This is a genomic window from Beijerinckiaceae bacterium (genome assembly GCA_004564215.1).
Lineage (GTDB): Bacteria > Pseudomonadota > Alphaproteobacteria > Rhizobiales > Beijerinckiaceae > Methylocapsa.
On the sequence record CP024846.1, the window covers coordinates 115,343 to 173,013 of the forward strand.

Genomic DNA, 57,671 nt, shown 5'->3' on the forward strand with positions numbered 1-57,671 from the left:
ACCAAAGACTATATGGAAGCCATGTCGGTCTTGCCGGCGTACCAAGATTGGCGCGCGCAGGCCCAAGCGGAGGCTTGGTCGATCGAAAAATACGAGGTCGCATAGAGCTTCCGAATCGTCCTGCAGTCGAAAATGCGTGGCATCGGCCGCGGACCGTTCGGCGCGGCCAGTTGATTTTTGCAAAGCTTTGCAGGCACATTATGTAGGGTCGGTGCCGGCACAAGAAGCGCTTGCCGTTGGGCCTTGTCGGCACGATCTATAAAAGACAAAACTATTACTCGCGAGGAGCCAAGTGGGCCGAACCGGGGACAAGGGTGCGGCGATCGTGCCAAAGTCCAGCACGAAATCCGATATCGACAGTTTTCTAGAAACGGCCGCGAAGCTGCCGTCCCCGGCTGACCCAGGGCGGGGCAGGCTGATTTTTGCCCTCGATGCCACGATGAGCCGGCAGGCCACCTGGGACATGGCGCAAAGCGTTCAGGGCAAGATGTTCGCCACCGCGGCGGCGCACGGCGGCCTCGATGTCCAACTCGTCTACTATCGGGGCTTCTCGGAATGCAAGGCGTCGCGCTTTGTTGCAGGCGGCCAAAGCCTGGGATCCCTGATGACCAAAATCGCGGTCGGCGCCGGCCAGACTCAGATCGAGAAAGTGTTGCGTCACGTTCTTGAAGAGACACGCAAAACTCCGGTGCGCGCCTTGGTCTTCGTCGGCGACGCGATGGAAGAACAGCTCGACGTTCTGTCTGGCCTTGCCGCGGAAATGGGGTTGCTGGGCGTGAAAGCGTTTCTGTTTCAGGAAGGACGCGACCGAGCGGCGGAGCAGGCGTTTCAAAAGATCGCAATGTTGACCGGCGGCGCCTATGCTACCTTCGATCTATCCGCCCCCGAGCGCTTGATCGCGCTGCTTTCGGCCGCGGCGGCTTATGCGGCGGGTGGCCGGCGGGCGCTCGAATTCGAGGCGCGGGCCCGTGGCGCGACCGCGGCAGACCATCTATTGTCGCAATTGCGCTGAGGCGGCGGCGGAGAATGATCTATCTTCTGAGTGGGATTGTACTTTTTTCTCTCGCGCTATACGCGTTGAGGGCTTTTGCTCAAGCTGATGCCGCCTCGCTCGCTCGGATGATCAGAAACGGCAGTGGGGGAGCGGCTCTTTTTGCGGCCGCGGTTTTGTTATTTCGGGGGCGCATTGACATGGCGATTGGGCTTGGCGGGCTCGGAGCCTGGTTGCTTGGATGGCGCGGCGGATCCTTGCAGCGCTTGTTTGGTTCTTCCCGAAAGCCAAATCCGCAAAAGACGTCATTTGTCAGATCGGCGATGATCGAAATGGAGCTTGATCATGAATCCGGCAAGATGCGCGGGACGATCCTGGCCGGCCCCGACGAAGGCAAGTCACTGGACAGTCTGACAAGACCGCATTGCGAAGCGGTCTATGACATGTGTTGCCGGGACGATCCCGAGGGCGCTCGGCTGATGGAAGCCTATCTCGACCGCCGGTTTTCCGGATGGCGTGCGGCAAGTCAAAATCAAGGCCACGCGGGGCGCCGACGCTCGGGCCGGCGCTCCAGTATAATGTCCGAAGATGAAGCGTATGAAGTTCTGGGACTTCAAAAAGGCGCTTCGGACGAGGAAGTCGTTCGGTCGCACCGCTCTCTGATGAAGAAATTGCATCCCGATCACGGGGGATCGACGGATCTGGCGGCTCGTGTCAACGAAGCCAAAGATGTCCTGATGCGGCGTCATCAATAAGTCCATAGGGGCATTTGGTGTTGAGGTTTCAGTTCTTCGTTGGGAAACAGGAAAATCCGGAACGTTTAAGGGTTTTGCAGGCGAGTTCCGCAGTGTCGGCTTCGAGCCCGGCGAAGCGAGCCCGATAAAATGTTTCCGATCCCTTTTGAATCTTTTCGGTAAAGCCTTGCGCGGAGGCGAGCGTCCGGTGCCCTTCGGCTTTGGCCCGGCTGAGAAGCTCGTTGGCCTTGGCCACATCGGTGGTCGCGCCGATTTGAATCATCCAGCCATTGCGCGCGGCGGCCGGGCGGTGGCTGTCGATCGTCTTCACTTCGTCGTCCTGAGGCACTTCCCTCTTGGCGACGACCAGTTTTTCGGAATTGCGAAGGCTTCCCGTGGCAAAGTCGGAACTTGCCCGCATCACGGAGGGAGTTGCCGTGGACCCTTCGGCGCCGTGGCCCGAGCGGCTTTGCAGGGTTGAACCATCAAGGCTTGCCTGTTTCAGATTGCCTTCGCCCTGGGCGGCACGTGGCTCGCCAGCTTTTGGCGCCCCGGAAACAAATGCCGGGCGTGGCCGCTGCATGGCCAGATCGCCGTTCAGCGACGCGACGCGAATGGCATCGACGGCGAGATCAGCTCTTGGGGGATTGGGCGCAAAGGCCAGTCCCGTGGGTGCCTTCGGCTCGGGCTGAACCGCGCGGGGAATGGCGCGCGGAATCTCGGTCGCCTCGGCAACCTGCGCGGGTGCGGCTGCTTCGGTGATCAACGCAGCGGTACGGACGGTCGCACCATTGTCGATCTGGTCCTCGATCAGATCGGCCATGATCTTGTCGCGTGTCCTCGCACTGCTGCCTCCAAGGACCACGGAGACGATGTAGCGTCCATTGCGCTTCACCGATGTGAGAAGATTGAAGCCGGAGGCGCGAATGTAGCCCGTCTTGATTCCGTCCATTCCCTCGACGCGGCCGAGGAGATGGTTGTGATTCTTGATCGCCGCGCCGGCATAGTAAAAGACATGCGTCGAAAAATACCGGTAGTAGCGCGGGAAGCGCTCCTGAATGGCGCGGCCGAGAATCGCCAGATCGCGGGCGGTGGTCAGCTGTTCGTCGTTGGGAAGGCCGGACGCATTGGCAAAATGCGTGCTGTTCATCCCCAGCGCATGCGCCTTGTTCGTCATGAGTTCGGCGAATCGCTCTTCACTGCCGCCAAGGGCTTCGGCGATGGTCACCGCAATATCATTGGCCGAGCGGGTCACGACCGCTTTGATGGCGTTGTCGACACTGATCGTTTCGCCCGGACGAAGGCCAAGCTTGGTGGGCTTTTGCGCGGCGGCGTGCGCGGAAACGCGAATCTCGCTGTCGAGTCGAAGGTGACCTTTTTCCAGCTGTTCGAACAAAAGATAAAGCGTCATCACCTTGGTGATGGAAGCGGGATATCGCCGGTCGTTTTCGTTACGGGCGTAAAGAACGCGCCCCGTATTGCCGTCGACGACGACCGCTGCAATTTTGGATGGGCTGGCTTCACGCGCGTGGGAGTAGCGAGAAAAATGACCGTGATGGGACCGGTGGGAATAGGCGGCATGGGCTGAATAATAGCGATGTCTGTGGCGTGCTTCCGCGGGAGTTGCGAGGATGCAGGTCGCTGCCAAGGCCAAACCAAGACAAAAACGAGCGGCCCCAATTTCTCTGCGACAAAGCGTCGCGTCAATCTCCAACATGTTGCTGGTCCCTAATTGGCCGCCGGAAAGCTTCAAGTCGCGGAAATTCGAAAGGTTTTCTCGCAGAACGCTATGCTGGCGCGGTTACCGGTTGGTTAAGGCTGCGCTGAGAAATGGCGTCATTTATGGCGGGGCAGTTATTGTGCGCCGCACCATCAACTTGACGTGATTTGTGCAACGCACTATTTTAAATGGCAGCGGCCGCTTGAGCTGCAGATTAGCCGTCTCGGTCTTAGGCGAGCCGGCACAGCATCGACTGAGGATGAAAACACATGGCTACTGACTTTGACGACGTCCAGAAATTCGGCAAGGAACAATTCGAGACAGCCGCAACGGCAGCGAATTCTTTTGTCAAGAGCTTCCAAGTACTTGCCACTGAAGCAGCGAATTTTTCCAAGACGTCGCTCGAAAATAACGCTGCCTATATTGAAAAGCTGCTAGGCGCCAAGTCTTTGGAAAGCGCTATTCAAATTCAAACCGATTTTGCCAAGAGCAGCTACTCGGGCTTCCTCGCGCAGGCGACCAAGTTTGGCGAGATCTATTCGAACTTGGCCAAGGAAGCTTTCAAGCCGATCGAAAGCGCAATTTCCAAAGCTCAAAGCAAGTATTGAGCTTCTGACGCAGACGTTTCCGGCAATTCTTACGACGACCCCTCTATCATCTGCCGGAAGCACCCGCTGGGGATGCGTTAAAACTTTGAAGGGCTCGACCTTTCGTCGGGCCTTTTCGTGCTAAAAATATGGTGAGTCTTTAACAATTCGGGGACGGCACATCCTTCGAATGCGGCGTCATTTTCAGCGATCCTCGCTGAGCCTTGGAGGGCGCAGTGTTGAAGTCGTGATCGGCCCGGCTTCGGGCGCAACGACAAGCGCCTTTTCATTTCTTGAAAGGAAACCGATATGGCGCAGACCGAAGACAAGCGCGAAGATGAGCTTGCTCAATCATCGGAGGCCGGGGCGACGGTAAAGGCCGTGACCGCGCCGGTTGAGACATCTGCGCCAAGGGGCGCTTCCAAAAAAACCTCCAGCGCCGCGCCGCAGGAGAAGACCCCGGCAGGGCGAAGCGAGCCCGCCATAGCCAAGCCGGTGGAAGTCAGCGAAGCCCATCTCATCGAAGAGGCTGTGGCCGAGGAAATCGACACGCTGCAGAAGTTGAGCGACAAACAGCTTGATGCCGCGGTATCGGTGGCGAATTCCTTCACCGAGAGCTTGCAGCAATTGACCGCTGAAGCGACCGACTATTCGAAAAAATATTTCGACAATGGCGCGGTTTTTATGAAAACGCTGCTCGGGGCCAGATCGCTGAGTACCATTGTTGAGGTCCAGACAAGCTATACTGAGACGGCCTATGCGAACTATCTGGCGCATCTTGTAAAAATGGGCGATCTTTATCGCTCTCTTCTCGAGGCCGCGGCGACGAAGACCGGCATCGCAAGGCCGAGGTAGATACGGTCAAGCCATAGTTAAAGGTTTGATGACAACTTCGTTGTGTCATTCTCCATTTCTGTTGCCGAATCGAAGACAGTTCCTGCGCATCCCAACGAGCCCGGCTTTCGCCGGGCTTTTTGTTGCAAAGAGGTGGCGACCGCCCCAAATTAGGGACTGCCTGTTTTTTCGGCGCGCGCGGCCAGTTCGCGGGCAGAGATGTTGGTGAAACGACGTGGTTTGCACAAAAACTCGTGTGGCTCCCCACGCGAACCGGCGCTAAGATTGGAAAGCTGATCGAACGCTGGGCCGTGTTGTCAATTCCTGCTTGCCGGCACAGCCCGGACGTCGTTCACTGGTGGTCCGCCGCGGAAGCGATTGCGCGGTGGGAGCCTTTGGAAGGTCGAGGTTTGGCGGTGGCGGACGAAGTCTTTCGGAATTTTACTCCCCAAATCGATAACGCAGCCCGCGTCGGTTCCGGTCGCGGTCCGTCGCGTGCCTCCGCTCGCCCGGTTTTCGCCGCCAAGGATCCGCAGCGGGGCGGAGAGGGGAACCCAGGCACGGCGGTCATTACAAGGCCCAAAATTCAGACCCGGCGTCCAAGCATGTACCGGGTCTTGCTCTTGAATGATGACTACACCCCCATGGAATTTGTGGTCTCCGTGCTAAAAAAATATTTCAACAAGGGACCAGAAGAGGCGGAGCGCATTATGCTTCATGTGCATCAGCATGGGGTCGGGGAGTGTGGGATCTTTACCTATGAAATAGCCGAGACAAAGGTGACACAGGTCATGGATCACGCCCGCAAACATCAGCATCCTTTGCAATGCATCATGGAAAAGAAATGAGAGGTTGGAGCCTATGCCGTCCTTCTCCCGTAACCTTGAACAATCGCTGCATCGGGCCCTGGCGATAGCCAATGAGCGGCATCACGAATACGCCACGCTCGAGCATTTGCTGCTGAGTTTGGCGGAAGACGGGGATGCGGCGGCAGTATTGCGCGCGTGTTCGGTCGATCTCGATCTTCTGAAAAAGAACCTTCGCGAATATATCGACCAGGAGCTTGACAATCTGGTCAGCGACGATCGCGAGGATGCCAAGCCAACCGCGGGATTCCAGCGTGTCATTCAACGGGCGGTGATCCACGTCCAGTCGTCCGGACGGGAAGAAGTCACCGGCGCCAATGTACTTGTCGCGATGTTTGCGGAGCGCGAGAGCCATGCCGCCTATTTCCTGCAGGAACAGGACATGACCCGCTACGATGCGGTGAATTACATCAGTCATGGAATCGCCAAGCGTCCAGGCCTTTCGGATTCCACGAAGACCCCGCGCGGGACCGAGGAAGAAACCGAGGCTCGGGAAGCGAAGGACGCAAAAGAGGGTGGCGAGTCGAAGAAAAAGGAAGGCGCGCTCGATGCCTATTGCGTCAATCTCAATAAGAAGGCGCGTGACGGGCGAATCGATCCGCTGATTGGCCGCGAGATGGAAGTTCAGCGTACCATTCAGGTCCTATGCCGCCGGCACAAGAACAACCCGCTGCTTGTGGGGGATCCGGGCGTTGGCAAGACCGCGATCGCCGAAGGCCTTGCGCGCAAGATCGTCAAGGGCGAGGTTCCAGAGGTGCTGGCCGAAGCGACGGTTTTCGCCCTCGACATGGGGACTTTGCTGGCGGGGACTCGCTACCGCGGCGATTTCGAAGAACGCCTGAAACAGGTGATGAAGGAAATCGAGAATCACAAAAAGGCGATTTTGTTCATCGACGAAATTCACACGGTCATTGGGGCCGGGGCCACCTCCGGCGGCGCGATGGATGCCTCGAACCTTCTGAAACCCGCTCTGGCGCAAGGGACGCTGCGCTGCATCGGCTCGACGACCTATAAGGAATATCGGCAATATTTCGAAAAGGACCGCGCGCTGGTGCGGCGGTTCCAGAAGATCGACATCAATGAGCCAACGATTCCCGATGCGATCGAAATCATGAAGGGGCTGAAACCCTATTTCGAGGAATTCCATAAGATCCGCTACACCAACGAGGCCGTGAAAGCCGCGGTGGAACTCTCGGCACGTTACATTAACGATCGTAAATTGCCGGACAAGGCGATCGACGTGATCGACGAGACCGGTGCCAGTCAGATGCTACTGCCGGAAGGCAAACGCAAAAAAACGATTGGCATCAAGGAAGTCGAGGCGACCATTGCAACCATGGCGCGGATTCCGCCCAAAACCGTCTCGAAGGATGATGCCGAAGTTCTCGAGCATCTCACCGAGACGCTTGAGCGCGTGGTCTATGGCCAGAACAACGCGATCCAGGCCTTGACGGCGGCGATCAAGCTGGCGCGCGCCGGCCTGCGCGATGGTGAAAAGCCGATTGGCAGCTACCTCTTCTCCGGCCCCACCGGTGTCGGCAAGACCGAGGTTGCGCGTCAACTCGCGGTGAGCCTCGGCGTCGAGCTCGTCCGGTTCGACATGTCGGAATATATGGAGCGCCACACGGTCTCGCGGCTGATCGGCGCGCCGCCCGGCTATGTCGGCTTCGATCAGGGCGGGCTTCTCACCGATGCGATCGATCAGCATCCCCATTGTGTCCTGCTGCTCGACGAAATCGAAAAGGCCCATCCCGATCTCTACAACATCCTGTTGCAGGTCATGGATCATGGCAGGCTGACCGATCATAGCGGCAAGGCCGTCGATTTCCGCAACGTCATCTTGATCATGACCACCAATGCGGGCGCCGCCGACATGCAGCGCGCGGCCTATGGCTTCACCCGCACTAAGCGGGAAGGCGAGGATGTCGAAGCGATCAACCGGATGTTTGCGCCGGAATTCCGGAACCGGCTCGATGCGGTTGTGACATTCAGGCATCTGCCGGCTGAGGTCATTATCAAGGTTGTCGACAAATTCATCATGCAGCTGGAAGCCCAGCTCGCCGATCGCAACGTCACGATCGAATTGACCGACGAAGCGCGCAACTGGCTGGTCGAACACGGCTATGATGAGCAGATGGGGGCGCGGCCGATGGCGCGCGTCATCCAGCAGACGATCAAAACACCGCTTGCCGATGAAGTCTTGTTCGGAAGGTTGAAAAATGGCGGAGCGGTGAAGGTTGTCGTCACGGCCGAGGAGGATGGCGTCAAGAAATTGAGCTTTGTGTTTCCTGAAGGCCCGATCCTTCCGCGTCCCGAGCGCGATATTGTCGAGGCCGGCAAGAAGCGTGTTCGTGCCGAACCGGAAGTGCGCCGGGCCAAATCGCGCCGTCTCAAGGGCGAAGATGGCGACGATGAGCTGGACGAGGATCTGCCGGAAGATGATGCGCCGGATGGTGATGAACCTGCCACCGTGCGCAGCGGCGAACCGGATCTGAAGCACTAAACATCGTCTGCGAGCCCAACTGAAATCATAAAAGCCGGCGCCCAAGCGTCGGCTTTTTCTTTGAGTTCAGACGGTCTCGACCGCCGTGGCGATTTTTTTGCGAAATGCCTCCAGCACTTCGGGCTTTTCCGGTGTGCCGGTGTGCGGCCGTAGCTCGACGTCCTTCCAGCGCGGCAGCACATGAAAGTGCAAATGAAACACGACTTGCCCACCTGCGGGTTCGTTATACTGGAGGATCGTAATGCCGTCGGCGGCGAGCGCCGCCTTCACGGCCAGCGCGATGCGCTTCACGCGGGCCATGAGCTTTCCTAAATCCTCGGGGTCGACATCGAGAATATTGCGTGCCGGAGATTTGGGAAGCACCAAAACATGGCCGTCGGCGCGCGGCATAATGTCCATGAAGGCAAGGGCGACGTCGTCTTCGAAGACTTTATGACACGGAAGCTCGCCCCGGAGGATTTTCGCGAAAATATTGGTGTCGTCATAGGCTGGCGTCGGCATTCTCAGCCTCCATCAATAGATGATTCGATGTGCCAAGGATCGCGGCTTTGGTCAATCTTCTCTTTTGAAAGGCGTGAGCTCACCATATTCCCGGAGCGCTTCGTCGACGTAAGCACGCTCCTTCTGAAGAAAAGAGGCAATCGCCCCGGCAAAGCGCTGGTCACCTATGTCATGCGCTGAATAGGTTTCGACGGGGCCGTAGCCGCGCGCGAGCTTATGTTCGCCTTGGGCGCCAGCCTCGACCCGGCCAATGCCGCGCGAAATCGCAAATTCGATCGCCTGATAATAGCAGACCTCGAAATGCAGAAAAGGTTGCTCCTCGATCGCACCCCAATTGCGCCCGTAGAGCGCATCCTTACCGATGAAGTTTAGGGCGCCGGCGATGTAGCGGCCATTGCGCTTCGCCATCACCAGAAGAATATGGTCGCTCATCGCCGCGTTCACGGTGGAGAAGAATTCGCGGGTAAGATAGGGCGTCCCCCATTTGCGAAAACCGGTGTCTGTATAGAATTGAAAAAACAGGTCCCAGTGGATTTCCTTGATGGCGGCGCCGGTCAAGAGCTCGATCTCGATTCCGCCGGTGAGCGCCTCCTTGCGTTCGCGGCGGATCATCTTGCGTTTCCGGGAAGCGAGCTCGGCCAAGAAGGCCTCGAAATCCGTGTAGCCCTTATTGATGAAGTGAAACTGTTGTCCAGTGCGCAGCAAGAATCCCGCCGCACCGAGCGCTTCCCATTCAGATCGAGTCGGAAACGTAATGTGGGTCGACGACGCGCCGATTTTTTCGCGCCATACGCGAAGGCCTGCAACCAATTGCTGGCGTGCAGCTTCACCATGTCCCGCCGCTGTCAAGAGGCGTCGGCCGGTTGCCGGGGTAAAAGGCACCGCGACCTGGAGCTTTGGATAATAATCCAGGCCGGCGCGGCGATAGGCGTCCGCCCAGCCATGATCGAACACATATTCACCCATGGAATGAGTTTTTAAATAGGCTGGTGCCGCCGCGGCCAACCGTCCCTGCGCGTCCTTCGCGAGGATATGGGTCGTCGTCCAGCCCGCCCGGGAAGAAACCGATTTGGAGGTTTCCAGCGCATTCAAAAAGGCGTGGGTTATAAAAGGGTTGAAGCGTTCCTCTTCGTACGTCGACTGACAATTTGAGAGCGCTGGAGTCGCGCCGCTTTCGCTTAAGACCTGCTCAGGCTGAAGAACAGCGCCCGAGGACGCCATCGGATTCGCGCAAGCGTCCCATTCAGCGGCGTCGATCTCGCTCATGGATTGGGCAATATGGACCTTGTAGGGCAAAGGCATTGCCGCAGCGTTCCGGACTTGACAGGGCGGATTGTAAAGGTAGCGCGGGGCTGAACTGCAATTCTAGCGCCAGGAGTTTGACCCCGCAGGGTTCTCCCGTCAAATTGCGCACCCGTTGGGCCGCTTCGTTGTCCTCCACCGCGAAAACATGCAACAAGGCTTCGGGCAGGCCTATTGGCGCATGCCAGACCCAGGAGAGCCAGGGGAATGACAAATATTTGGGCGCGTAAACCAATTGCCATGCTTCAAGCTGAGGCAAAAGATATCGAATTTGGAACCCTCCGCGGCAGCGTTCCGCTCCATAGGACTCTCTCCCTTGCGAGCCTTATCGGCCTTGGCATCGGCTGCATCATCGGCGCCGGCATCTTTGTTCTGACCGGTCATGCCGCGGCTGCGCATGCCGGACCCGCGGTCAGTCTCTCGTTTGTCCTTGCTGGCATCGTCTGCACCTTCGCCGGCCTTTGCTATGCGGAGATGGCTTCGACCGTTCCGGTGGCGGGCAGCGCCTATACCTACGCCTATGCGACGATGGGTGAGTTTATCGCCTGGATCATCGGATGGGACTTGATCCTCGAATATGCCTTTGGCGCGACGACTGTGGCCATCGGCTGGTCCGGCTATGTGACAAGCTTCCTGCGTGGCCTCGGCATCAATATTCCGACAGAGTTTTCCGTTGCACCCTTTGCCTATGATCCGGCCACGGCAGCCTGGTCGCTTACTGGGGCGGTCGTCAATATTCCGGCCATGTTCATCATTCTTCTGGCCACGATATTGCTCGTCATCGGAATTAAGGAATCGGCCAACGTCAACAATGTGATCGTGGCCATCAAGCTGGCGATCATCGTCGCCTTCATCCTGGCGGGCGTATGGTTCATCAACAAGGCGAATTGGGTGACGCCGTCCAATCCTTACGGGGCCTTCATTCCGCCCAATGCCGCGCCGGGCCAATATGGCTGGAGCGGAGTCCTCCGCGGCGCCGCGGTTGTCTTTTTCTCTTATATCGGTTTCGACGCTGTCTCGACGGCAGCCCAAGAGGCGCGCAATCCTCAACGCGATATGCCTATTGGCATCCTTGGCTCCTTGGCGATCTGTACGGTCCTTTACGTCCTCGTGAGCTTTGTCATCACCGGTATCGTTCCTTTCGACCAGTTGAACGTCCCCGATCCGATTGCGCTCGGCGCCGATGTGATCGGCCTTGGCTGGCTTGCCGGCGTCATCAAACTCGGTGCGATTCTCGGTTTGAGTTCGGTGATTCTGGTGCTGCTGCTCGGGCAGACGCGGATCTTCTATTCGATGGCGCGCGACGGCCTGTTTCCTCAGTTCGCGGCGATTGTTCATCCGACGTTTAGGACTCCCTATATCATCACCCTGATCACGGGAGTGATTGTCGCGATTTTGGCGGGTTTGCTGCCGATCGGTCTGGTGGGCGAATTGGTCAGCATTGGCACATTGTTCGCGTTTGCAATTGTTTGCGTGGGCGTGCTGGTTCTGCGCAAACGGAGTCCGGAAGTTCACCGGCCGTTCCAGACCCCGCTGGTATATGCCGTAGCGCCGCTTGGCGCCATTTCTGCCGTCCTCTTAATGTTGGGCTTGCCGAGTGACACATGGGTGAGGCTTGCCATCTGGCTGGTCATCGGCCTTGCCATTTACTTTTTCTACGGTCGCAGTCACAGCCATTTGACGCGGGGAAAAGCGGCGGATGAAGCCGCTCGGTAATGTGAGTCCGCATCAGCCTAGCCGCGAGCTTTCGATCGCGGCTAGGTCCTTCCGCTTTGGTTGCCTTTAACCGCTTCAATCAATTGCTTCAAACTGAAGGGTTTCGGTAGAAAGCTGAAGTCCTCGCCTTCTGGGAGATTTTTAGCGAACGCGTCCTCGGCATAGCCAGACACGAAGATGACCCTGGCCTTGACGCCGCGTTTGCGCAATTCTCCGAACATCGTCGGACCGTCCATCTCCGGCATGACCACATCGGAAACGACAAGGTCGATCTTGCCTTCGTTTTGTTCGACGATGCGCAGGGCTTCGACGCCCGAGGCCGCCTGCAGGACCGTATAGCCGCGTGAGGCAAGCGCGCGAGCGCCGAAAGCTCGGACCGCCTCTTCGTCTTCGACGAGGAGGATGGTTCCATGCCCGGTGAGATCGGCTGGCGGCGCTTTTGTCGTCTCGGGGGCGCGCGTTGCCAGAGATACGTCGGGAACATAGCGCGGCAAGAGGATCGAAAACACCGTCCCCTTGCCAACCGTGCTCGAACAAAAAACATAGCCGCCGGTTTGCTTCACGATGCCATAGACCATGGCCAGACCAAGACCCGTGCCTTTGCCCACCTCCTTGGTGGTAAAAAATGGCTCGAAGATCTTGTCCTTCACGTCCGACGCGATGCCATGGCCGAAGTCCTCGACCTCTATGGCGACATAGTCGGCCGGAACCAGCGATGTTTCACTAAAATCCGCGCATTCGGACGCCGTCACATTGCGCGTCCGCAAATTGATCCTTCCGCCCAGCGGCATCGCATCGCGCGCATTGACGATCAAATTGACGATCACCTGCTCGAATTGATTGAGATCCGCTTCGACCAGCCAAAGGTCGCGTCCGTGGCGCAAGTCGAGCTCGATCTTCTCGCCAACCAGCCTGCGCATCAACATCTGGAGATCCGAGAGGACGTCCCCAAGTTGCAGGACCTGTGGCCGCAATGTTTGGCGCCGCGAGAAGGCCAGCAGCTGACGCACCAATCCGGCGGCGCGATTGGCGTTTTGCTTGATCTGCATAATGTCCCGGAATGCCGGATCGGTCGGCCGATGATTGGCGAGAAGAAGATCGGAATAGCCGATGATCGCGGTGAGGACATTGTTGAAATCATGCGCCACGCCGCCGGCAAGCTGTCCGATCGCATTCATTTTTTGAACCTGTGCGAAATTGGTTTGCAGCGTGCGCTGTTCGGTGGTGTCGAGCGCGTAAATCATGGTGTTGTTGCCGTCGCGATCCCCTAACGCGGAGACAAATAATCTGGCCGAGCGCTCACCTTCTCCTCGCAGGCCGACGTCGACCGGCGGAATATCGGTCGTTGAGCGTGCAGCTGCGGCTATCGCGGTCTCCAGGGCCGGGTGATCCCGATCGAGGATTCCGGCATAAATCGAGCGCTCGGCAGTCTCGTTGGGCTTCAAGACCTTGGGCATGAGCCGGGCGAAAGCGGCGTTTGAGCGGCTGACGCATCCGTTGCCATCGAGGATCGCTATGGCCATGGGCGTCGCGTTGAAAATCCGCGCGAAACGTACCTCCGCCGCACGTAAATCCTCGGCAGGTTCCTCACCGGGGGCACGGTTAAGCACCAAATTGCGCGACGCTCCCGGCGCGCCGTTTTCGTCGAAAGTTACGCTGTGGAGCAGGCGCACGGGGAGATTTTGCCCCTTGCGGCGCGTCAAATCGATGTCGAATTTTTCGGTGCGCACTTCACCCGCGCTGCCGCCGACCGAAGCGAGCAGGGCGGATCCGTCGCCAGCCACGAAATCGGAAAGTTTGAGCCTGCCGGAGCCGATTTCGGCCAAATCATAGTCGAGCCAGCTCGCAAGTGTCGCGTTTATGTAGGAAACGTCGCCCGCCGCGTCACAGGAAAAAAATCCGGCCGGGGCCTGGTCGAGAAAATCAATAGCCTGGTGCAACTCCTGAAAGATTTTTTCCTGTCGTTGCCGGTCGCGGGTCACATCCGCAACGGTCCAAAGGCTGGCGCGCTTGGCGCTTCCCATGGCAAGGGGGCCAACCGTAAGCTTATACCAGCCAACCCCGGTCTCAGCCCCAAGCGGAGGCGCCAGGCGCAATTCCTCGGTGGCATGGTTGCCTTCACGAGCTGCCTGGGCAAGCCGATAGATGGATTCGGAGATTTCCGGCGCTCCGGAAAACAGCCTCTCGACTGACCGCAAATCGGCGAGACCCCGCGCGCCGGACAGGGATAAATAGGCCTCATTCGCATAAATGATCTTGCCGTCGCCATCGCTGGCGAGCAGCCCTTCGGGATTACGGTCGCAAATGAGCTTGGTAATGTCGTTGTTCGACGTTGGCCCGGCAAAGCGGAGGACGCCGATCGCAAGCGCAGACAAAGCGCAGATCCCGATCATCGCAAGAAGGCCAAGCCCTATAAGGACGATAAGGATGGCATCCTCATTCGGAACCAAGGAAATTGCCGCGACGGCGACGGTCAAAACAGCACAGAAAGCCAGCACCAGCACCGGCTTTCTCATAGGTTTGGCTGCTTGAATCGGTGCGAAGGTCAGCGGTTCGTTCATCAAGTCTCATCCGGTGAACATAAGTGCGGCACTCAACGTTTTTTGATATGGGAGCCGGCACGGGAGCCTAACAAAACAGGCTTTTGTGCTTTATATTGCCGAGACATTGGCAAGTGTAAAAAATGGACCTATGCCTAAATAGCTTTGGTTTGGGCTTTCCTGGCTATTTCGATTCGGCGCAGGCAACAAGGGCGCCGGAACGTCGGTGAACTTTCATAATCCCCGGCGCGTTCAGATTTCGACATCTCGTGAACCCCGAGATGGAGAGCCCGAGATGGAGGAATTCATGAAATTGTTCGGTAAAATCCTTGTCACGACAACGGTCTCAATTCTGGCTTCCAGCGGTGCTATCGCTCAAAACTACAATTATTATTACGGCCCGCTTCCGCCCAATCCACCCCCGAGCTGGCTAGCGGAAGGGAGGTCGGTCCAGGATTGGCAAAATTACCGCTACGATTATTCCGGGACCGCCGGTCGCATGGGGCTGGGCGCGGATCCGGCGCATCCCGAGGGGCCCGGTAATTTTTCCTCTCCCCGGTAGCAGATTCAAGGGCGGCTTTTTTTCGATGAAAAGCGTTAACTATTTTCTGTCGTCAGGCCCATGACTGACCGTATCATGGTAAGGTCAAAGCTTGATTTTCACGTCTTCGAGTGAGCCGCCACCATGCAGGGCTTAAGTGAGGGGTTATTGGAGAGCAAAGGTCTCAGCTTTGCCGCTGTGGCAATTGCTTTCCTCGTTGCCGCCCTTTTGATTCTTTTGATTTTTCGGATTGTTTTCGGGCGTCGGCTTCGTTTGCCTCGCAATGGCAGGGTGCGGCAGCCGCGCCTCGGCATTGTCGATGCCTTCGACCTCGACCGGCAGCGCCAGCTCGTGATCGTTCGACGCGACAATGTCGAACATCTCCTGATGATCGGCGGTCCCAATGACCTCGTGATCGAATCGGAGATTGTCCGGGCCGATAGCCGCGACAGCAGGGTCCGGGAGAAGGACCTTCGCGACAAGGAGCTGCGAGAGGCGCCGATGTCCGCCGGGGCTCCCTGGCCTGCTCCTGTCGAAGTGCCAGTCTCGCGCTCAGTCCCGCGAACTAAGCCATATCTGGAGCCGGACCCGGGGTTTGCCGCCAGTTATCTGGAGGAGGCCGTGCCTCCGCCTCCAGCCGTGGTGAGCACGCCGAGGCCGCCCGTTTTTCCGACTCCGGCCAGGCGGACCCAGGCTGCACCGGTCGTCAATTCGCCGGGCCCTAGGATGCCCAGCCGAGAGCCTTTGCGGACGGAGCCCGCGCAGCCCGGCGCACAAGCGGCAAAGGGCATTTCGCGGACGTCTCTGGCCACACCCTTTCTGCGCTCGTCTGTCCAGCGGCCGGTGCCGGGGGCCGAGGTTAAGGCGGTCCGACCCTCCCCGGCTGATTCAGCCCCCCTCGTGCTACCGGGCTTGAACACCGGCGATCTTGAGGAGATGGCAGCGAAGGCTCAGGCGGAACCCCAGCAAGAGCTTTCCGCAGTACTACCGATGGACGCTCCCGCACCGGCCCGTTCTCCCGCCGGTCCGGTGGAAACCGCGGCTCCAGAAGGGTCGGCAACCCCTCCGATGCAAAGCCAGCTCGATACGCTCGAAGAAGAAATGGCCAAACTTCTTGGTCGGGGCTGAGTCCGACCGAGAGCCGGCGTAGGGCAGAAGCAGGGTGCCAGGATCGTTTTCGATCTAATCCTCGCGGTAGGTCCGCTCACGCCGTTCATGGCGCTCCTGGGCCTCGACCGAAAGGGTGGCGATCGGCCGAGCATCAAGTCGCTTGAGACCGATCGGCTCGCCGGTTTCCTCGCAATAGCCGTAGGTGCCGTCTTCGATGCGCCCGAGTGCGGCATCTATTTTTGCAATCAACTTCCGCTGGCGGTCGCGGGCTCGTAACTCGATCGACCGATCCGTTTCAGAAGAGGCGCGGTCGGCTAAATCAGGGTGATTCTGATTTTCGCTCTGTAACACCACCAACGTCTCTTGGCTTTCTCGGAGAATATCCTCTTTCCAGGCAATCAATTTTCGACGAAAATAGTCTCTTTGGCGGTCATTCATGAAAGCTTCGTCTTCGGACGGTTGATAACCGCCTTGGATTTGCTCGACAGGTATCACTTGCGAGACTCCCAAAGCCCAAATTGAAGCCCTTATAACGATTGGCGTTATGAGTTTCAATCACAACGGCGCCGGATGGCCCGCTGCGAACAATATTTTGCGAATGGCAACGGTTTGGGAACGGTCCCCTCACTTCGCGCCCATGGCGGCGCGCAAGTTTTCATCGATCTTGTCGAGGAAACCGGTCGTTGAGAGCCAACGCTGGTCGGCCCCGATCAGGAGCGCCAGGTCTTTTGTCATATATCCCGCCTCGACGGTCGCGACGCAGGTTTTTTCCAGCGTTTGCGCGAATTGGGCCAATTCTGGATTGTCGTCCAGTTTTGCCCGGTGCGACAATCCGCGCGTCCAGGCGAAGATGGAGGCGATCGAATTGGTCGACGTTTCCTTGCCCTTTTGATGTTCCCTGTAATGACGGGTGACCGTGCCGTGCGCGGCCTCGGCTTCCACCGTCCTGCCATCCGGGCTCATGAGAACCGAGGTCATCAGGCCAAGCGAGCCGAAGCCCTGAGCCACCGTATCGGACTGGACATCGCCATCATAGTTCTTGCACGCCCAGACATAGCCGCCGGACCATTTGAGGGACGAAGCGACCATGTCGTCGATCAGACGATGTTCGTAGGTGATCCCCGCCTCACGGAATGCATCCTTGAATTCGGCTTCGAAAACTTCCTGGAAAAGATCCTTGAATCGTCCATCATAGGACTTCAGAATCGTGTTCTTCGTCGACAAATAGACCGGATATTTGCACGTCAGCCCGTAGTTCATGGAAGCGCGGGCAAAGTCACGGATGGACTCGTCGACATTGTACATCGACAGGCTGACCCCGGGGCCAGGATAGTCGTAGACTTTCCTCTCGATAATCGTTCCGTCGTCGCCTTCGAATTTGATCGTCAGCCTGCCTTTGCCCGGAATTTTAAAATCGGTCGCCGCATACTGGTCGCCGAAGGCGTGGCGGCCAATGACGATAGGCCGTGTCCAGCCGGGGACCAGGCGCGGAACGTTGCGACAAATGATCGGCTCCCGAAAGATCACACCGCCGAGAATATTGCGGATCGTGCCATTCGGCGATTTCCACATTTGCTTCAGCTTGAACTCTTCGACCCTGGCTTCGTCCGGCGTGATGGTGGCGCATTTGACGCCGGCGCCGCGTTTCTTGATGGCGTTGGCCGCCTCGACCGTCACCTGATCGTTGGTTGCGTCGCGGTTTTCGATCGAAAGATCATAATATTCCAGATTGAGATCCAGATAGGGATGAATGAGCTTGTCACGAATGTAATGCCAAATAATCCGGGTCATCTCGTCGCCATCGAGTTCGACGACGGGGTTTTCGACCTTGATTTTGTTCATTAGTGCAGCTTTCGGCTATTGGAAGTACCGCTTCGGGTATTTTGTATTGGTCTCGTTTGGGCAGAATTCTTAATGACGACCAAGTCGATGGAGAGGCGATCTACGGGCAGGACGCGGCGTGCCGGAGCCCGCTTCAGGCAAACTTATAAAATGAGCCAAACAATGTCTCATTTTGGCGGGTCGGAATGAAGCTGTTGGGCTGCGGCAGGATCGACCCCCGCGACGAGCGATTCAAACAGCGCCTGATTTTGCGGCCAAGCATTGCGATAGGCGGCAATGAGTCCCTGCCGATATTCGGGGCGCTGGTTCAAGATCGCGCGTATATCGCTTTTGATAAAGGCCTGAACATCCTTGTCGGCGAGCGCGCTCGAAGTTGCCACGCGCTCAAGGCGTGCCGGGGCCAGCATGGTGTTGCTCGGCGCTGTAAAATAGGACATTTCCAAAAGCGTACCGATGCGATTCTCGTCGATTGTCGGACTGGGAAGTTTTGCCAGAAATAGCCATGCTGCGCCATTGATGGGCGCGAATCGGAGAGCGGTCTCCGCATGGCGTCTCGCGGCCTCGACCTTTTCACGATTTGCCGGGTCGAGGTTCGCGTAGCGGTCCGTCCACATGAAGCGCGAATCGGTGAAGGCAGCTTCGGCCCAAAGATCTCCCCGGATCGCTCCGAGTTCGGCGGCGAGAATGGCGCGAGAGCGATAGGCCGCCAATGTCTCCGCGCTGGCACGATCCGAGGGAAAAGGGATCGTCTTCGGCCGAAACAGTTCGGGCACCAGCACCCACAAACCGGACAGGGCCAGCAGCGCGGCAAAAACCAGAAATGCGACGCGCAGCCGACGCGAGTCGGATCGGAGATTTGATCCTTGCGGAAAGCTTGGGGAAACAGGGAAAGGGGGCGCGGTCGATTTCAAGGATTCTCTTCCATTCGATTAAATGAATTCAATCTTGTCGCGTTCCAGCCTGAGGCAGGTCAAGCGACCGGTCGCATAGGCTCCCGTGTCGATATTGATACGATTCTTCCGAACCTCCGGTTCCATGCCGGGCGTATGGCCGTGGACGATGATTTTTTCAAAGGGCTCTTCATGTAACAAGAAATCTTCTCGAATCCAGAGAAGATCATCCTCGCATTGATCCGTAAGAGCTGTGCCGGGACGGACGCCGGCGTGCACAAAGAAAAAATCGCCACAGGTAAAAGAGAGCTTCAAGTCGGTGAGGAATTGATTGTGGCTCTCAGGCATAGTCCTGGAAAGGATTGCTGCAAGATCGGCTTGTTCTTCCTCGCTGGAATTCATTGTTGGAGCGAGGCCATAGGACATGAGGGTCGGCAATGCACCATATTGTGCCCAAGCTTTGAGAATTCCGGGATTGCTGAGAAATTCCGAGAGATAGAGTTCATGATTGCCTTTGAGAAAAACCATTCTGTGGCGCTGGGCGCGTTCGATCAATTGATCCAGAACGGACGCTGAGCCCACGCCTCGATCAATATAGTCACCGAGAAAGACATGAATAGCCTCGGCTATGGGGTGGTCTCTCAGATCAGCATCGACCCGCAATAATAATTGTTCAAGCAAGTCAGCCCGGCCATGGATGTCGCCGACCGCATAAATGCGCACGCCATCAGGTACGAACGGCCGTACAGGCGTTGTATTGACGTGACGCGATTTCCACATCTACGCTTTACGCTTCGCTTTGGGGAGCGGCGGCCGGCTTTCGCTTTGCGACATGGCCAGGAGATTGCCGGTTCGGGGCCGTCTGTCAATAGCGGCGGCGGGGCGTCGCGAGGCCGCGAATTTGTGCCTATAAATCAGGCTCTAAGGCTCCCACCGATGGGAAGCGCGAGGCCCTCTCAAGCCCATGCGGGGCTGTAAAAGCGCGGGAGGGCGACGCCGAGGCTTGACTTTGTCAGAACGGCTGAATCCTAACCAGTTTCTTGTAGGAGCGGACTGCTCTTTGCAGCTGCTTTTTTATGAAGCTTTCGGAATCCGAACCGTCTGCGGCGAAAGAGCCCGGGAACGGTGCCGTGGCATTGGCGGGGTTTTCCGCAGCCTCCGCCTCCATAAAGGCAACCCTTTCTTCCTCGTCCCGGATTTCACCCAGGGCGCCCTGAAGGCTCTCGCAATAGTCAATGAGCTGCTTGAACTGCTTTGGGTCTTTGGCCACGCCCCGGACGTCAAGGAAGAACTCCGCCATATAGCGTAGCTTCTTCGCCTCAATTCGAACTTGATGGCGCTCGTGGGGCGGGAGATTAATGAGATCTGTGCCTTGTTCCACCAGTTTCTTGCGGCGCTTTTTCAAGCGCGCGCGAACAAATTGCGTCATCAGATCATTTTCAGACCCGGACACTTGCGAATGCCATTTGCCGTCTTCGATCCAAATTGCGAGATCGAACAGCAGCATCCGCCCCCGTTCGCTTTCCAGAGCTTCGACAAGAGCCTGATGGGCGAAATGGTGCTTCGCTTCGAGATGGGCGGTCAGCTCGCCCGCTTGGGTGGACGCCTGTATCTGCGCGGCCAGCAGCGGCAAGCTCTCCGCGAGAACATCCATGTCCCGCGCCGCGCCGAGCAAGCCCGCCAACCACTTCAATTCGCCGAGCAGCTTTCGATATTCGAGGTCGCTCACCAAGGGCCGAAAAAGCACCATGGCCGCGCGGAGGCGGCGAATCGCGATTCTCGCTTGGTGGACCGCTTCCGCTTCGTTGAATTCCACAAAGCCGGACTGATTCAGCTGAAAATCATGCAGGCAGGTATGGAATATTTTCTGGAAAGCCTGCCGGCTGGTCATTTCCCTTTCAAGGTGGAGTCCGGAAACTTTTATCGCATGACCCCACTGGCCCTGGGCAAGAAGATGGCCGCGCTCACCTTTGCTCAAAAGACTTGGATGGAGCGGCGCTCTTGAAACAAATGTGCGGGCCAGGGCAAACAGGCCGAGCCGGTCCCCGCGCTTCAATTCCAGTTCCAACTCGCAAACGCTAAGCCGCTTATCATTGGCTTCGATAAAGCCACGATCGAACGAGGCTTCAATCTGCGCCGCCTCCGCGTCCAGCATCCAGGAGGTGCGCTCGATATCGATCTTGAAAGCCGGTCCCAGATCGCGCCGAATGCGAGGCTTTGCGATTAAAGGTGCCAGCGGCGTATTTTTGATCTGCTCGAGTTCGACCGACGTTCCCTTGACTTCAGCTTCCCATTCTTGCCGCTGAACATGCGAGGAAACGATTCGTTTAACGGTTTGAACGTGGCTTTTCCCGTTCGTACGCACCCGTAAAGTAAAACCTGATTTCCATAGGTCTTGCTTCTGCGTATCAAAATATAGGGCTTTGAGATGTTGACGATGAGACGGCGACGCCCCTTTGACGGAGGACACCAGGCTTTTTATATTTTGTAGATTATCTTCAGAAATCAAGAACTTAAGTTCTGTCTCAAGCCCTTGAGTCATTGGGTCCGCTCGTTACAACGAAGTGCGAAGCGATGGGTCGCGCCGCTTCCAACATAAGCGTGAAGTGTATAACAGATTGATGACACCTCTACGCGACCAGCACGTGGCAAAATCACTCGCATTCGGAGCGTCGCAGCGGCAACAAAAAATGCCCCGGACTGTTGAAGACCGGGGCCATTTAGTTTGATAGGTCGCGGCACTTTTTGCCTTGGCCGCGGTCTTAGTGAGAAATCATTCCACCTGAAGGAGCAGCGCCACAAGTTCGCTTTGCCTGTGGGTGTCGGTTTTAGCAAAAACGGATTTGAGTTGATTGCGCGCTGTCTCGCGCGAGATCTTCAATTCACGTGCGGCAATTTGCGGAGGCGCTCCGCGTGCTATGATGCATGCGAGTTTCGCCTCCGATGGCGTCAGCCGAAAGGTCTTGGCGAGGATCTCCGCCGGCGGACCGGGTTTTGGTCCCAATGCATTCAGCGTCAGGAGCGCATGCACGTCTTGCTCGGAAGAGCGGGCGGCCCCCTCGAACGGCCAGATTCGTAAAATCACCGGCAGTTTGTCGGGGCGTTGAATGATGATTGGCTCTGCGATCAAGCTCTTTAATTTCGCAGAATTGGCCAGCTCGTCCAAGGCTGCCTTTAGAAGCGCACGGGCTTCGAGGTCGCGGACGAAAAGTCGCTTGTCTTTGATCTTCACGTCATTGTCGAAAACTGCGTCTGCCGCAGCATTCACATCGACGATCAGTCCACGCCGATCAACCGCGATCGCTGGCAGCCGCATTGTATTCAGCGCATCGGTGGCGGAGGTGCCTGTTCCCCGAGCGCCCGACACTGCGGCTATTTCAATCAAACGCCGTGTGAAAGAAGCGAGAATACGCTCCTCTTCTGCGCGCAACTGGCAAACGTCTGAATTCATTTTCAACATGGTCATTGCACTACCGAGATGAAAAGAGGGGGTATAGCTATGATTGGACGCTTTGCTGAATCTTTCGCTTGGATGCGACAGACCGAAGACAAAGGTTGATAGAAATTTTGCTGACGCATTACAATAGCAAGCATTTCTCTTTATTGTGATGAACTCTGTATCAAATTCCGAAACGTCGAATTTGAGGGCAAGCAGCCCTCAAATTGAAAATTTTGCCAAACGTTAGTGTGTCTCATCGTCATTACATTCTACACGCGAATTATAGTGAACAAGCGACATTGTAGAAACGGTGTAGGGCCTTCTGTGCGATTACGCACAGGGGCCCACTGTAGCCAAACAATACGAGATGAAAGATTTCAAAATTCATCATATTTAAGTTGTATGTATTCAATAATATAACCTGACTGCATTCGCTAATTATGCATATTCTTGAAAAGTTTGCAATAAACTACCTTACCTTTGCTTTTGCTTAGCGATTGCCTGCTGTGTCCGTCGGCGGACTCCCTCCACACTCGCAACAGCCGCGCTTGCGCCGCCGGATGTTTTTGATCAAGAAGTGGCCGGTAGAGTAAGCGGTTAGAGCTTACGCCGATTGGTATCGGCGAGTGAGCGAGAAGGAGTTGTAAAACGTGATTTCTGTATCTTTTCCAGATGGGGCTTCGCGAAATTTTGAGCCTGGGGTAAGTGGCCTCGACGTTGCCAAAAGCATTTCCCCATCGCTCGCCAAACGTACCGTCGCGATGGCTGTAGATGGAGTTCTATCCGATCTCGCCGATCCGATCACACGCGACGTTCAAATCGAATTTGTCACCCGAGAAGATCCAAGAGCGCTTGAACTTATTCGGCACGATGCCGCGCACGTGCTCGCCGAGGCGGTGCAGATGCTTTTTCCCGGCACGCAGGTCACCATCGGGCCGGTGATCGAGAACGGCTTCTATTACGATTTTTATCGTGCCGAGCCATTCACGCCAGATGATTTCCCGGCGATCGAAAAAAAAATGGCCGAGATTATCGCCCGTGATAAAGCCTTCACGAAGGAAGTTTGGACACGGGATCAGGCGAAGGCATGGTTCGAGACCCATGGAGAAGCATTCAAAATAGAACTCGTCGATGCGATTCCGGGCAATGAAGATCTAAAGATTTATAAGCAGGGCGAGTGGCTGGATCTCTGTCGCGGTCCACACATGACCTCGACCGGGAAGATCGGTAACGCCTACAAGCTCATGAAAGTCGCCGGTGCCTACTGGCGTGGCGATTCAACACGACCGATGTTGCAGCGCATCTATGCGACGGCCTTCGCCAAGCCGGAGGAACTCGCAAATTATCTGAAGCAGCTTGAGGAGGCGGAACGGCGCGACCATCGCCGGCTTGGACGGGAAATGGACTTGTTCCATTTTCAAGAAGAAGGGCCGGGCACGGTCTTCTGGCACCCCAAGGGCTGGACCTTGTTTCAAACCCTGATCGCCTACATGCGGCGGCGCCAGAATGAGCTTGGCTATTTTGAGGTCAATACGCCCCAGGTGCTCGATCGCGCGCTATGGGAGACGTCCGGCCACTGGCAGACGTTTCACGAGAATATGTTCATCACCCAGACCGAAGACAAACGTGTCTTCGCCTTGAAGCCGATGAATTGCCCTGGGCATGTTCAGATCTTCAAGAACGGTTTGAAATCCTATCGCGATCTGCCGCTGAAAATTGCGGAGTTCGGAACCGTCCATCGCTATGAGCCATCCGGCGCGATACATGGCATCATGCGGGTGCGGGCCTTTACCCAGGATGATGCGCATATTTTTTGTACCGAGGATCAGATCCTGGAAGAATGTCTGAAGGTCAATGACCTCATTCTCTCGATCTATCGTGACTTCGGATTTGAGGACATCGTCATCAAGCTCTCGACGCGTCCGGAAAAGCGCGTCGGCTCGGACGAGGCTTGGGATCGCGCCGAAGCTGCCTTGTCCCGAATCCTCAAGGCCCTGGCCGAACGGGGCGCCGTGACCGCGATCAATCCAGGCGAGGGCGCGTTTTACGGGCCGAAGCTCGAATACACCTTGCGCGATGCGATCGGTCGCGAATGGCAATGCGGTACGACGCAGATCGACTTCAATATGCCGGGCCGCTTCGGGGCATTCTATATCGGACCCGACAGCGAAAAAACGACTCCGGTGATGATTCATCGCGCGGTGTTCGGCTCGCTCGAACGCTTTACCGGCATTCTCATCGAGCATTTTGCCGGGCATTTGCCGTTGTGGCTTTCCCCCGTACAAATTGTCGTCGCAACGATCACCCAGGATGCCGATGATTACGCCGCTGAAGTGATGGCGGCCGCCCGAAGGCTCGGGCTTCTGGTGGATGGCGACCTCCGCAACGAGAAGATTACTTATAAGGTGCGCGAACATTCATTGGCCAAGATCCCGGTGCTGCTGGTCGTTGGAAAGAAAGAAGCTGCCGAGCGGACCGTCTCAATACGGCGGCTGGGCTCGCCCGATCAAAGTCAGATGGGCCTGGAGCCGGCCTTGAAGTTGCTCGCTGAAGAAGCCACGCCACCGGATCTTAAAAAATCGGCCTAGGCGCGGCGGGTCGTGTTTCCTTCGGCGCCGCGCAGAGCTTTGTACCGCTCCTGTCGACGACCACGGCCGGCTGAGCGCCGCGCCCTCAGAACGACACGCAGGCCGGCGCCCCGTCGGCCCGCAGCACGCTCTCTTGGCCAAAGCTAGCCTTGTAAGCGGTGCGGATAACCTCGATTCGCGTGTCCCCAGCCTCGGGGGAATACCAGATCAACAACAGCCGCGACGTTTCCTTGATGAGACGTCCCGCGCCGTCGCGCCATTGGCCATAGCCCGTGAGCACCGTAAGCCCGTCGGGGAAGCGCGGTGTAACCTCGGTCGCCAAAAAAGTCTCCCATTCTTCGTCGCTGACCGGCACGCTGTTCCTGCGCTGGGCACCGAACAGGAGTTCGATTTTCGCCATGGGCCGCGTTTGCGAAGGGCAGACAAGCGCGCTGCCATTGTGTCCCATCATCCTCCAACCTGAGGCGGCGAAGAGGCCGGCGGCCGCAAGAAGAAAGATGCCGGAGGCTACCTCAATGCGCATGAACATGACCTCGACTTAGATCACGATGATTTTGGATTGACTCAATCCAAAATCACGAACGTGATCGATTCCAAAAGTTTAGAGCGGGACGCGGGCGGAAAACCGGTTTCCACTTTTCCTCATCCCGCTCTGGGATCCGGCCACGGCTGAGTGAAAACGCCAGCGCAAAAATCCACGCTCAGCGCTTCCCATTGCCGCGATTAGGACACGGGTGCGTCCGACGCCCGCATGTCTTTGAGTGTCCGGGCCAACTCAATAAATTTTTCTATGCCGATTTCTTCCGCGCGCGCGGTTGGATCGATGCCGACGCGGGCGAGCAAAGTTCCGACATAGCCACCCGCGGCCGCTTTCAGCGATTGCCGCAACATTTTTCGCCTTTGGCCGAAGGCTGCCTGAGTGACCTCGAACAATATGTGCGCATCACACGGAAGAGGTGTCGGGCGGGGAACAAGTTCGACCAGGGCCGAGGTGACTTTGGGGGGAGGCGTAAAGGCCGAGGCCGAAATATCGAACAGAATGCGGCATTCGCAACGCCAATTGCACAATACCGCCAGCCTTCCATAAGCCGCGCGTTGCGCTGGGGTCGCCACAATGCGTTCCGCCACTTCGCGCTGAAACATCAGGACGAGCCGGTCGAACCAGGGCGGCCAGGGTTCGGTTTCGAGCCAGCGGACAAGTAGCGCGGTGGCGATGTTGTAGGGCAGGTTGGCGCAAATCCGCGCGGGACTCGTTTCTCCGATGATTTTGGCCAGATCAATCTCCAGCGCATCGCCGGCGATGATTTCGAGCCGGCCCGGATAATGAGCCTCAATCTCGACTAGTGCCGCGAGGCAACGCGCGTCGCGCTCAATCGCAATAACCTTGCGAGCGCCTTCGGCAAGAAGGGCGCGTGTCAGACCGCCGGGCCCGGGTCCAACTTCGACGATCGTCGCTTCGTCCAAGGGCGCCGCGGCGCGGGCGATGCGGCCGGTGAGATTGAGGTCGAACAGAAAATTCTGACCCAGTGATTTTTTGGCGGCAAGCCCATGAGTGGCGACAACCTCGCGCAGCGGAGGAAGGCCATCGGGTTGGCCTGCGCGGGGGGATTGCGGCCCGGTTTTTCGCATCGTCAGTCCGGGGTCGAAAATTCGGAAGCAAAAGCTTCGATCATTTTTTCGCCGCGTCGTGAGCAAGAGTTCGGCGCGCGAGTGTGCTGGCAAGGCGCAGAGCGGCAATCAGACTTGCCGGATCAGCTATTCCTTTGCCGGCGATGTCAAAGGCAGTGCCATGGTCGGGCGATGTCCGGATCAATGGCAGGCCTAAAGTTACATTGACTGCGCGCTCGAAGGCGATGGTCTTGATAGGGATCAGCGCTTGATCATGATACATGGCGATGACCGCATCATAGCCCTTGCGCGCCGTCGGGTGAAATAGGCTGTCCGCGGCGTGGGGTCCGCTAACCGCCACTCCAGCCGCGGCAAGATCGGCGAGCGCAGGTGAGATGACTTCGATTTCTTCGCGTCCGATCGTGCCACCTTCGCCCGCATGAGGGTTAAGCCCCGTAAATGCCAAGCGCGGATTTCTGATCCGGAACCTCAAGGCCAGATCTCGCGCGACAATGAGGCCTGTCTCCACGAGAAGCTGGCGCGTCAGGATCGCTGGAACGCGCGACAGCGGAACATGAATCGTGGCCGGCACAACGGCGAGTTGGGGAGACCAGATCAGCATCACAGCACGGGCGGTCTCACCGAAGTAGCGTTCCGCCAATTCGGCCAAGAATTCCGTGTGCCCCGGATAGCGAAAACTTGCCCGATAGAAAATTTCCTTGGCGATCGGATTGGTGACGATGGCCGAAGCCTCGCCGGTCCGAATGAGGCGAACCGCTGTTTCGATCGAGGCGATCGTTCCCACGGCGTCCCGCACATCCGGTGCGCCCGGCAGTCCTGCCACGGGATGCTGAGAGACGACAACCGGAAGCGCCCGACGAAATACCTGCCGAGCCTCCGCGCCAGCGCCGACGATCTCGATTGGAACCTTCAGGTCCAAATCGCGCGCGATCGCGGCAAGATGGTTTGGTTCGGCCACCACCATGAAAGGCGGCGCGTCGATGTCTTCATGCGTCCTGAGCCAAGCCTTCAACGAGATTTCGCAACCGATGCCCGAAGGATCACCCTGCGTCAAAGCCAAAGGAAGAATTTTTGCCGGCACCCGTCGCGCCATCAGGAAGCTGCCATCAATGCTTCACAACCACCGCTTTTGCACGGATCTCTTTCAAACGGCGTTCGCTATCGGCCGCGATATGGGCCGCAAGCAGCTTTTGCGAAATTGCGGCACGCGCGGCGCTATCGTCCTTCGCGGCACCCTTGCTACAGAGCGCGATCATCTCGACCCCCTCCATGGAGCGTTGCGGTGCCGTCAAATGGCCGGTTGGCGTCTTATCCAGAAGCTCACGCAGAGCCTCGCTGATCTCCGCCGAAGTTTTCGTCAAAGGATCGCGGACCGTTACGTCATTGAGAGAGCGGGCGAGGGGAAGACCCGTCTCGCAATCGGTGAACCGCGACCGCAATTGCTCGGCTTCATGGGCGCGTTCGTTCAACGTTGCAACGGTCGCGGTATGGGGTATGGCGAAGATGACTTGGCGTACTTGATATTCCGTTCCCGCAGCTGACTTGCCACCTTGCTTGGCGATCTCCTCGCGAACTTGCGCCTCACTCGCCTCGACTCCCTTGTTCAAGGCTTGGACCAGAACATAAAAGGCGACCTCGGACCGGAAATGGGCCTTGAAGTGGTCAGGCGTTACGCCGGCGCGCTGCAAGGCCTCGACCAGCGCGTCCGGAGACATTTTCATTTGTTGCGCGACCTTGATGATTTCCTGCGAAATATCGCTGTCTCTCGGGGAGACGCTAAACTTCCCCGCTTCATGGATTTTGAGTCGGTCGGTGAAAAGGCTTTCGATCGCGGCGTCCCGGGTTGCCGGCTTGCGAAGGACGCGAAGCATTTTCATGCGTTCGTCGATATCGATGTTGGTGATCGGATCGCCGTTGATGCTGGCGACGATCGCCTGAGCAAACGCTTTGCCGCCATCGAAGGGCGCCAAGCCTATTGTCAAAGCGAGGGCGAGGCACAGGCCGAAGGCCGCATTGGCGATACGCACGTCAAACCGCTTGCGCGCATCGAGTCCACTTTCCATGGCGTTTTCTCTCCTTGTTATTGCGGCCTGAACTTGCGGCCATTACGGCACGCCGGCCAAGGCCATGGGCGGGACTGGCGGCATCAATATTTTACACCATCCAAGGTGGAGGTGTTTAAGAAGGTCTGCTTGACCTTGGCGTCCCCCAAAGTGTGCAGCTGCAGTTGGAAGAGCACGGTCTGATTATGCGCCAGCGTGCCGCTTCCTGCGTCTTGATAGATCGAGCTGTAGTTCACCGTAAATGTTGTGCACTCGTCCTGATAGCCCCCGCCTACCCCGTAGGAGGCGACTGCGAAGGGACCAGGGTTCGAGTAGCCGATGATATAGGGGGGATAAAGATGGCGGCTCATGTCGAACGTAATATTGCCCTGCGCGAAATAATTATCGCTGATTTTATAGCGCGAGGAGACCGCCAGGCCTTCGCGCCGCACGTCATAGCCGATGACCGGTTGAGCCTGATAATTCGCAAATTGAATGGAGCCGGTCAACGCCCCGAAATTATAGGTCGTCACGAGGTCGACGCGGCGAGCCGCCAGTGAGCTGGTATCGAACCGAGCCTTGGCGATGAACGAGAAAATTGAGGTCGGCGCAAGAGTGAAGGCTGCCACATAGTCGGAAAGCCTTGTATCCAGCCCCGAACTCAGACCGACATTGGCCGCATCCGGGGTCGCATAGGAATTCGGGCCTGCGAGCTGATAGGATTGTCCAGCGATCAGATTGGCGTAGCCACCCCCATTAAAATTGGTGGTGAGCTGGGCGCCGTAATTCAATCTGGTGCCGGTTTCGAACCGATCGTAACCGGAATATTTGCTCCAATCGAACAGGTTGGATTCGTCGAAGACAAGGCTTTGCGCGTCAAGATTCACAAGCGAATTCGAACCGATTTGCTGGTTAGGCCGTATAATGATCTGGCCGATGGGTTCAAAGACGATCGAGGCGAAACTCGTCTTGGCGTAGAACGGATAGCGATAGTCGAGGCCGGCCCCCGGGATGACTTCGCCGAAGAAGCTCGCGTTCTGAGTACCGAGAAAGTTTTGCTGCGCGGCATTGTAATAGGTCGAGATGCCTGCCGCCGACGCAAACGTATAGGAACGCGACGTATCAAAGTTGAGCCATTCGCCGTTGAACCGAGCGAAGGCAAACGGTGTAAAGACTTCGCCGATCGGATCGATGTATTGACGTTTCCAGGACGCTTGGGCCGTGGCGCGGGTGTAATCGCCGCCCACTCCGCGCAGAAGGCAGGTGCCGGTGACCTGGCCCGGAATATAGTTCAGACAGATATCATAGAGACCATAGGCCCTGTCCAGAACCCGTGGCCCGACCGCCTGAAAACTCGCCGAGCTTGCCGAAAGGCTTGTCAGATTGAAATCGAGTTCCGCCTGTCCGCCAATGCCGAAAGAACGCGCCGGGTCGATGTCGAATGTCTTGTTATAGTCCCAAACCGGATGGGCCAAAGGCTGCTGGGGTTGAAAATCATGGCTCGACAACCCCTCGAAATAATAGCCGCGGAGATCGAAATAGCCTCGTTCGCCTTGACCGGTGAGGTAGACGGAGGACGTCGTTTCGCTGAAATAATTCGTTGAAAGGGTCTGGCTCGGCACATGGTAATCGTTGAGATACCATTTGTCGGACAACAAGGTGAATTCCCAGCCGAATTTCCATTGATCGGCGATCTGGAACAAGCCCTTGCTTTCGAACGACCCACGCAGGGTTCTATCAGCGGCACCATAGGGCGAGGGGGCGAAGGCTGCCGGATTCTGCTGAGCGATTCCGGTGGCTCGGATGGAATACTCCCCATTTTCCAGCCTTTGACGCCATTCCGCGCTAGCAAAGAAGCCCTGCTGGGAAAAATAGGTCGGGGTGAATGTCAAATCATAATCGGGGGCGAGCGCCCAGAATATTGGAATGCCGATGCCGCCGCCAAGCACCGAACTATAGCCGAGGTAGGGAGACAATATTCCGGACTTGCGCGTGACCGTCGGATCGGGCGCGGAAAAGAAAGGCACATAAGCGATCGGGATTCCGAGGAATTCCAGCGCGGCATCCTCGTAATAGATCATGTGCTCGTCGTTCTTATGGATGATGCGCTTTGCACGCACCCGCCACAGAGGCGGCTTGTCGGGATTATCTTTGCAGGCATCGCAGGCGGTGTAGGTTCCCTTGTCGAAGACCGTGGTATCGCCCTCGATCCGCTCTGCACGCGGGGCGCTGAAATAGGTTCTGTAGGTGCCGGGCGGGTCGCCTGAGGTGTTGACCGGGACGCCCGGGACGGGCCGAATTGGCTTGGAAGGCGTTTCGGCGCGCAAGCTTTCGATGAAGCCGTCGCGGAAATCTTCGGTTAGATCGAACCGATCTCCGTGCAGTACCGTGCCATCGGCCTCGGTCAGTCTCGCATGACCCTCGGCATAAACGCGGCCGTTGTTGCGATTATACACGACGCGATCAGCTTCGAGGATCCGGTCCTTGTAATAAACTCTTGCATTGCCCTCGGCCGACACGGTGTTTTTGTCGGTGTCGTAGCGAAGTTCGGTCGCCTCGACGAACATCTTCTTAGGTTGGACCGGAGCCGCTGCACGATCATTGGATGTTTGCGCCGCGGCGGGGCGCTCCGTGGCGACCATCGTGCAAACCAAGGCGAGCCACAGCGCAAGCGAAATCGTCACGCAACGCGGCGTCCTGGCCGCCGCGCTCGGGCGGTTCTCGACCGTTGCTTGTCGACGCTGTCTTTCCAGCCCCGAGCCCTGTGGCTGCTGGGTCTGAAACCGCGTTCCGCTTCCCAAGCCGGCGCATCCCGCGCGAAGGGCGAGGGCGATTACGCTGCCGGGGCAAAAACGCCGCCCCATTAACCGTCCTCCTGGTTTAGCAAAGCGACCGCGCCGAGCAGGCTGGCAACGACCGCGGGCGCCCAAGCGGCGACAGGCGGGCTCAGCAAGCCGGCCCCGCCCAGATCGCCCACGAATTTGGTTGCCACGTAAAGCACGAAGCCTGCGCCCACGCCACCGAAAACCATTTTTTCAATGCCACCAAAACGAAAAAACCTTAAGGAAAAGGCCGCGGCGATCAAAACCATCGCAATAAAGAGCAGGGGGCGCGCCAAAAGCATATGATATTGCAGCCGATAACCGGTTCCATCGAGGCCCGCGGCCTCGGTTACATCCCGAACGGCTGGCAAGTCCCAAAACGGGACGGAATCCGGGGCAACCGCGCCTTGCACGATCTGGTCCGCCGAGAGGCTGGTCGCAAGAAGATAGGTGCCCGCGGAAAAGCTTTCTTCGCCCGGCGACATGACCTGTACGTGGTCGAACTGCCAGACCCCCGGCAGGAGCTTGCCTACCCGCGCCTCGATCCATTGCTCGAAGACGCCGGCGCGATTGTAGATGTAGGCGGTCGCCGACGTCAGGCGAGTGCCGTCTGCCGACGCTTGCTTGGCTCGGATAAAGGCCTCTCCATCGACGCTTTTTTGCCGGATCCATAGGCTCGCGTCATCGTTTCGCTTGCTGTCGCGACCAAACAGGGTCGCCTCGATCTGGTCTGCGCGATGCTTCATCACCGCGGACATCGGATTGAACAGCGTCACCCAGATGATTCCAATTGCGGCGGCAATGGCAACGGGGGGGAGCATGAACCCCCACACCGAGACGCCGACGGCTCGGGCGATCAGCAATTCGAGCTTGCGGGTCAAACTGAGAAACGTCGCCATGGCGCCGAACAATACGCAGAACGGAAGGATTTGCTCGGAAACCGAGGGAACCCGGAGGAAGGTGAGATAGGCGATATAATGAACCGAGAGGCCCTGTATGTCCCCCGTGCGGCGTAAAAGTTCGACGAAATCTATGACATAGACCATGCCGAAGATCATCAGAAACACGGCCGTGATCATCTGCAGAAACCGCAAGGAAAGGTAACGACCGAAAGTGAATCCGATCATGCGATGCCCGTCCGACGGTCGAAATTGCCAAGGAGTAGTCCGGTCAAGGCGGGCAGGGCGGCTTCGGCCGGCCGACCCAACGGCGCTCTGAAGGCCGGCTTCCGCAAGCGGCAAGCCGAGTCGGCGTTGGTCTTTCGGGGGACGCTACCCGAGCGATGGATTTTACCCAAGGTCATGCCGCCTCCCGCTACAAACTTGTGCTGCTCGAAGCAAGCCATTATGGCTCCCGCCGGCGGTTTCATCTTGCGCGATTTGGCTTATAGAGGCGTCGCTTTTGGGGGGACGGCCCGCGCTGAGGTTGGTACTACGCATGTGCGGTAGAACCCAAACAATAAGGAATGGCGGTTTTTAGGCGAATAAAATGGTCTTAAGGTAAGGATTTCAAATCGTTTTGCGCGCTGGGGCGGCTCCGACGCACGGGAAGGCGGCGTTTGCGGGTGCCGGACGTCCTCTTTAACCTGCTGAGCTGACGCATTCTGAGAACACGATGCGAACAGACCGGCGCCGTCTCCGCAAAAGCTCGCTGAATCCGAGACCAGATAATTGTGTCAATTTGCCGTGATCGCACGATCGTGCTGGGGAACAGATGAACGAACCGATGAACATCGAAATTGTCGCCCTGAATAAATTGGAGCCGCAGGCGCCATCGGCGCCCACCGGCCTGCCTGCCGACGAGCGCGCCCTGGTTATTTTTACCGACCAGAATTTTGCGTTTGGCGCGGCTACCCTTCGCGTCATCGGTCCGCAAGGCGAGGCCTTGGTTAAGAAGGCCGCAAGTGCCGTCAAATTCAAAGGAAAAGCGCAGAGTGCGCTTGATCTGATCGCACCCTCCGGCTTCACCGCCGCGCGCTTGCTCGTGATCGGGACCGGCTCCCCGCCAGACAACATTGAAAAAGGTGGCGAAAGCAAAAGCAAAAAAGAATCGCTGCCGAAACCAGGAGATTTTGCTGGCCTCGGAGGCTTCGTTGTTGGCAAGTTGGGGCGCGGAACAAAAGCGATTATAGCATTCGACTTACCGCGCGCGCCCAAGGATCCCGCGCGTGCGGCTGCCGAATTCATGCTTGGCATGCGGCTTCGCGACTACCGCTTCGATGACTACAAGACAAAGAAAAAGGACGACGAAGCGTCCAATGAAGCAGCGGAATTCGTGCTTGCCGTGGATAAGCCGGCCGCCGTCCGCCGCGATGCCAAGGGTGAAGAGGCGGTCACCCACGGGGTGCTGACCGCGCGTTCGCTTGTCAACGAGCCCGCGAATATTCTGTTTCCGGAAGAGTTCGCAAACCGCGCCAAGGCGCTTGCGAAATTCGGCGTTGAAGTCACGGTGCTTGATGAGAACGCGATGCGTGAACTCGGCATGGGCGCTCTCCTCGGGGTCGGGCAGGGGTCCGTGCGCGAGAGCCGCGCCGTAATTCTGCGCTGGCGCGGGTCGAAGAGCGCGAAGGAAGAACCGAAAGAGAACCCCAAAGGGAAGCGAAAATCTCTTGCCTTCGTCGGCAAAGGCGTTTGTTTCGACACGGGCGGAATCTCGATCAAACCCGCCGCCGGCATGGAAGATATGAAGGGAGACATGGCGGGAGCCGCCACCGTCGTTGGGCTTATGCAGGCCCTCGCGGAACGCAAGGCCAAGGCGGATGTGGTCGGTGTCATTGGGCTTGTCGAAAACATGCCGGGGCCGCGCGCGCAGCGTCCCGGCGATATCGTGAAATCCATGTCCGGCCAGACGATCGAGGTCATCAATACCGATGCCGAAGGGCGTCTCGTGCTTGCTGACCTCTTGTGGTATGTCCAGGCAAAGTTCAAACCGAAATTCATCGTCGATCTTGCCACCCTCACCGGCGCGATTCTTGTGGCCCTCGGCCAGGAGCATGCCGGGCTTTTTGCCAATGACGATGAATTGGCTGAAAGGCTCCTCGACGCCGGCACGCTCACCGGCGAAAAGCTTTGGCGCCTGCCGCTCGGCGCGGCCTATGATAAAATGATCGACTCGAAATTCGCCGATATGAAAAACACGGGCGGGCGACACGCGGGGTCGATCACGGCGGCGCAATTCCTGCAGCGCTTCGTCAACGGAACCCCGTGGGCGCATCTCGACATTGCAGGGACGGGAATGGGCTCCCCGACAAGCGACATCAATCAAAGCTGGGGCTCGGGGTTTGGGGTGAGACTTCTCGACCGTTTCATCGCGGACTATTACGAGGACTAACGTTGCGCTGGCGCCTCGGGCGCTGGGGGCTCGACTTTGCACCTACAGCGGTCCATCTCTTAAGGGCTTCCGATCGAGCTTTCTGCTTGAGGTGGAACAAACGTACCAGGGAGAGTCGCATGCAAGCCATCATCGCGGGGCTGATTTCGGTTTTTCTGCTGACCCTCATGGAGCCTGCATTGGCGGCGAAGGCGAAGTCGGACGGGGTGCCGACATTCGATGTCGCCAGCTCTTGCAAGGCTGCGCGGGCTTATGCCGGCGATGACAAGGACCTCGCCTATCGCGGCTGTATGAAAGACGAAACCGATGCGCGGGCGGAGATGGTCAAAAAATGGAGTCGGTTCAAGGCGGCGGACCGGCAGGACTGCGTTGCGCAAGGCGCGGAGCCGATGCCGAGCTATGTTGAAATTTTGACCTGCTTGGAAATGAGCGAGCAGGCGGGAGATCTCTTTTTGCCGAGTGGCGCTGCCCGCGGGACCAAGTCGCCGCCGCCCCCTGGCGATTCGACGATGCCGTCGCAATTGCCTCCAACGTCGCCCAATGCCGATTCCAAAAGCGTCAAGCCCGAGTGAGACTCTCGAATTCCTGCTTTTTATGATCTGATAACTGACGAAAAGATTTACACAGTAGGAATCTTGTGGTAGCAAAGTTATAGATACAGCAGTTGATTTTAAGTCCTATTGCCTAGCGGAAATGCGCATAAAAAAAGGGGCGAAGATAAACTCTCCGCCCCTTTTAGTCCGGTCCATGACCTCTTCTTTCGTCCTTGCCTTCGCCACGAAGGCTACGCCACTGCGGCGAGCGGCCAAAAGAATAGGCGTCCTCCCAAGACTTGGACTACTGCGCCGAACTTATAACGGCTTCGACCTTGAACGGCTTACGACGGCAACTTAGCTCACACAAGAGGCAATGTCCACGCACAATTAGGCATTTTGTCTCCTGTGAAGCACGAATCAAAAAATATTTGCTGCCCAGCTGATTTTGATCTCAAAAATTTTGCGACGCGATACGCACGACCTGATAAATGGAAGTCGGGTCGTGGGACGAGCGATGACGATTTTGCCGCCAGAGGAACAACCTCCCTTGCCGGAAATCAGTCCGGCCATTAGCCCGTGGGGTCTCAGTCTCGGAGGCCGCATCCGCAATTGGTTCCTGACCGGTGTTGTCGTTGCCGGCCCGCTGGCAATTACGGCCTACATTGTCTGGTGGTTCGTCGACACCATCGACAATTGGGTCAAGCGGATCGTGCCCGTCAGATTTTTGCCCGATAGCTATTTGCCCTTTCAGCTGCCGGGCCTCGGAGTGATCTTTGCCTTCATCGGCCTTACACTGTTGGGGTTCTTAGCCGCCAATCTTGCGGGCCGCACCTTGATCCGCCTTGGCGAGGCGACGCTCACGCATATGCCGGTCGTCCGCTCGATCTACAAAGGCGTGAAGCAAATTTTTGAAACGGTGTTTTCCCAATCGGGGACAACATTTCGCAAGGTGGGGATGATCGAGTTTCCTGGCGAAGGCCGGTGGTCGCTTGTTTTCATCTGCACGCCACCTGGCGCGTCTATCGCCAAGCATCTCTCGGATGGAGAGCATATTTCGGTGTTCTTGCCCTGCACGCCGAATCCGACGACGGGGTTCTATTTCTTTTTGCCGGTGCGCGATGTCGTCGAATTGGAAATGAGCCCGGACGATGCCGCCAAGCTCATCATGTCCTGCGGTGTCATTCAGCCGGAGGCCAAGACGGTTCTGGCGCATCTTGCCAAAAGCCGGGAGCATGCGCCTGTGTAGCCCGGCTCGCTTGGGCGACTTCAAGCCTGAGGCTCGGGTTTGACTCTTGCGCTTGTATCGCTAACAGGAGCAAGGGCTGCGGATTCTCCGCGCTTTAACTGATTGCGGCGGATGCCCTATGGCCGTCTACACGGAAATCGACGATGCGGAGCTTGCCGTCTTTCTCGGTGAGTATGATCTTGGCCACGTGCTGTCTTTGAAAGGAATCGCCGAAGGCGTCGAGAACTCCAATTATTTTCTCCACGTCGACGCCGGATATTACATCCTCACTCTCTATGAAAAGCGGGTGGACGAAGCGGATCTGCCGTTCTTTCTGGGGCTGATGGAACATCTCGCCAGCCATGGACTGAATTGTCCGCAACCTGTGCGAAACAGGCATGGCGGCGCCCTAGGCCGGATCGCGGGACGCCCGGCTGCCATCGTAACTTTTCTCGAAGGGATTTGGCGCACCGGTGCAAGTCCCGAGCGTTGTGCCGCCGTGGGCGACGCGCTCGGCAAGCTGCATCGGGCTGGCGCCGATTTTGACGGGTCCCGGCGCAATACGCTGGGTCCGGATGCTTGGCCCGTTCTGTTCGATCAGGCGCGCGCGCGCGCCGATAGCGTTCAGCCGGGACTGTCTGCCGCAATTGCCGAAGAGCTGAATTTTCTCGCGGCGAACTGGCCCGAGCATCTGCCAAGAGGCATTATCCATGCCGATCTTTTTCCCGATAATGTGTTGTTCCTCGAAAGCAAATTATCCGGGCTTATCGATTTCTATTTCGCCTGCACGGAGCAGCTTGCTTATGATCTCGCAATCTGTCTGAACGCATGGTGTTTCGAGCCGGATGGATCATTCAACATCACCAAGGGCTCGGCTTTCTTCAGCGCTTACGGCAAGATCCGTGAACTCACCGCAGAAGAAGCGGAGGTGTTTCCGATTCTGGCGCGCGGCGCTGCAATGCGGTTTGCTCTGACACGCTTGGTCGATTGGTTGAACGTTCCGCCAAACGCCCTTGTTCACCCTAAAGACCCGCTCGAATATGTAAAGAAACTGCGCTTCCATCAAACCATCGGGAACGCGCGCGAACTCGGTTTGGTGCGATGAGCGAGGAAGTAACCATTTGGACCGACGGGGCTTGTTCCGGCAATCCAGGTCCCGGAGGGTGGGGCGCGATTCTCCGTTTCGGAGCGCAGGAAAAAGAGCTTTCGGGCGGCGAGGCGTTGACCACCAACAATCGAATGGAGCTGTTGGCCGCGATTGAAGCGCTCGAGGCCCTCAATCGGGCCTGCACGGTTCATCTTTATACCGACTCCAATTATCTGAAGGGCGGTATCACCGCATGGATCAACTCGTGGAAGCGCAATGGTTGGCGCACCGCCGATAAAAAGCCGGTCAAGAATATCGAGCTATGGCAGAGGCTCGATGCCGCCACGACCCGGCACACCATCGATTGGCGTTGGGTGAAGGGCCATGCGGAGGATGTCATGAACGAGCGTGCGGATGCTTTGGCGCGCAAAGGCATGGCGCCATTTCTAAGCAGCAAAAAGCAATCGGCTTTTTAAAGCTGCTTCAATAAGGCTTCCGCGCTTGAGGTTTCGACCTTGCCTGGCCCCGCCTCGACGTTGAGCCGTCGCACCACGCCATTGTCGACGACCATCGCATAGCGCTGCGAGCGGACGCCGAGCGCGCGGTCGGTGAGATCGAGCGAAAGCCCAATGGCTTTTGCAAAATCTCCATTTCCATCGGCGAGGAAACTGATTTTGGAATCAGCTCCGGAGCTTTTGGCCCAAGCATCCATAACAAAAATATCATTGACGCTGGTCACGGCGATTTCATCAACGCCCTGTGCTTTGAATTCATCGCTGTTGGCAATAAATCCAGGTAAATGCTGTTTATCGCACAAGGGAGTAAAGGCACCTGGCACGCCAAACAGGATCACCTTCCGGTCTTTGAAAATCTGATCCGTTGTCCTCAATTGAGGGCCGTCCGAAGTCATGACGGTAAAGGTGGCCTTGGGAATGGGATCGCCTGTTTGGATCGACATCGCTGTTTCCTTTTGCCAACAAGGCTGCGCCGGAACCGATAACGCCGCGCGGCTCATCGCGACGGCGTCTCGGCAAAGGTCACTTAGAAGCGATTCAAGGCGCTGAAATGGCGTCGAGTTCCACAGCGAATTCGTAGCTTTGCTTTTCGTTGCGCACGGTTAAGGTCACGGGAGGAACCCGTGTTTCGGCGCCCGGCTGTTCGACTTCGACGATAAAGAATTCATTGGGCCGGCCGGTCTTGTGGGTTGCAAAATACCAGCCGGGGGGCCCTTCGGCGAAAAGATCCAGGGCGTCGTTTTGTAAGGAAACGCGCCATGTCGGCACAGATGCGGCTTTGTCGCGATCAATCTTGACTTTGGCGTCGCGCTCTTCAGGTGGCAGGCGGAGCGGCACCGTCGCTTCCGCCGCATCGATCGCGCTGGCTTCCGCGCTGGGCCCCCGATGGTCAGGGAGGAGAGGCAGCTTAGCCTCCGCCTTGGACGGCACGCAAATCCGCTCGCAGACTGCATAGGAAAGGTTCAGAACCAGAAGTGAAGGCTGATTGGCGTCTTTTGGGATCACGTGAATGGGAAAAGTGACACGGTCGCGATATCCGAAGGCTTCGGTTCCGGCTTCATCGATACGGAGGGGGACAGGGTAAAACACCTCGACACCAGCGACGTTCGTCGAGCCCTCGAACGAAAAGACCGGAGGGACGCCGGCATCCCCCGGCATGCGCCAATAGGTGAGGGCTCCGGGACTGAGGCGGAGCTCTATACCGGCTCGATAAAAGCGCCCCGGGGAGCCATCCCCAGCGGCGATCAGCCGCAAGGAAGATTTTTGTCCCTCCGTCCAGGTACTCGCATAAGGTTCGGACTGGGCTTTCTTTACAAAGGGGGAAGGCGCGAGAATTGTGCAAATAAGCACAAATACAGCTTTCCAAGCGAATATTGTAAGCTGGAAAGACTTTTGCATGGAGCTAACCGATCGTTGACTGAGACAGGCAATTTAGGTCCCATCTCGACATGTCGCAACTGGGACTGTCTCACTTAAGTTTGACCTGACGAGGACTTGGACATGGGCTCGATTGTTCCCCCCGCCGCCCCGCCGCAAAACCAGAGCGGCTTTCTTGATGGGCAGTTGCTTATTGCCATGCCGGGCATCGCGGATGATCGTTTCGCCCGCTCGGTCGTTTATGTCTGCGCCCATTCCGAGGAAGGCGCGATGGGCATCGTCGTCAATTGTCCAGCCCAGAAGGTCGATTTTCCGCAACTTCTTGTCCAACTCAAGGTGATCGGTCCCGACGAAGCCATTCGCTTGCCGGCGGTGGCGAGTTCCGTTCAAGTGTTGAACGGCGGCCCCGTCGATTCAAGCCGCGGCTTTGTCCTGCATTCCAATGATTTTTCGATCGATAATTCGACCCTGGCAATCGGCGGCGGCGTATCGCTGACGGCGACAATCGACATTTTGCGCGCTATCGCAAACGGCTCAGGTCCCGACCGGGCTCTATTGGCGCTCGGCTATGCAGGATGGTCGGCGGGCCAGCTGGAAAACGAAATGCAGCACAATGGTTGGCTCACGTGCCCGGCCGATCCTAGCCTCATTTTCGATTCCGCGTTGAGTTCCAAATATGAGCGCGCCCTGCGGAAAGTCGGCATTGATCCAGGTCGGCTGTCTTCGGATGCCGGGCACGCCTAAAGCAGTTTCCTCTAGATCACGATGATTTTGGAATGACTCAATCCAAAATCATGAACGTGATCGATTCCAAAAATTTAGAGCGGGATGCTGGCGGAAAACCGGTTTCCACTTTTCCTCATCCCGCTCTATCACGATGATTTTGGAATGACTCAATCCAAAATCATGAACGTGATCGATTCCAAAAATTTAGAGCGGGATGCTGGCGGAAAACCGGTTTCCACTTTTCCTCATCCAACTCTAGGCTGCGGCCGTCGCGGCCCCGACCAGTTTGCGCGCTTCGATGGCGCTGATCGGATGTCCGAACGTATAGCCCTGCGCGTATTCGCAACCGAGCTGATAGAGTTCGATGGCATCCGATTCAGTCTCGGCACCTTCGGCAATGACCTCCATGCCGAGGTCATGCGCGAGCGTCACAATCGAACGCAGAATGGTGGGCCGCGTCCCTTTTCCATTCTGGTGGACCAAGGATTGGTCGATCTTGAGCATGTCGAACGGAAATCTTTGCAGGTAGACTAAAGACGAATAGCCGGTGCCGAAGTCATCGAGCGAAAGGCCGGCGCCCAAATCGCGAATACGATTTAGCATCTGCGCCGCGTATTCCGGATTTTCCAGCACGAGACTTTCACTCAATTCGAGCTTTAAGCTGCCCGGGCTCACATTGGAGCGGGCCAGCACCGCCTTGACGTCTTGCAGAAGCTCATGGCGAAGCAATTGGCGCGAGGAAATATTGACGCTTGCAAAAATCGGCGGTTCGACGTCGAGCGCGCTTTGCCAAGCAGAAAGCTCCCGCGCGGTTCGTTCCAGCGCGAAGAGGCCAAGATCGACAATCAGACCGGTATCTTCGGCAACCTGAACAAAGTCGGCTGGACCGAGGCGCCCTAGACGCGGATGATCCCATCGGAGCAAGGATTCGAAACCTGCGACGGTTCGATCCTCGAGCCGCACGATCGGTTGGAACAGAACCTTTATTTCGCCGCGATCGAGCGCGCGGCGCAAATCGGCTTCGAGGCCGAAGCGATCCGAGCGCAGCATCCGCATGGATGGCCTGAACACTTCGATCCGATTGCCGCCCATCCGCTTGGCGTGCCGCATCGCGATGTCCGCGTCTTTGAGCATCTCTTCGCGCGTGGGATGCAGCTGAGGATCGAAAAGCGCAAGGCCGATCGAAGCCGTGAGCGGGATTTCCTTTTCGTTGAAGATCACGGGCGTCGACACAACCCGGCGGATGACGTTGACGAGCGCGCTGATCTGGTCGGTCTCGAATTCCGAGACGATCAGAATGGCAAATTGATCCCCGGTGAGCCGGGCAAGCGTATCTTGCGGCCTCAGAATGCGGGCAAGTCGGCGAGCGACGGTCAGAAGAATTGAATCCGCGGCGGAGAGGCCGGCGGATTCATTGATCTGCTTGAACCGGTCGATGTCTATGCTGACGACGGAAGGTCGGATCCGATTGTCGGTTTGGGCATTGGTGAGTGCCGCATCGATGCGATCGAAAAAGAGCTCCCGGTTCGGCAAGCCGGTCAGATTGTCGTGGACCGCATCGTGCAGCAGCCGTTCCTCGGCGATCTTGGCTTCGGTGACATCTCCGAGGGTGCCAACGATCCGTACCACTTCACCGTCGGCCCCGACGACCGGCCTGGCTTTCATGCGGAACCAGTAATAGTCCGCGCCGGCTCCCCGCAGCCGGAATTCCTGGTTGATCCGCCCACGCCTTTGTTCGAGCATGGTGTCGAGGCAAGCGCGAAAGCGATCTCGTTCCGAGGGGTGCAGGACACTCAGCCAAGCCGCCGCCGGCCCTTCGAGGGCGCCGCGGGGAAGGCCCAATTGCAACTCTACTTCCGGGCTGACGTAAACGCGGTCGGAAGCCACGTCCCAATCGAAAATGACGTCGCCGCTTCCGGTCAAGGCTAGCGCCTTGCGTTCGCTATCGGATAGGCCGCCGGATCCAAGCGCGCTGCCGGCAAACGCATTCTGCATGATGGTGAAACCGATCAGCATCACAATGAGGACAAGGCCGCCAATCAGCGCCGGCGAGACAAGATCGTTGGTCAGCGTTCCAGTGACTGTGAAGGCGGCCCCGATAATCCAGATAAGCAGCAGGAACCAGGTTGGAATCAGCATGACGGCGCGGTCGTAACCGTGGGTCGACAAATAGAGGACGAGGACAAAGCCGGCGCCCGCGATGGTGGCGAGCGAAATGCGCGCCACTCCGGCCGCGACCGGCGCGTCATAAATGGCGAGACCCACCAAAGCGGCAAGAAAGATCAACCAGGCAGCGGCCACATGCGAGGCGCGCACATGCCAACGATTGAGCTTGAGATAGGCAAAAAGAAAAACAAGCAGCGTTGCTGCGAGGGTGGTCTCGGTGCATGCACGCCAAACTCGATCGGATTGGCCTTCCGTGCCGAAGATCTTGCTCCAGAAGCCAAAGTCGATGCAGACATAGGCAAGCACGGTCCAGGCGAGGGCGGCTGCGGCCGGAAAGATTACGGCGCCCTTGACGACAAAGACGATGGTAAGAAAAAGGGCCAGTAGGCCGGCCACCCCAATGACGATGCCCTTATAGAGGGCAAGGCTCGTTACCTTGTCTTTGTAGGCTTCGGGTTCCCAAAGATAGAGCTGGGGAAGGTTGGGAGTTCGAAGTTCCGCGACGTAGGTCACCGTAGTGCCCGGATCGAGCGTCAAACGGAAGACGTCGGCGTCGGAGCTTTCGTCGCGCTCGATCGGAAATCCCTGGCTGGCCGTAATCGCCGAAATACGGGAAGACCCGAGATCGGGCCAGATCACGCCGGATCCGACCAGCCGAAAATGGGGCGCAACGAGCAGTCTTTCGATCTGCTCGCTGGTGTCGTTGGTGAGCGCGAAGACGATCCAATCCGGGCGGGTTCCTTCATCGCGCGCGCGCACTTCGATGCGGCGAACGATGCCGTCGGAACCGGGCGCCGTCGAAACGAGGAGCCGGTCGCTTTCGGAATGATAGGTCTCGAAAGCCTTGGTGAGATCGATGGCCTGCGCCTCGAGCGGCACGCGCACGGATTCGATCGCGTGGGCTGGGAGAAGCCCCGCCGCCAGCACCGCGATCACAGCCAAGAAACGCAAATAATACACGATGCTCGACAAAAGGCGTTTGTCCTGCGTGGTAAGCCGGGCCAACGAACATGAGCAAAGAGACCCAGCCGGCGGCAAAGATTGGTAAGGCTTAACGTGGTACCCGGCAAGTGCAGCGAAAACCGTTCGCCATGAAAACGGCGTTGATTTGCCTAGCAAGACAATGGAATGCGGCGAAGGCAAGACTAAACTCACCGTGTATGGCAAGCGACTTCTTTCGGCGCGGTGGATCGCAAGTCCTACAAAGACGCCTGGCCGTGCCATTCATGGTACTCGAAACCGCCTCCCGCATAGGCGATACCACTCGGCCATGCCTTGATTTTCAAGACGATAGCTTGCTTGCTTCCGGCAAAGAGGCGGCGCGCGGACTCATGATTGTTTGCCTGCAGGAAAGTGATGGTGAATTTATGACCATCCTCGCAGCTTTAGCTGACCTTGGGCACGGCGAAAGCGGAAGATACGCCGGTCAGGGTCGCAAGGCCCCAAACGACGGTTCGACGAAAGATCATTGCGAAACCCTTCCTGACCTTTCGTGGCGCAGAAGCCTTGCGACCGGCGCGCCTTCAGTTGCTGCGGCGGGGCAGGCGGAGCGGGGCCGGATCGGTTTCGAGTAAACCATAGAGCAAATGGTCTTGCCAGACGCCATTGATCCGTAGATAGGCGCGCGCATAGCCCTCTCGTGTAAAACCGAGGTGCTCCAATAATCGCATCGAAGGGTCGTTGTGGGGCAGGCAGGACGCCTCGATGCGGTGCAAGCGCAAGGTCGTGAACGCATAGCCGATGACCGCCCGGACCGCGGCCGACATCAATCCATGGCCAGCGTAGGGCTCGCCGATCCAATAGCCAATGGTGGCCGACTGGACGACGCCGCGCTTGATTTGACCGAGGGTCAAACCGCCGACAAGCTCATGATTGTCTCGAAAGATCAAAAAAGGATAGGCTTCATCATTGTCGATTTCCTGTTGATTGCGGCGCAATCGGCGACGGAAGGCGACGCGGGTCAGATCATCGCCAGGCCAGGTCGGTTCCCATGGCGCAAGAAACCTGCGGCTGCGTTCGCGGAGATCCGCCCAGGCTTCGTAATCCCGCATTTCGGCGGGCCGAAGATAAATGCCTTCGCCCCGCACGAGGGTGGTCGCGCGGCCCACCGGATTGAGACGGAAGAGTGCCACTTCGCTACTCCTTTAGACTCCGCCGAGCCGCTCGGAGATGCGGTCAGGGGTAAAAACCTTAGCCACCGGTCCGATCGCCGCCACGGTAGGCGGGGATCGGAGCGCATGGGCGCCAGCGGCGCGAATGCGGGCAACATCCAAACCATCGATCGTTGCGATGATCTCCTCGCGAGTCAGAACCCGGTCGAAAGCGATCAATTGCCGGGCGATCTGCTCGCAGCGCGAAGCCGGGGATTCGAGTGCCGCAAGAAGAGAGACCTTCATCTGCGCCTTGGCGCGGCGCACTTCCATTTCACTCAAATCGAAAGCGGCTTTGGCCATGCATTCGATCGAGACGGGCATCAATTCGGCGACGTCCTTCGGACCGGTCGCGGCGTAAAAGCCGAATAACCCCGCATCCGAATAGCCCCAGTGGAAGGCATGAATGGAATAGGCCAGGCCGCGCGTTTCGCGTACCTCCTGAAAAAGCCGGGAGGACATGCCGCCGCCAACCGCGTTGGCGAAGATTTGCATGGCATAAAAATCTTCATGCGTGTAGGCCGCCCCTTCAAAGCCGATCACGATATGGGCTTGTTCCAGCCGCCGCTTGAGCCGCCTGTCGCCGCCTCTGTAGCGCGCGGGTGCGGCGTCGGATTGAATGGCTTGCGGAGCAAGACGCTCGAAACGCCGCGCCGCTTCGTCGCAAACGGCGGCGTGCTCGACGGCGCCGGCCGCGCCAACGACGGTTACTCCCGTGCGATAATGGGTATGGAGATAGGTGTTGATCGCGTCCCGGCCAAACCCGGAAACTCTTTCAGGTGTGCCAAGGATCGGTCGGCCGATCGGCTGATCGGGAAAGGCGGCTGCGTTGAACATCTCGAAGACGAGATCGTCCGGCGTATCCTCGACCGCGCCGATTTCCTGAAGGATAACTCCTTTCTCGCGTTCGAGTTCGGCGCTGTCGAATGTGCTTTCGGTCAGAATATCGGCAAGGATGTCGAGGGCGAGGACGGCGTCTTCGGCAAGAACATGGGCGTAATAGGCGGTATGTTCGGTGCTTGTTGCGGCATTGAGATCGCCGCCCGCGGCCTCGATCTCCTCGGCGATCTGGCGCGCCGAGCGGCGCCGCGTTCCCTTGAAGGCCATGTGTTCGAGCAGATGCGACAGACCATGCTCATTGGCCATCTCGTGGCGCGAACCCGCACCGACAAAGACGCCGAGTGAAGCTGTTTCCAGATGCGGCATCCGATCGGTGGCGATCCTGAGGCCGGATGGCAAAGTGGTGACCTCGACGCTCATGATGCGGCCCGATTCGGCGCCGGCGTAGCGCGGGCTCGGATAAACCGCTCGATTTCAGCCTGATCATTCGGCAAGACCGTGAAAACCTCCTTGCGTTCGAAAAGACCTTCCAGATGGGCAGGCAGGGTCGGCCGGGCGCCCGTGGCGTGCTCGATGGCGGCCGGAAATTTGCTTGGATGCGCAGTGCCAAGGGAAACGATCGGGGTCGCTGTTGCGCTCGCCTGCGCCCGCCGCGCGGCCCCCAGGCCGACGGCGGTATGCGGATCGGCGAGATAGGCCGCGTCGTGCCAGGTCCGCGCAATCTCCGCCGTGGTTTCGGATTCGTCGATGCTGAACGCATCGAAGTCGGCCCGAATGGCCTCCAACGCGGCGGGTGCAATCGTAAAGGTCTGCGATTGCCGTAATCCGCCCATCAGGACGCGGAGCGCGTCCGCGTCGCGAGCGTAGACCTCGAACAAAAGACGCTCGAAATTCGAGGAAACCTGAATATCCATCGAGGGCGATTGGGTAGCTTGAACTTGCTTCACGGCGTAGGTGCCGCTCTTCAGGGTCCGAGCGAGAATATCGTTGGAATTTGTTGCGATTACAAGCCTTTCAATCGGCAGACCCATGCGCTTGGCGATCCAACCGGCAAGAATATCACCGAAATTTCCTGTGGGCACGGCGAAGGAGATTTTTCGACGCGGACCACCGAGCGCGACCGCGCTGGTAAAATAATAGACGGTCTGGAACAGGACTCGCGCGAAATTGATCGAATTGACACCTGAAAGATTAAGTGTATCACGGAAGCTGCTGTTATTAAACATAGTTTTTATCAGAGCCTGCGCGTCGTCAAAGGTCCCTTCGATCGCGATCGTATGGACATTGTCGGCTGCAACCGTCGTCATTTGGCGGCGCTGCACGTCCGAGACGCGGCCATGCGGGTAGAGAATGAACACATCGACCTGCCGGAGGCCGGCAAACGCTTCGATCGCCGCAGCGCCGGTGTCGCCCGAGGTTGCGCCGACGATTGTCGCTCTTTGCCCCCGCGCTTCAAGAATGTGATTGAACATTCTTGCAAGGAGCTGCATCGCCAGATCTTTGAAGGCGAGAGTTGGCCCGTGGAATAATTCGAGGACAAACAAATTGGCATCGAGCTGAACCAGGGGCGCTATCGCGGGATGGCGGAACTTGCGATAGGCAGCCTTGAGCATCTCCCGCAAGGCTTGCGGCTCGATCTCCCCCGCCACAAATGGCGCGATAAGAGCCTCGGCAACGTCCGCATAGGAACGGCCCGCGAAACTGGCGATAGTGTCGTTCGACAGGCGCGGATAGGCCTCCGGCAGATAGAGTCCGCCATCCGGTGCGAGGCCCGCCAAAAGCATCTGCGTGAAGGAGACGGGCGGTGTCTCACCCCGTGTCGAAATAAATTTCACCTCAACGCGCCTCCTGCGACCGGCCTAGCCCCCAAAATACACCATGAAGGACAGGATGGCCTGACTTTGCCACGCCCTGTGAAAGATATGCGATATCTCATCGCTTTTGCCAGGCGAAAGCGGCGAAAACGCCAAGCAGCGTCAGGGCCAAGCCAAACCAGGTCAAGGCGTAGGAGAAATGATTGTTCGGAATATTCAGCAAGGTCGTCCCGCCTTTCGGCCAGCCGCCCGGGAGGGGAACATCGTCGGCGTCGACGCTGAAAGGCGCGGCGGGGGCCAAGCCGAAATGCGCCGCGATCAAGCTGGGATCGCGGGTGAAATAGCGTCCCGCGGCGGGCTCGTCGGGAGGCGTGAAGTAATTGCGCGCCTCCGGCGGACGCATCAGTCCGGTCAAATGGGTTTCGCCCTCAATAAGCCCGGCGGTCCGGCTGCTTTGATCTTTGCGGTCGAGAGACACGAACCCGCGGTTGACGATGACGAAGCCGCCCGATTTGAGACGCAGCGGGGTCAGCACAAGATAGCCGGAATCCTGGCTGCCGGCGGTGCGCCCGCTGCTCGGCGTGAAGACAAGGGCTTCATCGTCGTTCAGAAAAGTGCCATCGACTTCAACGTGGCGGTAGGCATAGTCGTCGGGGCGAAGGTCAGGCCAAGCAGCGAGCGGCGGCAGTTGTTGCGGGGGAGCTTTCGCGCGGGTTTCAATTTCGCCGATGATCTTTTCTTTCCAAGCAAGCCGTTGCAATTGCCAGACGCCCAGCCAAACGAGAATGGCGCAGGCCAGGCAGGTCCAGGCAGCAGGCCATATGAGGCTTTTACGGTGCGAGGGCATGCTCAGTGTTCTGGGCGTCCCTGTTCTGCCTTGTTGGCATATTGCAGAGCGATGAGCACGCCCTTGAGGGGCCGCAGAAGGCCGAGGCAAACAATGCCTGTCAAAGGAAGAAAAAGCGCAAGGTGGACCCAAAACGGCGGCTCGTAACGCAGTTCTACCCATAAAGCCGCGCCGAGCACGATAAAGCCGCCGATGAGACTGACGAAGACCGCCGGACCATCTCCGGAATCGGCGAATTTAAGGTCAAGCCCGCACGTGCCGCAGCGTGGTGCAAGCGTGATGAAACCAGCGAACAATTGGCCCTGGCCGCAACGCGGACAAACGCCCCTGAGGCCGCTGATCAAAGCCGATTGGGGCGGATGATCGTTTTTCAGGCTCATCCCAGTTCCATAACAGCATTGCTCCCAAATGGAAGCCACAACCCTTGCCCGCAAAATAAAAGGGCGGCTTTGCAACCGCCCTCACACTCACGCTCGGCTGAAGGCGCTCAGCCCTCCATGGCAGCCCCCCAGGAACCCCACACATAAATGCAGGCGAACAGGAACAGCCAGACGACGTCGACGAAATGCCAGTACCAGGCGGCAAATTCGAAGCCCAAATGCTGGGTTTTCGTAAACTGTCCCGCAAAAGCGCGCAGCAGGCAAACGATCAGGAAAATCGTTCCGACCAAGACGTGGAAACCATGGAACCCCGTCGCCATGAAAAAGGTCGCGCCATAGATCGACCCTTTGAACGCGAATGGCGCGTGCGCATACTCATAGGCCTGAACACCGGTAAAGGTCGCGCCAAGAAGGACGGTCAGGATCAAGCCAGCCTTCAGCCCAAAACGGTCTCCATGGAGCAGGGCATGATGCGCCCAGGTCACGGTTGTTCCGGAGGTGAGAAGGATAAGTGTATTGAGGAGCGGAAAATGCCAGGGATCCAGCGCCTCGATTCCCTTGGGCGGCCATGTCCCCCCGGTAAATTCAAGCCGCGAATATTGGACCGCCTCGCCGGGAAACAGGCTTGCGTCGAAGAACGCCCAAAACCAGGCGACGAAGAACATGACCTCCGAGGCGATGAACAAAATCATGCCGTAGCGGTGGCTGATCTGCACGACCCGAGTGTGGAAGCCGCCGTGCTCGGCTTCGGCGATGACATCGCTCCACCAGGAGAACATCACGTAGAAGATGCCGAGGAGGCCCGCTCCGAAAATATAGGCGCCGGGCTTGAGGCCGCCGAAGGAGATATGCTTCATCCACATGATGGCGCCGAGCGCCATCACGAAGGCAGCGATCGCTCCAATAATAGGCCAAGGGCTCGGAGCAACGAGGTGATAATCATGGTTCGGTTTCGCGTGGGCATCCGACATCAGATCAACTTTACTCCCGCTTCGAGGCTCACGAGCCAGTATTGAAGAATTCCGCCGAAGATCAGAGGCGAGCTTGAGGTTCAGCCACGAAATCTGACGGAAGGGATTTGCCGTGTTTGAGTCCCTTGGTCAAGGCGACCAAAGGTCTCGTTTCAGAGAGGCTTCTCCTTTGCCGCCAGGCCTTTGTCAGCCGAGGGGGCGGCAAAAAACGTATAGGACAGCGTGATCGATTGGACGCCCGCCATGGTTGCGTCCTGTTCCAAAGCCGGATCCAGGAAAAAGACCACGGGCATCTCCAGAGTTTCACCAGGTCCGAGGCGCTGTTCGTTGAAACAGAAACAAGCGATCTTATCGAAATAGGCCCCGGCGCTATCGGGGCTGACGTTGTACATGGCCCGCGCCACCGTATCGCGCCCCGACATATTGGTGACCCGGTAGAAAATGGTTGCCGTCTCGCCGGTGCGCAGTTTTATTTCGGGGGTTTCCGGCACAAACTTCCAAGCCAGTCCGGGAGCGACATTCGCGTCAAAGCGGACGATGAGATCCCTCGTCCCCGTGGTCGTTGGCGCGACTTTGGCAATTTGCGTCGTGCCCGCATAGCCGGTTGCGGCACAAAAGAGCCGGTAGAGCGGGGCAGACGCAAAAGCAAGGCCGAGCATGGCCAAGCTGACGCCGCCCGCAAGCGCGGCGATCATATATTTGCGCCGAAAAGAAAGAGCGGGCGACGGGTTCATGGCTTCGGATTCACGTCGCGAGGCCTATTACAAGGGCCGGTTGAGCACGCCCGGACCGAGCTTGGCGATCGTCACGATATAGAACAGAAGAACAAAGCCCGCGATTGCAAAACCAATTGCGATATTGCGGTGGCGACGGGCTCTTTGCTGTTCCGGAGTCAGCACGATGCCGGGCAATTTGCTTTCCATCATAGCGTCACCCATGGCCAATTCGCGCCCGAGAGGGCGGCGAGCCGTTCGCCGGCGATCTCCGCGAAAAGCAGGAAAAGATAGAGGATCGAGAAGCCAAACATTTGCATCGCGCATCGATTGGCTTTCGGACCCTTGCGGAACCAATAGACCCGTGCGGCCAATGCCAAAATAATGGCGCCCAGGATGACGGCGATGAGTCCATAGCCCCAGGACGCAAAGCCGATGAGCCATGGCGTAAGGCCAAGCGGGACGAGGACGAGCGTGTACAAGAGAATCGCTCGGCGGGTGCTGTCGGGCCCCTTCACATTGGGAAGCATGGGCACGCCGGCCCGGCCATATTCTTCGGACTTCACCAGCGCGAGCGCCCAAAAATGGGGCGGGGTCCAGACGAAGATGATGGCAAAAAGCGCGATACTGGAAAGGCTGATTTGGCCGGTGGCCGCCGCATAGCCGACGATGGGCGGCAGGGCACCGGCGGCGCCTCCGATGACGATATTTTGCGGCGTCGAGCGCTTCAGCCACATCGTGTAAACGACGACATAAAAGAAAATCGTGAAGCAAAGTAGCGCTGCGGCGAGCCAGTTGGCGACCACACCGAGGGTGAAAACCGACAGAACCGCCAGCGTCGCACCAAATCCCAGCGCATCCTCACGGGACATTCTGCCGGCTGGGATCGGACGCCGGGACGTCCGCCGCATCAGCGCGTCAATATCGGAATCATACCACATGTTGAGGGCGCCGGAGGCTCCGGCGCCGATTGCGATCGCGAGCAGCGCCGCAAATCCGAGAATTGGATGGACATGCGACGGCGCAATCAAGATCCCGGTGAAGGCCGTGAAAACCACCAGCGACATCACGCGCGGCTTTAGCAGCGCGAGATAATCGGAAGGACTGGCAATCGAAACCGAGGGACTCGGGACGATGCCGTCGTGGCTTTCACTAATGAAGCTCATTCGGACCGTTTCATGATCGCGCTCGCGATACGCTTCGAGAGAGGGATCCCGTCACTGCATCAAAACCTTCGTCTCAATGCTCGGACCCTTTGATGATCGGCAATATTTCAAATTGATGGAACGGTGGCGGCGAGGATAAAGTCCATTCGAGCGTCGTTGCTCCGGGGCCCCAAGGATTGTTTCCAGCAAGTCGCTTCTTGGCGAAGGCGTCGTACATCACATAGAAGAACAAAATGACGCCTATGCCGGAGATATAGGACCCATAGGAGGAAATCTGGTTCCAAAGCGTGAAGGCGTCGGGATAGTCGATATAGCGGCGCGGCATACCGGCGAGACCAAGGAAATGCTGCGGGAAAAAGGTGAGGTTCACGCCGACGAACATCAGCCAGAAATGCACTTTGGCCAAGGATTCATTGTACATGTAGCCGGTCATCTTCGGCGACCAATAATAGAAACCGGCAAATACGGCGAACACCGCTCCGATCGACAGCACATAGTGGAAATGCGCCACGACGTAGTAGGTCTCGTGAAAAGCCCGGTCGGCGCCGGCATTGGCCAGGACGACACCGGTCACACCACCGACCGTGAACACGAAGATAAAACCGGTCGCCCAGATCATCGGTGCGCGGAACGAGATCGAGCCGCCCCACATGGTCGCGATCCAGGAGAAGATCTTGATGCCTGTCGGCACCGCGATCACCATGGTCGCGAAGACGAAATAGCGCTGCGTGTCGAGCGACATGCCGACCGTGTACATGTGGTGGGCCCAGACCACAAAACCGACGATTCCGATCGCCACCATGGCATAAGCCATGCCGAGATAGCCAAAGATCGGCTTGCGCGAAAAGGTCGAGATGATTTGGCTGATGAGGCCGAAGGCGGGCAGGATCAGGATGTAGACTTCCGGATGACCGAAGAACCAGAACAAATGCTGGAACAACAGCGGGTCGCCGCCGCCGGCCGGATCGAAGAAGGTCGTGCCGAAATTGCGGTCGGTGAGGAGCATGGTGATCGCACCGGCAAGCACCGGCAGCGTCAGCACCAGCAGGAATGCGGTGACAAGAATCGACCAGACGAACAGCGGCATTTTATGCAGCGTCATTCCCGGCGCGCGCATGTTGAAGATCGTCGTGATGAAATTGATCGCGCCGAGGATCGAGGAAGCGCCGGCCAAATGGATCGATAGGATCAGGAAGTCCATCGCCGGGCCGGGCGCGCCGGTGTTGGAGGAGTAGGGCGGATAAAGGACCCAGCCGCCGCCGAAGCCCTTCATGCCGGGCGCGCCTTCGACGAACATCGAGATGACGGCCAGGGTCAAGGAGGCGGGAAGCAGCCAAAACGAAATATTGTTCAACCGCGGAAAGGCCATGTCCGGCGCGCCGATCATAATCGGGACGAACCAATTGCCGAAGCCGCCGATGAGCGCGGGCATCAGCATGAAAAAGATCATGATGAGGCCATGCGCCGTGATGATGACGTTGTAGAGGTTTTTCGCGGCATCGATCGCGGTATCGGGCGACGCGCCGTTGATCACCTGGGCGAGATGATTGAAGATTTGGATGCCGGGTTCCTGCAGCTCCATCCGCATGAGGATCGACATGATGCCGCCGACAATGCCACCGACAAGCCCAAAGACGATATAGAGGGTGCCGATATCCTTGTGGTTGGTCGAAAGCAGATAGCGCCGCCAGCCCGTCGGATGGGCATGCGCCGCGTGTTCTTCATGCTGTTCCACTGTCTTTACGGGCACCGCGCATCTCCTAGAACTCTGCTTTTCGACTATAGCTCATCAACCGCCCAACGCAGAATCAATGCGTAAGGGCAGGTGCCTCATTGGCCGCGAAATGGGCGGAATCGGCCGGGCGTGAGGCGAATTTCTGTTTCGCTTCGGCGAGCCACTCAGCGTATTTTTCCTCGCTGACGACGCGGAAAGCAATCGGCATATAGGCATGGCCCTGGCCGCAAATCTTTGAGCATTGCCCATAATAAATGCCTTCGCGCTCGGCCTTGAACCAGGTTTCATTCATGCGGCCGGGGATCGCGTCGATTCGAATGCCGAACGAGGGGACTGTGAGCGAATGAATCACATCCGCCGCCGTCACCTGGACATGCACGACTTTACCGACCGGAACCACGGCTTCATTGTCGACAGAAAGCTGGCGAATATCGCCGGGCTTCAAGTCCGCGTCGGCGATCATCATGGAATCAAATTCAAAGCCGCCGCCCTGATCCTGGGGATAGGCGTAAGACCAATACCACTGCTTGCCTGTCACCTTCAGGGTCAAATCCGCCGGGGGCAACACCAATTGATGCGTGAGCAGGCGGAACGACGGAATCGCGATCACAACGAGGATCATCACGGGGACAACCGTCCAGATCACCTCGAGAGTCGTATTATGGGTTGTCCGCGCCGGGGTCGGATTGGCTTTTTCGTTGAAGTTGACGATTACATACGCGAGCAGACCTAGAACCACCACGCAGATGCTGACGATGATCGGCAACAACACCCAATTGTGGAAGAAATCGATTTCATGCGCAATCGGCGTCACAGCTTCCTGAAAGCCAATCTGTCCGGGTTCCGGATAACCATTTGCGCAGGCCAAACCGGGCAGCACCGCAAGTCCTAAGATCCAAATCAGGGACCCGATCGCGAGAGCTTCGATGCGTCGCGCAGACAATCCGGCAAATCTCATAAGTCAACTCTCCGGCTGCGGCCACGGAAGGCGCGCCTATCCATCCCCACTCTTTTGGGATCGGTGGGGCCGCTGGTTCAAAACCACAAACCCAATTGCTGCGCAACCAACCCCGTTGCGGCATAAAAGCGCGTCGAATGCAAGCCTAGAGGCGACTTTGCCCGATATGAAGTATTTGCCTAAGGTCCGCGCTGTTTACGCGGAGAGGCGGGGCCTTTGCTTGACAGACCGCATTGATTTGCTAGTGGTCCCAGCACACCGCTTGGCGCGCGAAGGTGGCGGCTGGGAGTTTCCACGGATTCAAAGAGCTAGCGGCTTAACTGCTAAAAAAGGCGGGAACCATCCGTGGCGTGGGCGATCGAAGCATTACAAGGCAGCAGAGCACGGCGCCCCTTCGGGTTGGCACTGGGCGTAGCATTCCTCTTGGCGAGCGGGTTCGGCGCGGCTTGCCAAGGGGTGGTCAAATCCAAGCATGGCGACTGGGAGCTGCGGTGCGAAACGCCGCCCGGCGCCGCGCGCGAGCAATGCGCTTTGTTGCAAAGCGTCGCCGCCGAGGACAAGCCCAACATTAATCTTGTTGTCATCGTTCTGAAGACAGCGGATGGGAAAAGCCGCCTGTTGCGCGTCATTGCGCCGCTTGGGGTGCTGCTCCCCTCGGGACTGGGGCTGAAAATCGACGATGTCGATGTCGGACGGGCGGGTTTTGTCCGCTGCCTACCGACCGGCTGCGTCGCCGAGGTGGTCATGGAAGAAAAACTGATCGGACAAATGAAAAATGGCCAAAAGGCCACTTTCATCATTTTTCAGACTCCCGAAGAGGGAATCGGCATCCCGCTGACCCTGGCCGGATTTAAGGAAGGATTCGAGGGTTTGCCATGATTTAACCCACGATTTGGTCAAATGCTTCGGCGCGGCCGGGGGCGCGAGTTTAGGCTTTCGTGGCTTGCGGAGACCGTTTGGGGATAGCCATCAATGGATTGGCCAACTGTGATTCGTTTCCTTGGAAAGATGGCCTTGGTAATGTCGGCGGCGGTGAGCCTGGCTGGCTGCGGCGGGCATCTTGGAAACTTCGACGTTCCGGAGGCCAGCGGCTCCAAACTTGGAGCGCTGCTCGGATTCAAAAACAACGACGCGCCCGCTGCCGAAGGCACCCAGGTTCGGCATATTTTCTGTCCGGAAATCATAATTCTGGAGGGAACCGCCGCGTCCCAGGTTCATGCTGGAACGCCGCCTTCCAGCGCGAACTTGAAATATCAATTCGGGCTGACCGATGCCGCGCGGGAATGCTCGCTCGAGGGCGATCAACTCGCGATCAAGATCGGGGTTGCCGGAAGGGTTCTCCTCGGTCCTGCGGGAACCGCCGGGACCTACACCGTGCCCGTGCGGATGGCGATTGTCCGTGAACAGGGCAACGAGCCTCTCGTGAGCAAGCTTTATCGCGCGTCGGTCAGCGTCGGCATGACCACCGCCGATGGCGATTTCACGATCGTCTCCGAACCGTTGCATGTGCCGTTCACCCAGGACCACGCCGAAGAGGACTACAGCATAAAGGTCGGAATTGACGAGGCGGCGAGCGCGGATAAGTCGGCCGGCAAACACTCTAAACCTTGATGGCCTGACAGCGAGGCATTCAAGCGCTGGCGCGGTGCAAAGATGAAGCGATGCCATTGACAAAAGGGCTCGACGCGTTACGTTTTAAACGTCAGATCAAAACTTCAGCGGAAGAGTCCAGTTCGCGCTTAAACGGACTGGCGCCGAAGGCGCAACCGCCCCGGAAACGCTCAGGCAAATGGACCGCTCGAGGATGACACTCTGGAAAGCGACTTTTCGCCCTGCGTGGAAGGTCCACCGAAGGAGTTAACTTCGCTCTTAGGCGAGCGGGGGAAATCTTTCAGGTCCCAGGACAGAGGGGGCATAGCCTGGTGGCATTCGCGCCATCAATCGCCTTATGCTTTGTCCGGCCGAGTGGATTTGCATGTCCCATAGTCAGCCCGCTGTCGCCTGCGAACTCGCGCGCACGCCTTTGTATGATCTACATCGGGATCTGGGCGCCCGCATGGTTGGCTTCGCGGGCTATGCCATGCCGGTGCAATATCCCGCGGGCATCATAAGCGAACATCTACTCACCCGCGCGCGGGCGGGTTTGTTCGACGTTTCCCATATGGGCCAAGCGATTCTCGAAGGTCCTGGCGCCGGGAAGCTTTTGGAGCGGCTTGTACCGGGCGACATCGCGACGCTGTCACGTGGGCGAATGCGTTACACCCAGCTGCTGGATGATCACGGCCATATTCTCGATGATTTGATGGTGACGCGACTCGCCGACGGCGAAGATCGCGAGCGTTTCTTCCTGGTCGTCAACGCCGCGACCAAAGCCGCCGATTTCGCGTTTCTGACTTCCCGCCTTCCTGGCTGCAGGCTCACCATTCTCGACGACCGGGCGCTCCTCGCTTTGCAAGGCCCGAGGGCTGTCGACGTGCTGCGCCGCCAAGTTTCGGGCCCGGCGGGTCTTGAGCTTGCCAAGATGCCTTTCATGTCGTCGAAAAGCGTCGAGTGGGGCGGCATTGTCCTCGAAATTTCGCGCTGCGGGTATACCGGCGAGGATGGGTTCGAGATTTCCCTCCCCGCGTCGGCTGCGACGGCCTTTGCGAAAGCGCTGCTCGCCGATCCAGAGGTTTGCCCTATCGGGCTTGGCGCCAGGGATTCGCTCAGGCTTGAGGCAGGTCTCTGTCTTTATGGTCATGACATTGATGAAACTACCGATCCGGTCGAAGCCGGACTTCTGTGGTCGATTTCAAAACGACGCCGCGAGGAAGGCGGATTTTCTGGTTATGAGACGATCAAGCGCGCGATCGCCGAGGGTCCGCGCCGGAAGCGTATCGGCCTCATGCTCGAAGGCAAAGCACCGGCCAGAGAAGGCTCTGAAATTCTCTCGTTGGATGGCGGTCAAATGATCGGGCGCGTGACCTCGGGAGGGTTCGCGCCCACTCTCGAGCGTCCTATCGCGATGGGCTACGTTGACGCCGCTTATGCCTCGCTCGGAACGGAAGTGCGCTTGACGGCGCGGGGAAAGCTCCTTTCGGCCACACAAACGCTCATGCCATTTGTACCGCATCGTTACTTCAGGGGATCTTAATGTCGACCATTCGCTACACCACGGACCATGAGTATGTGCGCATCGAAGGCGAGGCCGGGGTCGTCGGAATCACCGATTATGCGCAGAATTTGCTGGGCGATATTGTTTTCATCGAGCTTCCCCCGATCGGCGAGACTTTGGTGAAAGGGGCCGAGGCCGCGACGGTTGAAAGCGTTAAAGCCGCGAGCGAGGTCAACGCTCCGGTTTCCGGCGAAGTGATCGAGGTCAATACCTCGCTTCAAGAAACGCCAGGTCTCGTCAATGAAGATCCATTTGGACGGGGCTGGATTCTCAAAATAAGGCTCAGCGATGCCGCTGAGCTCGAAAGCTTGATGGATGAAACTGCATATCTGGATTTTGTAAAAACGCTCGCGTAGCTCGCGCGACGTGGGGCGTCCGGTTGGCGAAGTGAAGAGAAAATAGGGCTAAGCATGCGCTACCTTCCGATCAACGAGAACGACCGCTCCGATATGCTTGCGCGCATTGGCGTCAGCGACATCGACGCGCTTTTTGCTGATATCCCCGAAGACAAGCGTCTGAAGCAAGCCCTCGATTTGCCTTTACGAAAAAGCGAGATGGACGTCGAACGGCTGCTCTCCGGGCTTGCGGCAAAAAATGTCGCGGCGGGTTCGGTGCCGTTTTTTGTCGGGGCAGGGGCCTATAGGCATCATGTCCCTGCAAGCGTCGATCATCTGATCCAACGCTCTGAATTTCTGACAAGCTATACGCCCTATCAGCCTGAAATCGCGCAAGGGACATTACAAGCCATTTTCGAATTCCAGACGCAGGTGGCGGCCTTGACGGC

Annotated in this window: 53 protein-coding genes, 3 pseudogenes and 2 riboswitches (2 of these 58 running past the window's edge); of the genes and pseudogenes, 26 read left to right on the top strand and 30 right to left on the bottom strand. The window is 57.9% G+C overall.

The features are described from left to right. The 3 genes from CU048_00440 to CU048_00450 form a co-directional block, all read left to right on the top strand. A protein-coding gene (locus CU048_00440) for a glutathione S-transferase (GenBank protein ID QBR70000.1) crosses the window boundary here: on the top strand, positions 1–105 show its 3' end. The gene continues 549 nt to the left of window position 1, outside the view; the window shows 105 of its 654 coding nt (coding positions 550–654); its start codon lies off the left edge, out of view; its stop codon occupies positions 103–105. Positions 106–322: 217 nt separating this feature from the next. Continuing rightward, complete coding sequence (locus CU048_00445) at positions 323–1,012, top strand: hypothetical protein (GenBank protein ID QBR72537.1); 690 nt, start codon at positions 323–325, stop codon at positions 1,010–1,012. A 17-nt stretch (positions 1,013–1,029) separates the two neighbouring features. Further along, positions 1,030–1,746, top strand: a complete 717-nt coding sequence (locus CU048_00450; protein QBR72538.1) for a molecular chaperone DnaJ — start codon at positions 1,030–1,032, stop codon at positions 1,744–1,746. A 28-nt stretch (positions 1,747–1,774) separates the two neighbouring features. Here CU048_00450 and CU048_00455 read toward each other — a convergent pair whose 3' ends face one another. Then, positions 1,775–3,442, bottom strand: a complete 1,668-nt coding sequence (locus CU048_00455) for a D-alanyl-D-alanine carboxypeptidase (GenBank protein QBR70001.1) — start codon at positions 3,440–3,442, stop codon at positions 1,775–1,777. A gap of 272 nt (positions 3,443–3,714) precedes the next feature. Here CU048_00455 and CU048_00460 point away from each other — a divergent pair, with 272 nt between their 5' ends. From CU048_00460 to clpA, 4 genes are all read left to right on the top strand, one after another. Continuing rightward, positions 3,715–4,053, top strand: coding sequence for a Phasin (locus CU048_00460; protein QBR70002.1), 339 nt, complete (start codon positions 3,715–3,717; stop codon positions 4,051–4,053). A gap of 288 nt (positions 4,054–4,341) precedes the next feature. Beyond that, the gene (locus tag CU048_00465) at positions 4,342–4,887 is read left to right on the top strand and encodes a hypothetical protein (GenBank protein ID QBR70003.1); all 546 of its coding nucleotides are present in this window, start codon (positions 4,342–4,344) and stop codon (positions 4,885–4,887) included. A 431-nt stretch (positions 4,888–5,318) separates the two neighbouring features. Continuing rightward, on the top strand, positions 5,319–5,714 hold the full coding sequence (locus tag CU048_00470; GenBank protein QBR72539.1) for an ATP-dependent Clp protease adapter ClpS: 396 nt from the start codon (positions 5,319–5,321) through the stop codon (positions 5,712–5,714). A gap of 13 nt (positions 5,715–5,727) precedes the next feature. Next, positions 5,728–8,235 (top strand): ATP-dependent Clp protease ATP-binding subunit ClpA, encoded by a 2,508-nt coding sequence (clpA, locus tag CU048_00475; protein QBR70004.1) that lies wholly within the window; start codon positions 5,728–5,730, stop codon positions 8,233–8,235. A gap of 66 nt (positions 8,236–8,301) precedes the next feature. Here clpA and CU048_00480 read toward each other — a convergent pair whose 3' ends face one another. Continuing rightward, the gene (locus CU048_00480; GenBank protein QBR70005.1) at positions 8,302–8,736 is read right to left on the bottom strand and encodes an HIT family protein; all 435 of its coding nucleotides are present in this window, start codon (positions 8,734–8,736) and stop codon (positions 8,302–8,304) included. 51 nt (positions 8,737–8,787) lie between these two features. Beyond that, on the bottom strand, positions 8,788–10,038 hold the full coding sequence (locus tag CU048_00485) for a GNAT family N-acetyltransferase (protein QBR70006.1): 1,251 nt from the start codon (positions 10,036–10,038) through the stop codon (positions 8,788–8,790). Positions 10,039–10,245: 207 nt separating this feature from the next. Between CU048_00485 and CU048_00490 the strand changes: the two genes are divergently transcribed. Next, positions 10,246–11,754 (top strand): amino acid permease, encoded by a 1,509-nt coding sequence (locus CU048_00490; GenBank protein ID QBR70007.1) that lies wholly within the window; start codon positions 10,246–10,248, stop codon positions 11,752–11,754. A gap of 41 nt (positions 11,755–11,795) precedes the next feature. On the opposite strand, the gene CU048_00495 is transcribed toward CU048_00490, so the two are convergent. Next, positions 11,796–14,315 carry a hybrid sensor histidine kinase/response regulator gene (locus CU048_00495; GenBank protein QBR70008.1) on the bottom strand — a complete coding sequence of 840 codons (2,520 nt, stop codon included), beginning with the start codon at positions 14,313–14,315 and terminating at the stop codon, positions 11,796–11,798. Positions 14,316–14,589: 274 nt separating this feature from the next. Between CU048_00495 and CU048_00500 the strand changes: the two genes are divergently transcribed. Then, positions 14,590–14,856, top strand: a complete 267-nt coding sequence (locus CU048_00500) for a hypothetical protein (protein ID QBR70009.1) — start codon at positions 14,590–14,592, stop codon at positions 14,854–14,856. 144 nt (positions 14,857–15,000) lie between these two features. Here the strand turns inward: CU048_00500 and CU048_00505 are convergent, their stop codons facing one another. Continuing rightward, entirely contained in the window at positions 15,001–15,216 is a 216-nt protein-coding gene (locus CU048_00505) for a hypothetical protein (GenBank protein ID QBR70010.1), read from the bottom strand. 6 nt (positions 15,217–15,222) lie between these two features. Between CU048_00505 and CU048_00510 the strand changes: the two genes are divergently transcribed. Next, positions 15,223–15,963: a hypothetical protein gene (locus CU048_00510; protein QBR70011.1), complete on the top strand. Its 741-nt coding sequence runs from the start codon at positions 15,223–15,225 to the stop codon at positions 15,961–15,963. Positions 15,964–16,017: 54 nt separating this feature from the next. Here CU048_00510 and dksA read toward each other — a convergent pair whose 3' ends face one another. From dksA to CU048_00540, 6 genes are all read right to left on the bottom strand, one after another. Then, positions 16,018–16,383, bottom strand: coding sequence for an RNA polymerase-binding protein DksA (dksA, locus tag CU048_00515; GenBank protein ID QBR72540.1), 366 nt, complete (start codon positions 16,381–16,383; stop codon positions 16,018–16,020). 186 nt (positions 16,384–16,569) lie between these two features. Further along, on the bottom strand, positions 16,570–17,787 hold the full coding sequence (locus CU048_00520; GenBank protein QBR70012.1) for an isocitrate dehydrogenase (NADP(+)): 1,218 nt from the start codon (positions 17,785–17,787) through the stop codon (positions 16,570–16,572). A 167-nt stretch (positions 17,788–17,954) separates the two neighbouring features. Then, positions 17,955–18,698: a hypothetical protein gene (locus tag CU048_00525; GenBank protein QBR70013.1), complete on the bottom strand. Its 744-nt coding sequence runs from the start codon at positions 18,696–18,698 to the stop codon at positions 17,955–17,957. Positions 18,699–18,716: 18 nt separating this feature from the next. After that, the gene (locus tag CU048_00530) at positions 18,717–19,457 is read right to left on the bottom strand and encodes a serine/threonine protein phosphatase (GenBank protein QBR70014.1); all 741 of its coding nucleotides are present in this window, start codon (positions 19,455–19,457) and stop codon (positions 18,717–18,719) included. Between the two features lie 232 nt (positions 19,458–19,689). Then, positions 19,690–21,219: a hypothetical protein gene (locus CU048_00535; protein ID QBR70015.1), complete on the bottom strand. Its 1,530-nt coding sequence runs from the start codon at positions 21,217–21,219 to the stop codon at positions 19,690–19,692. A gap of 231 nt (positions 21,220–21,450) precedes the next feature. After that, positions 21,451–22,143: a hypothetical protein gene (locus CU048_00540; protein QBR70016.1), complete on the bottom strand. Its 693-nt coding sequence runs from the start codon at positions 22,141–22,143 to the stop codon at positions 21,451–21,453. A gap of 623 nt (positions 22,144–22,766) precedes the next feature. On the opposite strand from CU048_00540, the gene CU048_00545 reads away from it, so the two are divergent. Then, on the top strand, positions 22,767–24,704 hold the full coding sequence (locus CU048_00545) for a threonine--tRNA ligase (protein QBR70017.1): 1,938 nt from the start codon (positions 22,767–22,769) through the stop codon (positions 24,702–24,704). 85 nt (positions 24,705–24,789) lie between these two features. Here CU048_00545 and CU048_00550 read toward each other — a convergent pair whose 3' ends face one another. Further along, a complete protein-coding gene (locus tag CU048_00550) occupies positions 24,790–25,155 on the bottom strand; it encodes a DUF3574 domain-containing protein (protein QBR72541.1) in 366 nt (121 codons plus the stop codon). A gap of 87 nt (positions 25,156–25,242) precedes the next feature. Between CU048_00550 and CU048_00555 the strand changes: the two are divergent. Then, positions 25,243–25,359, top strand: a pseudogene (locus tag CU048_00555) (SAM-dependent methyltransferase). 68 nt (positions 25,360–25,427) lie between these two features. On the opposite strand, the gene CU048_00560 reads toward CU048_00555, so the two are convergent. The 5 genes from CU048_00560 to lptG all read right to left on the bottom strand — a co-directional run bounded on the left by CU048_00560 (position 25,428) and on the right by lptG (position 32,324). Next, the gene (locus CU048_00560; protein ID QBR70018.1) at positions 25,428–26,333 is read right to left on the bottom strand and encodes a 16S rRNA (adenine(1518)-N(6)/adenine(1519)-N(6))-dimethyltransferase; all 906 of its coding nucleotides are present in this window, start codon (positions 26,331–26,333) and stop codon (positions 25,428–25,430) included. A 40-nt stretch (positions 26,334–26,373) separates the two neighbouring features. Next, positions 26,374–27,426: a 4-hydroxythreonine-4-phosphate dehydrogenase PdxA gene (locus tag CU048_00565; GenBank protein QBR70019.1), complete on the bottom strand. Its 1,053-nt coding sequence runs from the start codon at positions 27,424–27,426 to the stop codon at positions 26,374–26,376. A gap of 13 nt (positions 27,427–27,439) precedes the next feature. Further along, positions 27,440–28,396 carry a hypothetical protein gene (locus CU048_00570; protein ID QBR70020.1) on the bottom strand — a complete coding sequence of 319 codons (957 nt, stop codon included), beginning with the start codon at positions 28,394–28,396 and terminating at the stop codon, positions 27,440–27,442. An 83-nt stretch (positions 28,397–28,479) separates the two neighbouring features. After that, positions 28,480–31,239, bottom strand: coding sequence for an LPS-assembly protein LptD (locus tag CU048_00575; protein QBR70021.1), 2,760 nt, complete (start codon positions 31,237–31,239; stop codon positions 28,480–28,482). After that, a complete protein-coding gene (gene lptG / locus CU048_00580) occupies positions 31,239–32,324 on the bottom strand; it encodes an LPS export ABC transporter permease LptG (protein ID QBR70022.1) in 1,086 nt (361 codons plus the stop codon). The genes CU048_00575 and lptG overlap by 1 nt, the downstream gene beginning before the upstream one ends. Before the next feature lie 586 nt (positions 32,325–32,910). Here lptG and CU048_00585 point away from each other — a divergent pair. The 5 genes from CU048_00585 to CU048_00605 all read left to right on the top strand — a co-directional run bounded on the left by CU048_00585 (position 32,911) and on the right by CU048_00605 (position 37,851). Further along, positions 32,911–34,527, top strand: coding sequence for a leucyl aminopeptidase (locus CU048_00585; GenBank protein QBR70023.1), 1,617 nt, complete (start codon positions 32,911–32,913; stop codon positions 34,525–34,527). Between the two features lie 119 nt (positions 34,528–34,646). Further along, positions 34,647–35,099, top strand: a complete 453-nt coding sequence (locus CU048_00590) for a hypothetical protein (protein QBR70024.1) — start codon at positions 34,647–34,649, stop codon at positions 35,097–35,099. A 478-nt stretch (positions 35,100–35,577) separates the two neighbouring features. Next, the gene (locus CU048_00595; protein QBR72542.1) at positions 35,578–36,309 is read left to right on the top strand and encodes a hypothetical protein; all 732 of its coding nucleotides are present in this window, start codon (positions 35,578–35,580) and stop codon (positions 36,307–36,309) included. Positions 36,310–36,427: 118 nt separating this feature from the next. Next, positions 36,428–37,393 carry a homoserine kinase gene (locus CU048_00600; protein QBR70025.1) on the top strand — a complete coding sequence of 322 codons (966 nt, stop codon included), beginning with the start codon at positions 36,428–36,430 and terminating at the stop codon, positions 37,391–37,393. Continuing rightward, positions 37,390–37,851 (top strand): ribonuclease HI, encoded by a 462-nt coding sequence (locus tag CU048_00605; protein QBR70026.1) that lies wholly within the window; start codon positions 37,390–37,392, stop codon positions 37,849–37,851. Before CU048_00600 ends, CU048_00605 begins: the two co-directional genes overlap by 4 nt. On the opposite strand, the gene CU048_00610 is transcribed toward CU048_00605, so the two are convergent. Beyond that, entirely contained in the window at positions 37,848–38,333 is a 486-nt protein-coding gene (locus CU048_00610; protein QBR72543.1) for a peroxiredoxin, read from the bottom strand. The genes CU048_00605 and CU048_00610 overlap by 4 nt on opposite strands. A 94-nt stretch (positions 38,334–38,427) precedes the next feature. Continuing rightward, positions 38,428–39,288 carry a hypothetical protein gene (locus CU048_00615; GenBank protein ID QBR70027.1) on the bottom strand — a complete coding sequence of 287 codons (861 nt, stop codon included), beginning with the start codon at positions 39,286–39,288 and terminating at the stop codon, positions 38,428–38,430. Positions 39,289–39,390: 102 nt separating this feature from the next. Here CU048_00615 and CU048_00620 point away from each other — a divergent pair, with 102 nt between their 5' ends. From CU048_00620 to CU048_00630, 3 genes and pseudogenes are all read left to right on the top strand, one after another. Beyond that, positions 39,391–40,011: a hypothetical protein gene (locus CU048_00620; GenBank protein ID QBR70028.1), complete on the top strand. Its 621-nt coding sequence runs from the start codon at positions 39,391–39,393 to the stop codon at positions 40,009–40,011. Positions 40,012–40,022: 11 nt separating this feature from the next. Next, positions 40,023–40,139 (top strand): annotated as a pseudogene (locus CU048_00625) (SAM-dependent methyltransferase). A gap of 7 nt (positions 40,140–40,146) precedes the next feature. Beyond that, a pseudogene (locus CU048_00630) lies at positions 40,147–40,251 on the top strand (SAM-dependent methyltransferase). Here the strand turns inward: CU048_00630 and CU048_00635 are convergent. Continuing rightward, a complete protein-coding gene (locus tag CU048_00635; GenBank protein QBR72544.1) occupies positions 40,249–43,122 on the bottom strand; it encodes a sensor domain-containing phosphodiesterase in 2,874 nt (957 codons plus the stop codon). The pseudogene CU048_00630 and the gene CU048_00635 sit on opposite strands and share 3 nt — an antisense overlap. A gap of 263 nt (positions 43,123–43,385) precedes the next feature. Here CU048_00635 and CU048_00640 point away from each other — a divergent pair, with 263 nt between their 5' ends. Beyond that, entirely contained in the window at positions 43,386–43,733 is a 348-nt protein-coding gene (locus CU048_00640; protein ID QBR70029.1) for a hypothetical protein, read from the top strand. On the opposite strand, the gene CU048_00645 is transcribed toward CU048_00640, so the two are convergent. The 10 genes from CU048_00645 to coxB all read right to left on the bottom strand — a co-directional run bounded on the left by CU048_00645 (position 43,683) and on the right by coxB (position 53,733). After that, positions 43,683–44,291, bottom strand: a complete 609-nt coding sequence (locus tag CU048_00645) for a 30S ribosomal protein S5 alanine N-acetyltransferase (protein QBR70030.1) — start codon at positions 44,289–44,291, stop codon at positions 43,683–43,685. The two genes, CU048_00640 and CU048_00645, sit on opposite strands and share 51 nt — an antisense overlap. Before the next feature lie 12 nt (positions 44,292–44,303). Next, on the bottom strand, positions 44,304–45,569 hold the full coding sequence (locus tag CU048_00650; GenBank protein ID QBR70031.1) for a peptidase M16: 1,266 nt from the start codon (positions 45,567–45,569) through the stop codon (positions 44,304–44,306). Then, positions 45,566–46,984, bottom strand: coding sequence for a threonine synthase (locus tag CU048_00655; protein QBR70032.1), 1,419 nt, complete (start codon positions 46,982–46,984; stop codon positions 45,566–45,568). Before CU048_00655 ends, CU048_00650 begins: the two co-directional genes overlap by 4 nt. 97 nt (positions 46,985–47,081) lie before the next feature. Next, complete coding sequence (locus tag CU048_00660; protein QBR70033.1) at positions 47,082–47,810, bottom strand: surfeit 1; 729 nt, start codon at positions 47,808–47,810, stop codon at positions 47,082–47,084. Between the two features lie 2 nt (positions 47,811–47,812). Beyond that, positions 47,813–48,190: a hypothetical protein gene (locus tag CU048_00665; GenBank protein QBR70034.1), complete on the bottom strand. Its 378-nt coding sequence runs from the start codon at positions 48,188–48,190 to the stop codon at positions 47,813–47,815. A 107-nt stretch (positions 48,191–48,297) separates the two neighbouring features. Then, positions 48,298–49,161, bottom strand: a complete 864-nt coding sequence (locus CU048_00670; protein ID QBR70035.1) for a cytochrome c oxidase subunit 3 — start codon at positions 49,159–49,161, stop codon at positions 48,298–48,300. Between the two features lie 152 nt (positions 49,162–49,313). Beyond that, positions 49,314–49,895, bottom strand: coding sequence for a cytochrome c oxidase assembly protein (locus CU048_00675; protein ID QBR70036.1), 582 nt, complete (start codon positions 49,893–49,895; stop codon positions 49,314–49,316). A 188-nt stretch (positions 49,896–50,083) separates the two neighbouring features. Further along, positions 50,084–51,040: a protoheme IX farnesyltransferase gene (locus tag CU048_00680; GenBank protein QBR70037.1), complete on the bottom strand. Its 957-nt coding sequence runs from the start codon at positions 51,038–51,040 to the stop codon at positions 50,084–50,086. A 73-nt stretch (positions 51,041–51,113) separates the two neighbouring features. After that, positions 51,114–52,775 (bottom strand): cytochrome c oxidase subunit I, encoded by a 1,662-nt coding sequence (ctaD, locus tag CU048_00685; GenBank protein ID QBR70038.1) that lies wholly within the window; start codon positions 52,773–52,775, stop codon positions 51,114–51,116. 73 nt (positions 52,776–52,848) lie between these two features. Further along, complete coding sequence (coxB, locus tag CU048_00690; protein QBR70039.1) at positions 52,849–53,733, bottom strand: cytochrome c oxidase subunit II; 885 nt, start codon at positions 53,731–53,733, stop codon at positions 52,849–52,851. 357 nt (positions 53,734–54,090) lie between these two features. On the opposite strand from coxB, the gene CU048_00695 reads away from it, so the two are divergent. The 5 genes from CU048_00695 to CU048_00715 form a co-directional block, all read left to right on the top strand. Continuing rightward, positions 54,091–54,612 carry an invasion-associated locus B family protein gene (locus tag CU048_00695; protein ID QBR72545.1) on the top strand — a complete coding sequence of 174 codons (522 nt, stop codon included), beginning with the start codon at positions 54,091–54,093 and terminating at the stop codon, positions 54,610–54,612. A 93-nt stretch (positions 54,613–54,705) separates the two neighbouring features. Continuing rightward, positions 54,706–55,344, top strand: coding sequence for a hypothetical protein (locus tag CU048_00700; GenBank protein QBR70040.1), 639 nt, complete (start codon positions 54,706–54,708; stop codon positions 55,342–55,344). A 98-nt stretch (positions 55,345–55,442) separates the two neighbouring features. Further along, positions 55,443–55,540: riboswitch (glycine riboswitch) on the top strand. Between the two features lies 1 nt (position 55,541). Further along, positions 55,542–55,644: riboswitch (glycine riboswitch) on the top strand. A 64-nt stretch (positions 55,645–55,708) separates the two neighbouring features. Beyond that, entirely contained in the window at positions 55,709–56,866 is a 1,158-nt protein-coding gene (gene gcvT / locus CU048_00705; protein QBR70041.1) for a glycine cleavage system protein T, read from the top strand. Then, the gene (gene gcvH / locus CU048_00710) at positions 56,866–57,243 is read left to right on the top strand and encodes a glycine cleavage system protein H (GenBank protein QBR70042.1); all 378 of its coding nucleotides are present in this window, start codon (positions 56,866–56,868) and stop codon (positions 57,241–57,243) included. The genes gcvT and gcvH overlap by 1 nt, the downstream gene beginning before the upstream one ends. Before the next feature lie 54 nt (positions 57,244–57,297). After that, a protein-coding gene (locus CU048_00715) for an aminomethyl-transferring glycine dehydrogenase (GenBank protein QBR70043.1) crosses the window boundary here: on the top strand, positions 57,298–57,671 show its start. 973 nt of this gene lie beyond the right edge of the window; 374 of the gene's 1,347 nt are visible here — the first part of the coding sequence; the start codon lies at positions 57,298–57,300; its stop codon lies off the right edge, out of view.

Bases quoted from the DNA above. Each gene is read 5' to 3' on its own strand.
- CU048_00500 (QBR70009.1), top strand. From the start codon at position 14,590: ATGGAGGAATTCATGAAATTGTTCGGTAAAATCCTTGTCACGACAACG.
- CU048_00675 (QBR70036.1), bottom strand. From the start codon at position 49,895: ATGAACCCGTCGCCCGCTCTTTCTTTTCGGCGCAAATATATGATCGCC.
- CU048_00485 (QBR70006.1), bottom strand. From the start codon at position 10,038: ATGCCTTTGCCCTACAAGGTCCATATTGCCCAATCCATGAGCGAGATC.
- CU048_00600 (QBR70025.1), top strand. From the start codon at position 36,428: ATGGCCGTCTACACGGAAATCGACGATGCGGAGCTTGCCGTCTTTCTC.
- CU048_00615 (QBR70027.1), bottom strand. From the start codon at position 39,288: ATGCAAAAGTCTTTCCAGCTTACAATATTCGCTTGGAAAGCTGTATTT.
- CU048_00640 (QBR70029.1), top strand. From the start codon at position 43,386: ATGGTACTCGAAACCGCCTCCCGCATAGGCGATACCACTCGGCCATGC.
- CU048_00565 (QBR70019.1), bottom strand. From the start codon at position 27,426: ATGGCGCGACGGGTGCCGGCAAAAATTCTTCCTTTGGCTTTGACGCAG.
- CU048_00480 (QBR70005.1), bottom strand. From the start codon at position 8,736: ATGCCGACGCCAGCCTATGACGACACCAATATTTTCGCGAAAATCCTC.
- CU048_00540 (QBR70016.1), bottom strand. From the start codon at position 22,143: ATGACCATGTTGAAAATGAATTCAGACGTTTGCCAGTTGCGCGCAGAA.
- clpA (QBR70004.1), top strand. From the start codon at position 5,728: ATGCCGTCCTTCTCCCGTAACCTTGAACAATCGCTGCATCGGGCCCTG.
- CU048_00650 (QBR70031.1), bottom strand. From the start codon at position 45,569: ATGAGCGTCGAGGTCACCACTTTGCCATCCGGCCTCAGGATCGCCACC.
- CU048_00510 (QBR70011.1), top strand. From the start codon at position 15,223: ATGATCGGCGGTCCCAATGACCTCGTGATCGAATCGGAGATTGTCCGG.
- CU048_00660 (QBR70033.1), bottom strand. From the start codon at position 47,810: ATGCCCTCGCACCGTAAAAGCCTCATATGGCCTGCTGCCTGGACCTGC.
- dksA (QBR72540.1), bottom strand. From the start codon at position 16,383: ATGAATGACCGCCAAAGAGACTATTTTCGTCGAAAATTGATTGCCTGG.
- CU048_00530 (QBR70014.1), bottom strand. From the start codon at position 19,457: ATGTGGAAATCGCGTCACGTCAATACAACGCCTGTACGGCCGTTCGTA.
- CU048_00610 (QBR72543.1), bottom strand. From the start codon at position 38,333: ATGTCGATCCAAACAGGCGATCCCATTCCCAAGGCCACCTTTACCGTC.
- CU048_00605 (QBR70026.1), top strand. From the start codon at position 37,390: ATGAGCGAGGAAGTAACCATTTGGACCGACGGGGCTTGTTCCGGCAAT.
- gcvT (QBR70041.1), top strand. From the start codon at position 55,709: ATGTCCCATAGTCAGCCCGCTGTCGCCTGCGAACTCGCGCGCACGCCT.
- CU048_00495 (QBR70008.1), bottom strand. From the start codon at position 14,315: ATGAACGAACCGCTGACCTTCGCACCGATTCAAGCAGCCAAACCTATG.
- CU048_00620 (QBR70028.1), top strand. From the start codon at position 39,391: ATGGGCTCGATTGTTCCCCCCGCCGCCCCGCCGCAAAACCAGAGCGGC.
- lptG (QBR70022.1), bottom strand. From the start codon at position 32,324: ATGATCGGATTCACTTTCGGTCGTTACCTTTCCTTGCGGTTTCTGCAG.
- CU048_00520 (QBR70012.1), bottom strand. From the start codon at position 17,787: ATGAACAAAATCAAGGTCGAAAACCCCGTCGTCGAACTCGATGGCGAC.
- CU048_00680 (QBR70037.1), bottom strand. From the start codon at position 51,040: ATGAGCTTCATTAGTGAAAGCCACGACGGCATCGTCCCGAGTCCCTCG.
- CU048_00490 (QBR70007.1), top strand. From the start codon at position 10,246: ATGACAAATATTTGGGCGCGTAAACCAATTGCCATGCTTCAAGCTGAG.
- CU048_00505 (QBR70010.1), bottom strand. From the start codon at position 15,216: ATGTTCGACATTGTCGCGTCGAACGATCACGAGCTGGCGCTGCCGGTC.
- CU048_00595 (QBR72542.1), top strand. From the start codon at position 35,578: ATGACGATTTTGCCGCCAGAGGAACAACCTCCCTTGCCGGAAATCAGT.
- CU048_00550 (QBR72541.1), bottom strand. From the start codon at position 25,155: ATGATGGGACACAATGGCAGCGCGCTTGTCTGCCCTTCGCAAACGCGG.
- gcvH (QBR70042.1), top strand. From the start codon at position 56,866: ATGTCGACCATTCGCTACACCACGGACCATGAGTATGTGCGCATCGAA.
- CU048_00455 (QBR70001.1), bottom strand. From the start codon at position 3,442: ATGTTGGAGATTGACGCGACGCTTTGTCGCAGAGAAATTGGGGCCGCT.
- CU048_00665 (QBR70034.1), bottom strand. From the start codon at position 48,190: ATGAGCCTGAAAAACGATCATCCGCCCCAATCGGCTTTGATCAGCGGC.
- CU048_00700 (QBR70040.1), top strand. From the start codon at position 54,706: ATGGATTGGCCAACTGTGATTCGTTTCCTTGGAAAGATGGCCTTGGTA.
- CU048_00465 (QBR70003.1), top strand. From the start codon at position 4,342: ATGGCGCAGACCGAAGACAAGCGCGAAGATGAGCTTGCTCAATCATCG.
- CU048_00585 (QBR70023.1), top strand. From the start codon at position 32,911: ATGAACGAACCGATGAACATCGAAATTGTCGCCCTGAATAAATTGGAG.
- CU048_00570 (QBR70020.1), bottom strand. From the start codon at position 28,396: ATGGAAAGTGGACTCGATGCGCGCAAGCGGTTTGACGTGCGTATCGCC.
- CU048_00560 (QBR70018.1), bottom strand. From the start codon at position 26,333: ATGCGAAAAACCGGGCCGCAATCCCCCCGCGCAGGCCAACCCGATGGC.
- CU048_00590 (QBR70024.1), top strand. From the start codon at position 34,647: ATGCAAGCCATCATCGCGGGGCTGATTTCGGTTTTTCTGCTGACCCTC.
- CU048_00670 (QBR70035.1), bottom strand. From the start codon at position 49,161: ATGTCGGATGCCCACGCGAAACCGAACCATGATTATCACCTCGTTGCT.
- CU048_00460 (QBR70002.1), top strand. From the start codon at position 3,715: ATGGCTACTGACTTTGACGACGTCCAGAAATTCGGCAAGGAACAATTC.
- CU048_00575 (QBR70021.1), bottom strand. From the start codon at position 31,239: ATGGGGCGGCGTTTTTGCCCCGGCAGCGTAATCGCCCTCGCCCTTCGC.
- coxB (QBR70039.1), bottom strand. From the start codon at position 53,733: ATGAGATTTGCCGGATTGTCTGCGCGACGCATCGAAGCTCTCGCGATC.
- CU048_00535 (QBR70015.1), bottom strand. From the start codon at position 21,219: ATGACTCAAGGGCTTGAGACAGAACTTAAGTTCTTGATTTCTGAAGAT.